At 70.3% G+C, this 57074-nt stretch carries 49 protein-coding genes and 5 pseudogenes (1 of these 54 running past the window's edge); 14 read left to right on the forward strand and 40 right to left on the reverse strand.

The annotated features are described in order from the left end of the window. Positions 1-201 precede the first annotated feature (201 nt). The 3 genes and pseudogenes from ACWDO5_RS09850 to ACWDO5_RS09860 form a co-directional block, all read right to left on the reverse strand. Positions 202-426: pseudogene (locus ACWDO5_RS09850) on the reverse strand (antibiotic acetyltransferase); the annotation flags it as partial. 304 nt (positions 427-730) lie between these two features. Then, positions 731-3235: an amidase gene (locus ACWDO5_RS09855; protein ID WP_450529814.1), complete on the reverse strand. Its 2505-nt coding sequence runs from the start codon at positions 3233-3235 to the stop codon at positions 731-733. Between the two features lie 446 nt (positions 3236-3681). Next, complete coding sequence (locus ACWDO5_RS09860) at positions 3682-6666, reverse strand: ATP-binding protein (RefSeq protein ID WP_450529815.1); 2985 nt, start codon at positions 6664-6666, stop codon at positions 3682-3684. Between the two features lie 324 nt (positions 6667-6990). Here ACWDO5_RS09860 and ACWDO5_RS09865 point away from each other — a divergent pair, with 324 nt between their 5' ends. After that, positions 6991-7269 carry a DUF6355 family natural product biosynthesis protein gene (locus tag ACWDO5_RS09865; protein ID WP_450529816.1) on the forward strand — a complete coding sequence of 93 codons (279 nt, stop codon included), beginning with the start codon at positions 6991-6993 and terminating at the stop codon, positions 7267-7269. Positions 7270-7449: 180 nt separating this feature from the next. On the opposite strand, the gene ACWDO5_RS09870 is transcribed toward ACWDO5_RS09865, so the two are convergent. Continuing rightward, positions 7450-8334 carry a sigma-70 family RNA polymerase sigma factor gene (locus ACWDO5_RS09870; protein WP_450529817.1) on the reverse strand — a complete coding sequence of 295 codons (885 nt, stop codon included), beginning with the start codon at positions 8332-8334 and terminating at the stop codon, positions 7450-7452. A gap of 227 nt (positions 8335-8561) precedes the next feature. Here ACWDO5_RS09870 and ACWDO5_RS09875 point away from each other — a divergent pair, with 227 nt between their 5' ends. Continuing rightward, complete coding sequence (locus ACWDO5_RS09875) at positions 8562-9137, forward strand: TerD family protein (protein ID WP_450529818.1); 576 nt, start codon at positions 8562-8564, stop codon at positions 9135-9137. 123 nt (positions 9138-9260) lie between these two features. Here ACWDO5_RS09875 and ACWDO5_RS09880 read toward each other — a convergent pair whose 3' ends face one another. Then, positions 9261-9881 (reverse strand): TetR/AcrR family transcriptional regulator, encoded by a 621-nt coding sequence (locus tag ACWDO5_RS09880; protein WP_450529819.1) that lies wholly within the window; start codon positions 9879-9881, stop codon positions 9261-9263. A gap of 92 nt (positions 9882-9973) precedes the next feature. Between ACWDO5_RS09880 and ACWDO5_RS09885 the strand changes: the two genes are divergently transcribed. The 3 genes from ACWDO5_RS09885 (at position 9974) to ACWDO5_RS09895 (ending at position 13677) form a co-directional block, all read left to right on the forward strand. Further along, positions 9974-10753: a 4'-phosphopantetheinyl transferase family protein gene (locus tag ACWDO5_RS09885; protein ID WP_450529820.1), complete on the forward strand. Its 780-nt coding sequence runs from the start codon at positions 9974-9976 to the stop codon at positions 10751-10753. A 178-nt stretch (positions 10754-10931) separates the two neighbouring features. Then, positions 10932-12803: a prolyl oligopeptidase family serine peptidase gene (locus ACWDO5_RS09890; protein ID WP_450529821.1), complete on the forward strand. Its 1872-nt coding sequence runs from the start codon at positions 10932-10934 to the stop codon at positions 12801-12803. A 118-nt stretch (positions 12804-12921) separates the two neighbouring features. Further along, positions 12922-13677 carry an SURF1 family protein gene (locus ACWDO5_RS09895; RefSeq protein ID WP_450529822.1) on the forward strand — a complete coding sequence of 252 codons (756 nt, stop codon included), beginning with the start codon at positions 12922-12924 and terminating at the stop codon, positions 13675-13677. Between the two features lie 270 nt (positions 13678-13947). Here ACWDO5_RS09895 and ACWDO5_RS09900 read toward each other — a convergent pair whose 3' ends face one another. From ACWDO5_RS09900 to ACWDO5_RS09930, 7 genes are all read right to left on the reverse strand, one after another. Further along, complete coding sequence (locus ACWDO5_RS09900; protein ID WP_450529823.1) at positions 13948-15000, reverse strand: hypothetical protein; 1053 nt, start codon at positions 14998-15000, stop codon at positions 13948-13950. An 89-nt stretch (positions 15001-15089) separates the two neighbouring features. Next, complete coding sequence (locus ACWDO5_RS09905; RefSeq protein ID WP_450529824.1) at positions 15090-15752, reverse strand: SigE family RNA polymerase sigma factor; 663 nt, start codon at positions 15750-15752, stop codon at positions 15090-15092. A 251-nt stretch (positions 15753-16003) separates the two neighbouring features. Further along, positions 16004-17107, reverse strand: a complete 1104-nt coding sequence (locus ACWDO5_RS09910; RefSeq protein ID WP_450529825.1) for an aspartate-semialdehyde dehydrogenase — start codon at positions 17105-17107, stop codon at positions 16004-16006. Next, positions 17104-18375: an aspartate kinase gene (locus ACWDO5_RS09915; protein ID WP_450529874.1), complete on the reverse strand. Its 1272-nt coding sequence runs from the start codon at positions 18373-18375 to the stop codon at positions 17104-17106. Before ACWDO5_RS09915 ends, ACWDO5_RS09910 begins: the two co-directional genes overlap by 4 nt. Before the next feature lie 327 nt (positions 18376-18702). After that, the gene (locus ACWDO5_RS09920) at positions 18703-19362 is read right to left on the reverse strand and encodes a DUF5063 domain-containing protein (protein ID WP_450529826.1); all 660 of its coding nucleotides are present in this window, start codon (positions 19360-19362) and stop codon (positions 18703-18705) included. Next, the gene (gene recR, locus ACWDO5_RS09925; RefSeq protein WP_450529827.1) at positions 19355-19954 is read right to left on the reverse strand and encodes a recombination mediator RecR; all 600 of its coding nucleotides are present in this window, start codon (positions 19952-19954) and stop codon (positions 19355-19357) included. The genes ACWDO5_RS09920 and recR overlap by 8 nt, the downstream gene beginning before the upstream one ends. 54 nt (positions 19955-20008) lie before the next feature. Next, entirely contained in the window at positions 20009-20344 is a 336-nt protein-coding gene (locus tag ACWDO5_RS09930; protein ID WP_215097232.1) for a YbaB/EbfC family nucleoid-associated protein, read from the reverse strand. A gap of 273 nt (positions 20345-20617) precedes the next feature. Between ACWDO5_RS09930 and ACWDO5_RS09935 the strand changes: the two genes are divergently transcribed. Continuing rightward, the gene (locus tag ACWDO5_RS09935; protein WP_450529828.1) at positions 20618-21370 is read left to right on the forward strand and encodes an SLATT domain-containing protein; all 753 of its coding nucleotides are present in this window, start codon (positions 20618-20620) and stop codon (positions 21368-21370) included. Positions 21371-21500: 130 nt separating this feature from the next. Here ACWDO5_RS09935 and ACWDO5_RS09940 read toward each other — a convergent pair whose 3' ends face one another. The 4 genes from ACWDO5_RS09940 to ACWDO5_RS09955 form a co-directional block, all read right to left on the reverse strand. Then, a complete protein-coding gene (locus ACWDO5_RS09940) occupies positions 21501-22448 on the reverse strand; it encodes a class I SAM-dependent methyltransferase (RefSeq protein WP_450529875.1) in 948 nt (315 codons plus the stop codon). A 123-nt stretch (positions 22449-22571) separates the two neighbouring features. Continuing rightward, positions 22572-23222 (reverse strand): hypothetical protein, encoded by a 651-nt coding sequence (locus tag ACWDO5_RS09945; RefSeq protein WP_450529829.1) that lies wholly within the window; start codon positions 23220-23222, stop codon positions 22572-22574. A 90-nt stretch (positions 23223-23312) separates the two neighbouring features. Continuing rightward, positions 23313-25739, reverse strand: a complete 2427-nt coding sequence (locus ACWDO5_RS09950; protein ID WP_450529830.1) for a dolichyl-phosphate beta-glucosyltransferase — start codon at positions 25737-25739, stop codon at positions 23313-23315. Beyond that, entirely contained in the window at positions 25736-26425 is a 690-nt protein-coding gene (locus ACWDO5_RS09955; protein WP_450529831.1) for a GntR family transcriptional regulator, read from the reverse strand. The genes ACWDO5_RS09950 and ACWDO5_RS09955 overlap by 4 nt, the downstream gene beginning before the upstream one ends. Positions 26426-26583: 158 nt before the next feature. On the opposite strand from ACWDO5_RS09955, the gene ACWDO5_RS09960 reads away from it, so the two are divergent. Continuing rightward, complete coding sequence (locus ACWDO5_RS09960) at positions 26584-27012, forward strand: hypothetical protein (RefSeq protein WP_450529832.1); 429 nt, start codon at positions 26584-26586, stop codon at positions 27010-27012. Here the strand turns inward: ACWDO5_RS09960 and ACWDO5_RS09965 are convergent. Continuing rightward, positions 26912-27388: pseudogene (locus ACWDO5_RS09965) on the reverse strand (helix-turn-helix domain-containing protein); the annotation flags it as partial. The gene ACWDO5_RS09960 and the pseudogene ACWDO5_RS09965 sit on opposite strands and share 101 nt — an antisense overlap. A 61-nt stretch (positions 27389-27449) precedes the next feature. Then, positions 27450-28805, reverse strand: a complete 1356-nt coding sequence (locus ACWDO5_RS09970) for an aminotransferase class III-fold pyridoxal phosphate-dependent enzyme (protein WP_450529833.1) — start codon at positions 28803-28805, stop codon at positions 27450-27452. Positions 28806-28967: 162 nt separating this feature from the next. On the opposite strand from ACWDO5_RS09970, the gene ACWDO5_RS09975 reads away from it, so the two are divergent. Next, positions 28968-29564, forward strand: a complete 597-nt coding sequence (locus tag ACWDO5_RS09975) for a type 1 glutamine amidotransferase family protein (RefSeq protein WP_450529834.1) — start codon at positions 28968-28970, stop codon at positions 29562-29564. Then, entirely contained in the window at positions 29561-30034 is a 474-nt protein-coding gene (locus ACWDO5_RS09980) for a MarR family winged helix-turn-helix transcriptional regulator (protein ID WP_450529835.1), read from the forward strand. The genes ACWDO5_RS09975 and ACWDO5_RS09980 overlap by 4 nt, the downstream gene beginning before the upstream one ends. Here ACWDO5_RS09980 and ACWDO5_RS09985 read toward each other — a convergent pair. Continuing rightward, positions 29994-30428: a VOC family protein gene (locus tag ACWDO5_RS09985; RefSeq protein ID WP_450529876.1), complete on the reverse strand. Its 435-nt coding sequence runs from the start codon at positions 30426-30428 to the stop codon at positions 29994-29996. The genes ACWDO5_RS09980 and ACWDO5_RS09985 overlap by 41 nt on opposite strands. A 79-nt stretch (positions 30429-30507) precedes the next feature. Between ACWDO5_RS09985 and ACWDO5_RS09990 the strand changes: the two genes are divergently transcribed. Beyond that, entirely contained in the window at positions 30508-32220 is a 1713-nt protein-coding gene (locus ACWDO5_RS09990; protein WP_450529836.1) for a serine/threonine-protein kinase, read from the forward strand. A 4-nt stretch (positions 32221-32224) separates the two neighbouring features. On the opposite strand, the gene ACWDO5_RS09995 is transcribed toward ACWDO5_RS09990, so the two are convergent. Together ACWDO5_RS09995 and ACWDO5_RS10000 are read right to left on the reverse strand one after the other, a co-directional pair. Continuing rightward, a complete protein-coding gene (locus ACWDO5_RS09995; RefSeq protein ID WP_450529837.1) occupies positions 32225-33556 on the reverse strand; it encodes a S1 family peptidase in 1332 nt (443 codons plus the stop codon). A 261-nt stretch (positions 33557-33817) separates the two neighbouring features. Next, complete coding sequence (locus tag ACWDO5_RS10000; protein ID WP_450529838.1) at positions 33818-34153, reverse strand: hypothetical protein; 336 nt, start codon at positions 34151-34153, stop codon at positions 33818-33820. 384 nt (positions 34154-34537) lie between these two features. On the opposite strand from ACWDO5_RS10000, the gene ACWDO5_RS10005 reads away from it, so the two are divergent. Together ACWDO5_RS10005 and ACWDO5_RS10010 are read left to right on the forward strand one after the other, a co-directional pair. After that, complete coding sequence (locus ACWDO5_RS10005) at positions 34538-36064, forward strand: substrate-binding domain-containing protein (RefSeq protein ID WP_450529839.1); 1527 nt, start codon at positions 34538-34540, stop codon at positions 36062-36064. Positions 36065-36120: 56 nt separating this feature from the next. Further along, positions 36121-36579, forward strand: a pseudogene (locus tag ACWDO5_RS10010) (SDR family NAD(P)-dependent oxidoreductase); the annotation flags it as partial. A gap of 52 nt (positions 36580-36631) precedes the next feature. Here the strand turns inward: ACWDO5_RS10010 and ACWDO5_RS10015 are convergent. Then, entirely contained in the window at positions 36632-37918 is a 1287-nt protein-coding gene (locus ACWDO5_RS10015) for an adenylosuccinate synthase (RefSeq protein ID WP_450529840.1), read from the reverse strand. Between the two features lie 153 nt (positions 37919-38071). Here ACWDO5_RS10015 and ACWDO5_RS10020 point away from each other — a divergent pair, with 153 nt between their 5' ends. Then, positions 38072-38902, forward strand: coding sequence for a diacylglycerol kinase (locus ACWDO5_RS10020; protein WP_450529841.1), 831 nt, complete (start codon positions 38072-38074; stop codon positions 38900-38902). A 121-nt stretch (positions 38903-39023) separates the two neighbouring features. Here the strand turns inward: ACWDO5_RS10020 and ACWDO5_RS10025 are convergent. The 13 genes and pseudogenes from ACWDO5_RS10025 to ACWDO5_RS10085 form a co-directional block, all read right to left on the reverse strand. Beyond that, a pseudogene (locus ACWDO5_RS10025) lies at positions 39024-39449 on the reverse strand (cytochrome P450); the annotation flags it as partial. A gap of 168 nt (positions 39450-39617) precedes the next feature. Next, entirely contained in the window at positions 39618-40277 is a 660-nt protein-coding gene (locus ACWDO5_RS10030) for a response regulator (RefSeq protein WP_450529842.1), read from the reverse strand. Beyond that, positions 40274-41584, reverse strand: a complete 1311-nt coding sequence (locus ACWDO5_RS10035) for a sensor histidine kinase (RefSeq protein WP_450529843.1) — start codon at positions 41582-41584, stop codon at positions 40274-40276. Before ACWDO5_RS10035 ends, ACWDO5_RS10030 begins: the two co-directional genes overlap by 4 nt. A gap of 138 nt (positions 41585-41722) precedes the next feature. Beyond that, positions 41723-42568, reverse strand: coding sequence for an NAD(P)H-binding protein (locus tag ACWDO5_RS10040; RefSeq protein ID WP_450529844.1), 846 nt, complete (start codon positions 42566-42568; stop codon positions 41723-41725). Between the two features lie 57 nt (positions 42569-42625). Continuing rightward, positions 42626-43294, reverse strand: coding sequence for a response regulator (locus tag ACWDO5_RS10045; protein ID WP_450529845.1), 669 nt, complete (start codon positions 43292-43294; stop codon positions 42626-42628). Beyond that, entirely contained in the window at positions 43291-44565 is a 1275-nt protein-coding gene (locus tag ACWDO5_RS10050; protein WP_450529846.1) for a histidine kinase, read from the reverse strand. Before ACWDO5_RS10050 ends, ACWDO5_RS10045 begins: the two co-directional genes overlap by 4 nt. A gap of 10 nt (positions 44566-44575) precedes the next feature. Continuing rightward, the gene (locus ACWDO5_RS10055) at positions 44576-45706 is read right to left on the reverse strand and encodes an acyltransferase family protein (RefSeq protein ID WP_450529847.1); all 1131 of its coding nucleotides are present in this window, start codon (positions 45704-45706) and stop codon (positions 44576-44578) included. Then, positions 45699-46646 carry an alpha/beta hydrolase gene (locus ACWDO5_RS10060; RefSeq protein ID WP_450529848.1) on the reverse strand — a complete coding sequence of 316 codons (948 nt, stop codon included), beginning with the start codon at positions 46644-46646 and terminating at the stop codon, positions 45699-45701. The genes ACWDO5_RS10055 and ACWDO5_RS10060 overlap by 8 nt, the downstream gene beginning before the upstream one ends. Before the next feature lie 118 nt (positions 46647-46764). After that, complete coding sequence (locus ACWDO5_RS10065; protein ID WP_450529849.1) at positions 46765-47634, reverse strand: alpha/beta hydrolase family protein; 870 nt, start codon at positions 47632-47634, stop codon at positions 46765-46767. A gap of 123 nt (positions 47635-47757) precedes the next feature. Beyond that, positions 47758-48951, reverse strand: coding sequence for a kynureninase (gene kynU / locus ACWDO5_RS10070; protein ID WP_450529850.1), 1194 nt, complete (start codon positions 48949-48951; stop codon positions 47758-47760). Next, a complete protein-coding gene (locus ACWDO5_RS10075; RefSeq protein WP_450529851.1) occupies positions 48944-49765 on the reverse strand; it encodes a tryptophan 2,3-dioxygenase family protein in 822 nt (273 codons plus the stop codon). The genes kynU and ACWDO5_RS10075 overlap by 8 nt, the downstream gene beginning before the upstream one ends. Before the next feature lie 100 nt (positions 49766-49865). Then, positions 49866-50054, reverse strand: coding sequence for a hypothetical protein (locus ACWDO5_RS10080; protein ID WP_450529852.1), 189 nt, complete (start codon positions 50052-50054; stop codon positions 49866-49868). Positions 50055-50209: 155 nt separating this feature from the next. Beyond that, the gene (locus tag ACWDO5_RS10085) at positions 50210-52315 is read right to left on the reverse strand and encodes a hypothetical protein (RefSeq protein ID WP_450529853.1); all 2106 of its coding nucleotides are present in this window, start codon (positions 52313-52315) and stop codon (positions 50210-50212) included. A 168-nt stretch (positions 52316-52483) separates the two neighbouring features. On the opposite strand from ACWDO5_RS10085, the gene ACWDO5_RS10090 reads away from it, so the two are divergent. Then, on the forward strand, positions 52484-52903 hold the full coding sequence (locus tag ACWDO5_RS10090) for a DUF3151 domain-containing protein (protein WP_450529854.1): 420 nt from the start codon (positions 52484-52486) through the stop codon (positions 52901-52903). Between the two features lie 4 nt (positions 52904-52907). On the opposite strand, the pseudogene ACWDO5_RS10095 reads toward ACWDO5_RS10090, so the two are convergent. The 5 genes and pseudogenes from ACWDO5_RS10095 to ACWDO5_RS10115 form a co-directional block, all read right to left on the reverse strand. Then, positions 52908-53021: pseudogene (locus ACWDO5_RS10095) on the reverse strand (DUF3151 family protein); the annotation flags it as partial. 362 nt (positions 53022-53383) lie between these two features. Further along, positions 53384-54856, reverse strand: a complete 1473-nt coding sequence (locus tag ACWDO5_RS10100; protein WP_450529855.1) for an MFS transporter — start codon at positions 54854-54856, stop codon at positions 53384-53386. 183 nt (positions 54857-55039) lie between these two features. Next, positions 55040-56062 carry a class II fructose-bisphosphate aldolase gene (gene fbaA, locus ACWDO5_RS10105; protein WP_450529856.1) on the reverse strand — a complete coding sequence of 341 codons (1023 nt, stop codon included), beginning with the start codon at positions 56060-56062 and terminating at the stop codon, positions 55040-55042. Between the two features lie 190 nt (positions 56063-56252). Further along, positions 56253-56801, reverse strand: coding sequence for an orotate phosphoribosyltransferase (gene pyrE / locus ACWDO5_RS10110; protein WP_450529857.1), 549 nt, complete (start codon positions 56799-56801; stop codon positions 56253-56255). A gap of 10 nt (positions 56802-56811) precedes the next feature. Beyond that, a protein-coding gene (locus ACWDO5_RS10115; RefSeq protein WP_450529858.1) for an aldose epimerase family protein crosses the window boundary here: on the reverse strand, positions 56812-57074 show its 3' portion. The gene runs 547 nt beyond the window's last position; the window shows 263 of its 810 coding nt (coding positions 548-810); the start codon falls outside the window, past its right edge — the gene reads right to left on this strand; its stop codon occupies positions 56812-56814.

The following is a 57074-nucleotide window of genomic DNA, read 5'->3' on the forward strand; positions in this document are numbered from 1 at the left end:
ACGGCCGCCTTACGGCCGGACGAGTGTAGGCCGATCAGCCCACCGAAAGACCCGTAGGCCAAACAGACGAATCACACCTAATTCCTGATAGACCCGTCGGCGCCAGGACATGATCGGCAAACAGACGGCAGGGGATGATGCGGGACGCATTGAGCATGCGCACCGGCGACGTGGGACACATTGCCAAGCGGGAGACCGCTGTCATCGGGTTTCCTGTCGGCGGTGCTGGGCGGCGATGCGCTCGATGTCGGCCGGCGTTCCGGCCATGATGGTACGGGCGTGTTCGGTGACCAGGTCGGCGGGCCAGTCCCACCATGCGGCGCGGAGCAACCGCTTGATGTCGGTGTCGGCGAAGCGTCGCCGGATCGGCCTGGCCGGGTTGCCACCGACGATCGTGTAGGGCGGAACGTCGGCGGTGACCACCGCGCCGGCCGCATCCAGGACCTCACCCTGGCCGGCCACCCCAACGACCAGATCGCGCACACCACCACCGCCGAAGACGACGTGTCGCTTGCCGGGGCCGGCGGATGCGTCGACGGTGCCGGCGTGAGGGCCACGAACCTGGCGGCGAAGCACCAGGGAGCCGGGGGCAAGGACAGTAGTAAAGAGGGGACCCTGACCGCCCCCGTGGAATACCTGCTCCGCAGCATGGCCTAGCGCCAGAAAATCAACTCTGAGAGGGCAACGGCGGCGGGCTGCGAGCCCGCCGCCGTGCCGGTGCGGTCCTCGCTCAGCCCTTGGCGCCCCCGCGCACGTACCGCAGCGGAGGAGCGGTGTTCGGCGCCACGTGACCGTCCGCGCGCTGCTCGAAGGCGTACGCCATGCCGACGAGCTTGGCGTCGTCCCAGGCGCGGCCGAGCAGCTGGAGGCTGATCGGCGCGCCGTTGCGGTCGCGTCCGGCGGGGAAGGCGACCGTTGGCGCGCCCGAGGAGCCCGACGGCGTGTCGCTCCGGCCGAAGCTCGAGCGGTTGCCACCGCCGTCGTTGAGGCTGATCTCGCTCAGCAGGCCTGGGTAGACCACCGCATCGATCTGGTTGGCGTCCATCCACGTCGCGATGTTCGCCTTGTACTGGGCCCGGTAGTCACGCCAGGCCTCGATCTCCTCGGCCGTCATCCGACGCTTGCCGTCGCAGTACGAGGGCGCGTAGCGGGTGTACGGCAGCTTGCGCTGCGAGCACACGATCTGCGCCGGGTCGCGCAGGGACAGCTCCGGATGCGAGTCGATGTACCGGGCCCAGCCCTCCCAGTTGCGGTCGCTCGTCACCGACGGCGGCGCCTTCGGGCCGGAGGGCAGCTCGACGAGCTGCGCGCCCGCCTCCGCGAAGTACTTCAGCGCGGCCTTCTCGGCGTCCGTCGTAGTCGTCGTGCCGTACGGGTCGACCCACGTGGACGGCACGATGCCGATCCGCTTGCCCTTCAGCGCGTTCGCGTCGAGCACGCTGCGCCAGTCGGCCGGCCGGTGCGCACTCGCCTCAGCCGTCTCGGGGTTCTCCGGGTCGGTCCCCGAGACGACGTTGAGGATGTCGGCGAGGTCGCCGACCGAGCGCGCCATCGCGCCCGCATAGTCCTGGAGCCACGACAGCGGCATCACGCCCCTGTCGCTCTGCATGCCGTCGGTGCCGCGCATGGTGACGAGGCTCGCCGCGCTGGCGGGCGCGTAGAGCGAGTCACCGGTCTGGGAGCCCAGCGCCGCGGCGGCAAGGCTGGTAGCCGTGGCGACGGCCGACCCGCCGCTCGAGGCCAGCGCGGAGCGGGACGGGTCGAACGCGTTCCAGACCGTGCCGTAGGCGCTGTCAGAGTAGCTGCCGCTCGTGGCGTACTCCTCCAAGCTCGCCTTGCCGATGATCACGGCGCCGGCCTCGCGCAGCCGTGCGACCTGGTAGGCGTCGTGCGCCGGCCGGTAGCCCTCGAATGTCAGACTGCCGTTCGTCGTCGGCATGTCCTTGGTGTCGTAGAGGTCCTTGACGGCGATCGGGATGCCGAGCAGCGCCCCGCGCTTGCCGGCCGCACGCTGCTTGTCGGCGTTGCGCGCCTGCGCCATCGCGTCCTTGGCGACCGTGATGTATGCGTTGAACCCGAACTGGCCCGTGTCGTAGGCGGAGATCCGGTCGAGGTAGGCGCGCGTGATCTGCTGGGACGTCGTCCGGCCGGCCTCCATGTCGGCCTGCATCTCCTGCATCGTCTTGTCCACTACGTTGTAGGGCGACGTCGTGACCATCTTCGGCGCGGGAGGCACCGGCGGCTGCGGCACGGACCGCGAGGCCGCGCACTTCTTCGGCTTGGCGCCGGCACCCGACGGCGACAGCGCGGCGAAGTTGGCCACCGAGCAGATCTGCGCCGTCGAGAGCCCGTCGACGACCGGTGCCTTGGCCAGCGCCGCCGCCTTGTCGCGCACGCCGGCGATCTCCGCGGCCGCTGTCGCCGTCGTCACCTGCTTGCCGACGACCAGGAAGTGCAGCAGCGAGCGGCTCTGCCCCGGCTGCAGCGTGAGCGTGTTGACGTACGCCTGATAGTTGGCGTCGTGGCCGCTCGTTGCCAGCGGCGCGGTGAAGGTGTCGCGCAGCCAGTTGCCGGTGCGGTCCATCGCTCCGGCGAACGGGCTTGGATCACCGATCACCGTGGCGGTCGGCCCGCCAGTCGTCTGGCCGTCGGCGGTGCCGCTCGCGACCGCCGCCCAGGAATCCTTGGGCGAGACCGTCGCATCGCCGCTCGAGGTGGCGACGACCTCGCTGTGCGTCGTGCCCGTAGCGCCGTAGCCGGTCTGGCCTCCGAAGGCGACGTCGATCGTGATCGGGGCCCGGGTGGTGTTCGTAAAGGTGTCGAGCCACCGCCCCCACGCCTCGGGGCGGTCGATGTAGATGGAGCGCGAGATGGCCACGCCGCCGAGCTGCACGGAGCGGGTCGTGTTCCACGCGTCCTGGCCGTCGAAGCGGAGGCCGAAGCCGCGCATCATGGCGCCGTCGAAGCGCGGTGCGGGTGTCGTACGGATGTGCACCCGGATGCCGCCATAACCGTTGAGCATCGTGCTGTACGGCGCCTGCACGCCGGTGCCGCTCTGTGTGGCGCGGATACTGCCGGTGTCTGCCCCCGGCGGCGCGGCGTCCTGGATGCCCCAGGCGGTGCCATTCGCGTCGGTGACGTAGGTGAAGGCCGATGCCGGCGTGGCCTGCAGCATGGCGAGCCCGAGCGAGACCACGGTTGCTGCTCTTATCCGGGCACGGGTACTGCGGTTCAAGGAAACTCCTTCACGGGGGGGGGGGGGGGGGGAAGTGGCCGCGTCCAAGATCGTGGTGTACGAGAAGGCCACCTGACATGTGCACAAAATGCCGTGGCAGACGGTATGGCCGCGGCATTTCAGCATCTTTGCTGAAAGGTAAGGCCAGGGTTTCCTTCCGCTGCAAGCGACGGACCGGCGTGGCCTGGGCACATGGCGAACGGGCACCAGCATGAGCCACGAAGTGCCGCTCCCTCGCCTGTCGTACGGTCACGTCGCACAGGAGTGTCGCTGCGGGTCGGCAGCCTCAGGAGTATGAGCCGGTGGCCATCCGCCCCGGACGAGCCTGCTGCGTCACCTGTTGCGCATGAGCCGGTCGAGAGCCGCGACCGGGGAACTCGGGCTCATGGCCCGGCGGGCATCGAGAGCCGTCTCCCACTGCTCCCCCAGGGGCTGGATGAGGCTCGCTATCGACCGCGCAGTGCTTCCTCGACCCGGGCCGATCCGGGCGCACCGATGCGCCGATAGGTTGCCTGTGCCTGTCTCAGCCTCGCGAGGCCCTCGGTCGTGTCGTCGGTGCGGAGGAGGCAGTGGCCCAGCCCTTCGAAAGCACGGGCCTCCAGGAGCGGGGCGCCGATATCCCGCGTCGGCTCCAGCGAACGGTTGAACTTGTCCTGGGCAGATTCGTGTTGGCCGTGACGGAGCAGAAGCTCTCCCTGCGTGATCACGGTGTCGGTCAGGCCATGGCGGTGCCCGAATTCAGTGTGCAGATGGAACGCCATTGCGAGATCGGCCTCCGCGCCGGCACGGTCTCCCAGTTGATCCTTCACGACCGCGAGTTCCTTGAGCGTGCAGCCCTCCCCGTGTCGAAAGGCGAACTCACGGTGCAGGCTGAGCGCCTGGATCAGCGTGCTGAGGGCCGTCGCGTGCTCGCCGGAAAGACGGTGGGCAACGCCCAGGTCGGTAAGGGCCAGCCCCATCCCGTAGCGGCTGCCGAGTTGGCGGTGCAGATCCACTGCCGAGGTGAGCGTGGTGATCGCGGCGCGAAGGTTTCCGGTGAGGTATTCGACGACACCCAATTCCTTGAGGGAGTAGGCCTCCCCAAACGTATTGCCGAGCTCGGTATGGAGGCTCATCCCGTGGGCGACATGTGTGGCGGCTGCCGGGTAGTCGCCCATGAGGTAGGAGACCACAGCCAATTCGTTGTACGCGAAGGCCAGGCCGTAGGGTTTGCCGACTTCCTGGAACATCTCCAATGCGCGCGCCTGCGTGGTGAGGGACGCATGCAGGTTTCCCATCAGGCAATACATGGTGCCGAGTTCATGGAGCGTGTTGGCCTCGCCGAGCTTGTTGTCGAGACTTCGGTACAGCGTTCCGGCCTGCTCCTGGCTGACCCGGTCGGCGGCGTAGTCGCAGCAGAGGCGTTGCGCGACGCCCAGTTCGTGCACGGCGTTCGCTTCGCCGAGGCGGTCGCCCACTTCCCGATAGGCTCTCTGTGCCTGTTGTTGGCTGCGCACCGCGGCCGGGTACTGGCCTTGCAGCCGTTGCACTGACCCGAGATTTCCCAGAGCCAGTCCCTGCCCGAGGCGGTCCCCCGTCCGGGTCGCTGCTTCCAGCGCGCACTGGTGCACAGCGATTGCCTCGTCCCAATGCCCTTGGATGCGCAGGAAGTCGTTCAGCGCTGCCGCGATGTAGATCGCGTGAGTGGGACGGGCGCGGAGCGCAGCGAAGTCGACGGCGGCGTGCAGGTTGGCACGCTGTCCTCTCAGCCAATCGAGAGCCTGTGCGGAGCTGTTGATCTCCGGTGTCCAGGCGGGGGGCCGGCCCACCGTCGGCCGGGCCGAGGCGGGAGCCCGCCCGATGACGAAATGTGCGGCGTGTTGTGCCGTGTGCAAGTAGTAGTCCAGCATGCGGTCCAGTGCGGCCTCGGTTTCCCGCACCAAGTCCAGGGAGACCAGGGACTTTGCTTTCTGCCGCACGAGGTCATGCATGCGATAGCTGCCACGCGCGGGTTCCTCGATGAGGTGGTGCATGAAGAGGTCGTCGAGCAACTCTTGCGCCGTTGCCAGTTCCATGTCGGCGAGTGCCGCAGCGACGTACGCGTCGATCTCCGAGCCGGGGTGCAGACCAAGCCGCCGGAACATGAGCTGAGGGTCGGGGGCGAGGTCATGGTAGGAAAGATCGAACGCTGAAGCCACGGAGTCGTCTTCGGCACGCATTGCCGCAATCCGGTTCTGTGTCCGCGTAAGGTCGGCTACGAGGTCCCGGACGGTCCAGCTCGGATGGTGGGCCAGCTTCCCCGCGGTGAGCCGAATGGCCAGCGGTAGGTAGCCGCACAGCCGTACGACCTCCTCGACATGGGGGTCCGAGGGAAAGAGGTCCGGGCGGGCTGCCAGTCGCGAGAAGAGCACGGTCGCCTCTGTCGGCGGGAGTGTTTCCAGGCTGATCGGAACCACCCCTTCAAGCGCGGTAAGCCGACGTCGGCTAGTGATCAGGACAAGGCAACCCGGGGATCCGGGCAGCAAGTGACGAATCTGCTCACTCGATACAGCATCGTCCAGCAGCAGCAATATCCTCTTGGAACGCAGTTGCTGTCGCCACTGAGCCGACCGTGTCTGTCGATCCGCAGGAATCCGGCTGGCGGGTACCCCTACTGCGAGAAGCAGCGAGACGAGAGCGTCTGACGGGTCGACCGGGCGTTGCCCCGGGGTATGACCATGCAGATGGAGGAAGAGCTGGCCGTCCTGGAATCGCGGGGCGAGAAAGTGCGCGGTTCGCACGGCGAAGGCGGTCTTTCCGATCCCCGCCATCCCGTCAATCGCATGAATGCCAATGACCCCGGTGTCCGGGTCTGCCGAGTCCAGGACCTGCTCAATCCGTTCCAGCTCGGCACCGCGCCCAGTGAAGGACGCAATGTCCCGGGGCAAACTGAACGTCGCAGCCGCCCTGGCCGGCACCGCGAGTTCAGTGATCTGCAGCCCGAGCACTTCGAGCCGGCCCATGATTTCGGCCGTATCGAGGGCGCGGACCAGCTCGGTCAGTTCCCCAGCGGCGGCATACTGGCGCAGGCCGGAGACGACAGCTTCGGCGACCTGTTCGATGAGTTCCGCCGGCTCCATGTCCACCACTTCGCCGAAGGGGCGGCCGGTCGCATCGGCGACCCACTGCTCCAATTCGACCATCTGGCCGGCTACAGCGGCCGTAAGGGCGTCCCGCACGGATCGCGCACCGCCGAGGCTCAGTTTTGGTGGTGCGGCGAAGTAGCGGGCGAGTCCGCGCTCCAGCACAGGCCGAACGGCTGGGTCCGCCTGGGTCACGACCGTCCCCAAGGCGCGGTTCATGGTCTTCTTGAGCGATCGCTCGTCGTGTTGACCTCTGATCAGCCGGACGCCGGAGTCACTGCAGAAAGCCACCAGCCAGCCCACAACAGCGCTTACGACATCGATCGCCACCACCGTGATGCGGCCCTCCCGCCAACGCTCACGCGACGACGGTCACGAACTGCCGTCGCCACGGATCAGGCAGTGCCAGATTGAGAACGTTCGACACTCTTCGTGTTCAAGAGAACGTGCCCAGTAAGCATAGCCGACAGGCTCCGACCAGGGCCGGCGGATGTTGCAGACCGTCGGCGAAGCCGGCATCGGCACCCGATCTGGTGAAGTCCTTCATTCTTAAGAGCTAGATCAACTACTACCAAGAGTGAGAACTGGAACCCTCTACGTGTGCACAACTCATCCAGTGCTCGGGCATCCCGCCCTCAAGAAGGAGTTGCCCCCATGAGCGTTCGTCGTTCCCTGCCGGCCGTCCTCGGTGCCGTAGCCCTCATCCTCGGACTGTCCACAGCCGCCGCGCCGTCAGCGGCCGCAGACCCCTGCGGGTTCTACGAGACCGCCAGTGACGCGTACTACAACCACTGCACGAGCGACGGCTCGCGCATCATCATCGAAGTGGAGGTATGGGGCCCCAACTACGAGCGATGCGTGGGGCCTGGCGTCACCTGGCTGGGATCGGCCAGCGCAATCGACGGCGCGGCGTACGTCGGGCGCACTTGCTGACCACTGCACCCCGACACTCATCAAAGGCCACCGACTCACGTGAGTCGGTGGCCTGTGGCGTTCGCTGCGGATCTGGCCGGGAAGGCCAACCAATCAGATCAGCGGCCCCTGCCCGCATACCACCGACCCGTGGGGGTCCCCCACGGAGCCGGAGTTCTTCCGTGTCGTTTCGTCCGCCCGTCAGTCGTCGAGGAACGCCAGGTCGAGCCGGCCCAGGCGCTCGGGATCGGCGAGGATGTCGATTTCTACGATCTTTCCGTCCGCGACCGTGAAGGCCATGACCGAGAGCGGCCGGCCGTCGGGAGCCGTGACGAGTCCCGCGACACCGTTCACCAGGGCCGGCTTGGCGAAGCGGGCGAACCTGGAGAAGAGCAGGGCCTGCGAGGCCACCGCCTGCGCACCGCGGACCCGCTTCGACACGCCCAGCGACACAGTGCCGTAGTCCGCGCGGAGCAGGACGTCCGGGTCGAGGACGGCGACCAGGGCGTCGAAGTCGCCGCCACGTGAGGCGGCGAGGAAGGCGTCGACGACCTCGCGCTGGCGGGAGAGGTCGGCCTCGGGGACCGGGGCCGATCCCTGGACCCGGCGGGGGGCCCGGCTCGCCAGTTGCCTGGCCGCCGTCGGGGTGCGGTCCACGATCGCGGCGATGTCGTCGAAGGGCACGGCGAACATGTCGTGGAGTACGAAGGCGAGCCGTTCGGCAGGGGCGAGCGTGTCGAGTACGACGAGCAGTGCGAGGCCGACCGCGTCCGCCAGCAGGGCTTCCTGCTCGGGCTCGATTCCGTCGGCGCGGCTCACGACGGGGTCGGGCACGTAGACGTCAAGGGGATCCTCGCCGCGTGACCTGCGTGAGCGCAGCATGTCCAGGCACACCCGCCCGACGACCGTCGTCAGCCATGCGCTCAGGTTGTCCACGTCGCTGGTGTCGGAACGGCTCAGCCGCAGCCACGCATCCTGGACGGCGTCGTCCGCCTCGCTCAGCGAGCCCAGCATGCGGTACGCCACCGCCCGAAGGCCGACGCGGTTGGCCTCGAATCGCTCCGCCAGCCAGTCGTTCTCGTCCATCGGTCACGTTCCCCTCGTCTCGGTCCGTCATAGCAATGACGGACGAAGCCGAGCCGATGTGACGAGAAGAAGCAATGAGGTGCGGATGAGACGGAAGGAGCACGCGGGGTGAATGAGGTTGGCACACGAGGGATCAGGGGAACCAGGGCCTGCGGCCGCTCGTTACCCTCGTGGGCAAAGGAATCGTCAAGAGGCGCGGCCCGCGCCGGATTGCGCAGGGGATTTCCATGGGTGTCAGCCTTTCCAAGGGCGGCAATGTCTCGCTCACCAAGGAGGCCCCGGGCCTGACCGCGGTCGTCGTGGGCCTGGGCTGGGATGTACGCAGCACCACCGGGACGGACTTCGACCTCGACGCCAGCGCCCTGCTGGTCGACGCCAACGGCAAGGTCGTGTCCGACCAGCACTTCGTGTTCTTCAACAACCTCAAGAGCCCGGACGGCTCCGTTGAGCACACCGGTGACAACCTCACGGGTGAGGGCGAGGGCGACGACGAGCAGATCAAGGTCAACCTCGCCGGCGTGCTGCCCGAGGTCGACAAGATCGTGTTCCCGGTCTCGATCCACGAGGGCGAGAGCCGTCAGCAGTCCTTCGGCCAGGTGCGTAACGCGTTCATCCGCGTCGTCAACCAGGCCGGCGGCGCCGAGCTGGCGCGCTACGACCTGAGCGAGGACGCCTCGACCGAGACCGCGATGGTCTTCGGCGAGCTCTACCGCAACGGCGCCGAGTGGAAGTTCCGCGCGGTCGGCCAGGGGTACGCCTCGGGGCTGCGCGGCATCGCGCAGGACTTCGGCGTCAACATCTGAATCCGCCGATAGCCGTTCCGTCCGGCCGGTCCGGCTCGTCCGGCTGTTCAAGGGTCTGATCCTCGGTGAGGGTCAGACCCTTGGCGCGTCCCAGGGTCCGTCACGGTTCGTTCAGGGTCCTGTTCAGCTCACGTACGCGCCCGCCCGGGCGGCGGATTCGGCCGCTGCGGCAGCGCGGTCAGCAGCGGCATCGTCGAGCGGGTCGCCGCTGACCAGGAGGCGGTAGTAGAGCGGGGCAGAGACCGCGCGGATCACTTCCTGGGCGTCCGTGCCCGCGGGGAGTTCGCCGCGAGCGACGGCTGCGTCGACACACGGAGCCCACTCCTTGATCCAGGTCGAGTAGAAGCGGTGCAGGGCTTGCGCGGTGCGCTCGTCGCAGCTGGCGGCGGCAATGACAGCCTTGAAGAGCGGGCCCTGGCGGGGGTCGGTAAGGGTACGGGCCACGAGGCGGGCGTTGGCCCTGAGGTCCTCGGTGAGGGAACCGGTGTCCGTACGCGGCTCGGGCTGTCCGGCCAGGTCCGCCAGCAGATCGGCGATCAGGCCGGCGGTGGTGCCCCAGCGGCGGTAGACGGTCGTCTTGCCCACCTCCGCGCGACGGGCCACATCGGCGAGGTCGAGCCGGTGGAAGCCGTGGTCGACCAGGGCGTCGCCCGCGGCCTGCAGGACAGATGCCCGGACGCGGGCAGTGCGGCCGCCGGGACGTACGGTGCCGGGGGTAGCCGGGTCCGCATTCTCGGAAATCATAGGGCCAGGTTAACGGAACCTGAGGGCCGTTAGATACTCTCCTCTCGTACCTCGCCCCTCGCAGCTGAGAACGATCACCGATCATGGACAGCATGCCGACCGACACACCCACGGACCGCACACCGCCTGACGACGAGGCATCCCGCGACCGCGAGGCACCCAGTGACCGTGACGCCGCGGCGGCCCTGCCGGGCGTGGAGCTGCTGTGGTCCGGGCGGGTCGCCGACCACGCCGCGGACGCCGCCGCCCACCGGCACCTCCTCGACGCCGCGGAGTCCACGCGGCTGGACGCCTTCCTCCGGGACGCCGACCGAGACGCCTACGCCGTGGCGCATGTGGCACTGCGCCGGCTGCTCGGCGAGCGGCTCGGGCAAGCCCCGGAAGCGGTCACGCTGTCGCGCGAACCCTGCGCCCACTGCGGCGGCCCGCACGGGCGGCCCGTCGTACCGGGCAACGCCGTGCACTTCTCGCTGTCGCACACCCGCGGCCTGGTGATGATCGCCCTGGCCGGGGCTCCGGTCGGCGTCGACGTCGAGGGTGTCCCCGACCCCGACACGGTCGCCGACGTCGCCTCCCGGCTGCACCCGCGGGAGCGTACGGAACTGGCGGCGCTGCCGGCGGCGCAGCTCCCCGCCGCGTTCACCCGCTGCTGGACCCGTAAGGAAGCCCTGCTGAAGGCAACCGGCGTCGGTCTGAACGAGGACCTGTCCCTCACCTATGTCGGGGCCGGGCCCCAACCGGCCGCGAACGCCGACTGGTTGCTGGCCGACCTGCCCACGGACCCCGGCTATACGGCAGCCATCGCCGTACGCCTCACCGGGACCGACGCTCGGCCGCCACATGCCACCAGCCGGGCGGCGAACGCCCGTTGACCCGCGCGCCGGGCTGATCCAGCCGTCGTCGGCGCGTGAGCGGGCTGAAGCGTTCGAAAAGCGAGATGCCTGCTCGTGCAGGAAGTCCAGGCGCAGGCCCGCGGCGATGCGGACGAAGTTATCCACAGGCTGCGGACGACGCGAACGGATTGTCGGGGGTCCGGCGCAGAATGGGGTCATGACTGAGATCACTGACTCCACGCCGGAGCTGCCCGGCACGCCCGAGCTGCCCGGCATGCCGGACTGGGAGAAGCGCTTCCGTGCGCCGCGCGTCTCCCTGCCCGACTGGGCGGAGGACGCGCCGCACCGCTCGCTCTTCGTGTCGAATGCCACGGGGACGTACGAGCTGTATGCCTGGAACCGGGCGACCGGCGAGCAGCGGCAGGCGACGGATCGGCCGAACGGCACGACGGACGGCGTGCTCTCGCCCGACGGCTCGTCGATCTGGTGGTTCTCGGACAGCGACGGGGACGAGTTCGGGGTCTGGATGCGGCAGCCCTTCGGCGGCGGGGAGGACGAGCCCGCAGCGCCCGGGCTTGAGCCTTCGTACCCGGCGGGGCTGGCGATCGGCCGGGACGGCACCTCGGTGGTCGGCCGCTCGACCGACGAGGACGGCACGACGATCCATGTCGTACGGACGGGCACGGAGCCGGTCGAGATATACCGGCACCGGCAATCGGCCGGGGTCGGCGACCTGTCCCACGACGGGACGCTGGTCGCGATCGAACATACCGAGCACGGGGACGCGATGCACTCGGCGCTGCGGGTGGTGCGCGTTGGGGGCACCTCCCACGCCGAAGGCTGTGGGGGAGGGTCCTTGGTGGCCGAGCTGGACGATACGAAGGGGGGCACAGAGGAACTGGGGCTGGAGGTCCTCGGCTTCGCTCCGGTGGACGGCGACACCCGGCTGCTGATCGGGCATCAGCGGCGCGGCCGCTGGGAGCCGATGATCTGGGACGTTGCGTCGGGTGAGGAGACCGATCTCGCGATCGACCTGCCGGGCGATGTGAACGCCGAGTGGTATCCGGACGGGTCCGGGCTGCTGGTCGCGCACAGCTTTGAGGCGCGCGGTGAGCTGTGGCGGTACGACCTGGCGACGCGTGCGCTGGTGCGGATACAGACGCCGGCCGGTTCGGTCTCGGGCGCGACGGCCCGGCCGGACGGGGAGGTGGAGTACCTGTGGTCCTCGGCCGCGCTGCCGCCGCAGGTGCGCTCGACGGCGGGCGGGGTGGTGCTCGATCCTCCAGGGATGAAGGCGCCGGAGTCGGTGCCGGTGGAGGACGCCTGGGTGGAGGGGCCGGGGGGCCGTATCCACGCGCTGGTGCAGAAGCCGGCGGGTGCGACAGGTCCGCTGCCGACCGTCTTCGAGATCCACGGCGGCCCGACCTGGCACGACAGCGACGCCTTCGCGGCGGGCCCAGCGGCCTGGATCGACCACGGGTATGCGGTGGTGCGGGTCAACTACCGCGGTTCGACGGGATACGGACGGGAGTGGACGGACGCGCTCAAGCACCGGGTCGGGCTGATCGAGCTGGAAGACATCGCGGCGGTCCGGGAGTGGGCGGTGGGCTCCGGGCTCGCGGATCCGGAGAAGCTGATCCTGGCGGGCGGCTCCTGGGGCGGCTATCTGACCCTGCTCGGCCTCGGCACCCAGCCCGAGGCGTGGGCGCTGGGGCTGGCGGCGGTTCCGGTCGCCGACTACGTCACGGCTTACCACGACGAGATGGAGGCCCTGAAAGCGATGGACCGCACGCTTTTGGGCGGCACCCCGGAGGAGGTGCCCGATCGGTTCGAGGCCTCGTCGCCGCTGACGTACGTGGACGCGGTGCGGGCGCCGGTCTACATCTCGGCGGGGGTCAACGACCCGCGTTGCCCAATCCGCCAGGTCGAGAACTATGTGGACCGGCTGGCGGCGCGCGGCGCGGTGCACGAGGTGTACAGGTACGACGCGGGGCACGGGTCGCTGGTGGTGGAGGAGCGGATCAAGCAGGTGCGGCTGGAGATCGCCTTCGCGGCGCAGCACCTGGGGCAGGGGGCGGACCTGGGCTAGCGACGCTGCGCGGAGGAGGGTGGCCCGAAGACAGAGGGGGAGCCGCGCCGGGACAGGGAGGGGCGCCATGGCAGGGGGCGGGCCGAGCGACCGCGGGCGCGTTCCGTACCGTGGGGGTGTGTACCGGTTCCTGCTGACGCCCCGCTGGTGGGGGATCAATATCTTCGTCGTGCTGGCGATCCCCTTCTGCGTCTTCATGGGCTCCTGGCAGCTCGGCAAGTTCGAGGACCGCGTCCACACGCACGAGCAGGCCAAGCAGCAGCCCGCGCCGGGTGAGCAGAAGGCCGCGCCCCTCGACGAGCTGCTGCCCGTCGACAACGAGACGTCGGGGCGACAGGCGATGGCCACCGGGCGGTACGGGCAACAATTCCTTGTCCCGGACCGGGAGTTGGACGGCAAGCGGGGCTCGTATGTGCTGACGCTGCTCAAGACCGACGGCGGCCGGACCCTGCCGGTGGTCCGCGGCTGGTTGCCCAAGGGCGAGCCGGCCCCGGCCGCGCCGGCCGGGCAGGTCACCGTGGCCGGGGCGCTGCAGGCCTCCGAGACCCCGGGTACGGACGGGGTGCACACGGCGGGCGGGCTGCCGAGCGGGCAGCTGGGCATGATCAGTGCGGCCTCGTTGGTGAACCTTGTGCCGGACGATGTGTACGACGCGTGGGTCACGCTGGCCGCTGCGGACAGCGGGCTGAAGGCCGTGCCCGCGGTCGCGCCCGCCGGCAGTGGGCTGGACCTCAAGGCGTTCCAGAACCTGGGCTACACCGGGGAGTGGTTCGTCTTCGCCGGCTTCGTGCTGTTCATGTGGTTCCGTCTGCTGCGACGCGAGGCGGAGGCGACGCGGGACCGGCAGCTGGGTTTGGAGCCCGAGCCGGTGTAGCCACCGGGGGGGCGCGTGGGCGACCGGGGCACGCCCGGCACCCTGGCCCCGCGCCTCGCCCGGCCCGACACCCCCAGCCCGGCCGAGACCCCAGCCCGGCCCGGCGCGGGATCCGCCAGCCGCATCGCGAGCCCGCCAGCCGCATCGCGAGCCCGGCGGCCTCGCCCGACAGCACACCCCGACAGCACACCCCGGCGGCCCGCCCACATCCCAACAGCGCCCCGCCCCTGGCCCGGCACCCTCAGCGCGGGCACCCGGGCAGCGCGCCCCTCACTGTGCGTTCAGGACACCCGTGCGGTAGATCGTGCCCGAGCACGCGTCGGGGATCGTCGTTTCCGCGCTCGGCGCGCCCTGCTCAGCCGTGTAGGTCACCGCGACGCTGCCGTCCGCCGTGGCGCCGCCGTCCTCGCTGCCGAGCTGGGTCTCGCTGCTGCCCGCGGTCGTGCCCGTGCCGGTGTTCGCGCCCGACGAGCCGCCCTCCGAGGGGGTCGGGTCGGGAGAGGCGCCGGTGGTCGGGCAGCTGTCCGCCGGGACCCAGGCGAACCTCACCTCGTACGCCGTGTCGGGCTTCAGCATCAGCGTGGCCGCCTCCAGGGAGGGGTCGGGCAGGCCGGTCGCCGCGTCGCCCGCGGTGTGCTTGACCACACTGATCTTGGCGGGGTCGGCCGCGCCCAGCGCCTGGAAGTCGACCGTGCCGTCGCCACTGACCGCGCAGTCGGTCTTGGAGACATTGGCGATGCGGAAGGTGCCGTACACCTTGCCGTCGGCGTCGGGTTTGGCCGCCTCCGCCGAGGTGACGCCGAGCTGGTCGGCGGCGCAGACCGGCAAGGTCGCTGCCACGCTGCCCGGCGGGTTGACCACGCCGCCCGTCGCGCCGTCCGTGGCGCCGGAGGGCTTCTCGCCCGGTGTCCGGGTCGCGCTGCCCCGGTCCTGCTGGTTGCCCCGGCCGCCGGTGAAAGGACCGCCGGAGCCCGACTCGCCGCCCACATCACCCGTCTCTGCCCCGGTGCCGCCCTGCGCCTGTTCGCCGTGTCCGGCGTTGACGGGGCGGGCGTCGTCGCCGCTGGAGTTCGCCACATGGACGAAGGCGGGGACCGCGGTGCCCATCAGCAGCGCCGCGGCGGCCATGCCGACGAGCGCCTGCCTTTTACGGGCACGCCGCGCGGGGACCGCCCTTCGCAGATGGTCGAGGGCGCCGTCGGAAGGGTTGAGGTCCTCCACGGCACCTTGCAGCATCCGGCGCAGGGCCATTTCCTCCCCGCCAAGCCCCTCAGCGGGCACCTGCCCGAGGCCGCCCTGCTCATTTTCCGGCCCGTTGTTCACAATTCCGTTCCCAGTCCGGTCGTCAAACGGCCCGTCCGGCCCGTACCGCTCAAACTTGTGCATCCTGCGCCATTTGCGCCTGTGCCCGCTCATGCCGGGGCCTCCATGGCGACGCGCAGCGCCGCGATGCCGCGAGAACCGTACGCCTTCACCGAGCCCAGGGAAACGCCCAGAGTCTCAGCAACCTGAGCCTCTGTCATATCGGCGAAGTATCGCAGCACCAGCACCTCGCGCTGGCGGCGCTGCAGTCCGCGCATGGCCTTGATCAGCGCGTCCCTCTCCAGTTGGTCGTAGGCCCCCTCCTCCGCGCTCGCCATGTCAGGCATCGGCTTGGAGAGCAGCTTCAGCCCCAGGATGCGGCGGCGCAGCGCGGACCTCGACAGATTGACCACGGTCTGGCGCAGATACGCCAGGGTCTTCTCCGGGTCCCGTACGCGGCTGCGCGCGGAGTGGACGCGTATGAACGCCTCTTGGACGACGTCCTCGCAGGAGGCCGTGTCGTCCAGGAGGAGGGCCGCGAGACCGAGCAGCGACCGGTAGTGGGCGCGGTAGGTCTCGGTGAGGTGATCGACAGTGGTACCCGCAGCCATCGTGTCGTCAGCGCCCTCGCGCTGGGACGGTATGCGGGTGGTGCGGGGCGCGGGCATGGGGGCGATCACCGGCATGCCGCCGGACGGGCGGGGTCTGCGGAGCGGGCGCACCGAAGCGCCGCGGACCGGGACCACCCCTGTGATGTCGAGAACCTCTGCCACGCCTGTTGGACACGCTTCCCCCCGTCAGGGTTGTACGCGTACGCCACCGTTTTTGACGGTGAGCCATATGCCCTCATGCGTACCCGATCTTCCCCAATGCCCCATTATTGCGGCAGCGTGAAGGGGCGACCGCAAAGACGCTTCCCGCCCAACTACCGGTTGCAGTAAGGGGGAAGCGTATTTTCGAACATCCATGCACCCCAGTTCAAGAGGTACCGATCTTCGACTTGCCCACAGGGCGTTCACATATACTACAAAGCCCTCCGGTTCTGCGGTCGCAGAATACTGTCGGAGCCCAACCCCGGCCCGATTTCGGCCGCGACCGCCTCCGCGATCTGCGCGGCGTTCAGCGCCGCCCCCTTGCGGAGATTGTCTCCGCACACGAACAGGTCCAGCGCACAGGGGTCGTCCGGCGCCCGCCGCACCCGCCCCACCCACGTCGGATCCGTCCCCACAACATCCGCGGGCGTGGGAAAGTCGCCCGCCGCCGGATTGTCGTAGAGCACAACCCCGGGCGAGGTCGCGAGGATCTCGTGCGCCCGCTCCACCGTGACCTCGTTCTCGAAGCGCGCGTGCACCGCGAGGGAGTGCGTGGTGATCACCGGTACGCGTACGAACGTCGCCGCCACCCGCAGCCCCGGCAGATCCAGGATCTTGCGCGTTTCGGCCCGCAACCCCAGTTCCTCGGAGGACCAGCCGCCGTCCTCCAACGCACCGGACCAGGGCACCACATTGAGCGCCAGCGGCGCGTGGAAGGGCCCGAGGTCGTCGCTCACGGCACGGCGTACGTCTCCGGGCCCGGCGCCCAGTTCCGTACCGGCGACCAGCGACAGCTGTGTCCGCAGCGTGGCGACGGCGTCCCGCCCGGCGCCGCTGACGGCCTGGTAGGAGGAGACGACCAGTTCGCGCAGTCCGAACTCGGCGTGCAGCGCCCCGACCGCCGGGATCATCGTCAGTGTCGTGCAGTGCGGACTCGCGATGATCCCGCGCGGACGGACCCGTACGGCATGGGGATTGGCCTCGGGGACGACCAGCGGCACATCCGGGTCCATCCGGAAAGCGGCCGAAATATCCACAACCACCGCGCCCTTGGCCGCGGCGATCGGCGCCCATTGCGTGGACACCTCGTCCGGTACGAGGAAGATCGCGACGTCGACGCCCGTCAAGGCCTCTTCGCTCAGCGCGACGACCTCGCTCTCCGCGCCGCGCACGGCCAGCTTGCGGCCGGCCGAGCGCGGCGAGGCGAGGAGACGTATGTCGCCCCAGACATCCGCGTGCTGCGACAGGATCTGGAGCATCACCGCTCCGACGGCTCCGGTCGCTCCGACAACCGCGAGCGCCGGCTTACGGGTCATCGCCCGGTGCCGCCGTAGACGACCGCCTCGTCGGAGTCGCTGTCCAGGCCGAAGGCGGTGTGCACGGCGCGTACCGCCTCGTTGACGTCGTCGGCGCGGGTGACCACCGAGATGCGGATCTCCGAGGTGGAGATCAGCTCGATGTTCACGCCCGCGTCGGAGAGCGCCTCGAAGAAGGAGGCGGTGACGCCGGGGTTGGTCTTCATACCCGCGCCGACGAGCGAGATCTTGCCGATCTGGTCGTCGTAGCGCAGCGAGTCGAAGCCGATCGATGCCTTCGCCTTCTCCAGGGCGTCGATGGCCTTGCGGCCGTCGGTCTTGGGGAGGGTGAAGGAGATGTCGGTCAGGGCAGTGGTGGCCGCCGAGACGTTCTGCACGACCATGTCGATGTTGATCTCGGCGTCCGCGATGGTGCGGAAGATGGCCGCCGCCTCGCCCGGCTTGTCCGGCACCCCGACGACCGTGACCTTCGCCTCGGAGACGTCGTGGGCGACTCCGGAGATGATCGCGTGCTCCATCTGCTGGTCCCCTTGCGGCTCGTTGCTGACCCAGGTGCCGCACAGCCCGGAGAAGGACGAGCGGACGTGGATCGGAATGTTGTATCGGCGTGCGTACTCGACGCAGCGGTGCAGCAGCACCTTGGAGCCGGACGCGGCGAGCTCCAGCATGTCCTCGAAGGAGATCCAGTCGATCTTCTGCGCCTTCTTCACGACCCGGGGATCGGCGGTGAAGACGCCGTCGACGTCCGTGTAGATCTCACAGACCTCCGCGTCCAGCGCGGCGGCGAGGGCGACGGCGGTGGTGTCGGAACCACCGCGGCCGAGGGTGGTGATGTCCTTCTTGTCCTGGGACACACCCTGGAAGCCGGCGACGATGGCGATGTTGCCCTCGTCGATCGCCGTACGGATCCGGCCCGGCGTCACATCGATGATGCGCGCTTTGTTGTGGACCGAGTCGGTGATGACGCCTGCCTGGCTGCCGGTGAACGACTGGGCCTCGTGGCCGAGGTTTTTGATCGCCATCGCCAGCAGGGCCATGGAGATCCGCTCTCCCGCGGTCAGCAGCATGTCGAATTCGCGCCCGGCAGGGATCGGGGATACCTGCTCGGCGAGATCGATCAGCTCGTCCGTCGTGTCGCCCATCGCGGATACCACGACGACCACCTGGTGGCCGCTCTTCTTGGCATCGACGATTCGCTTGGCGACGCGCTTGATGCCTTCGGCATCGGCAACGGAGGAGCCTCCGTACTTCTGCACGACAAGGCCCACGTGCGCTCCTCGCTCGGTTCTTACTGCAGTCATTGCAGTCATTGCAGTCATTACTGCGGTCGGCTCAGTCTAACGAGCGGCCGCACTCCGGCCCGCTGCTATCACATCGTGAGATGTCCCGCTCACTCAGTGATCATCGGGAGGGGGGCACGGCCGCTCGGTGACATGCCTGCCCCGGCGGATGCAGGGTACGCGGGGGTGTGGGGCGGGTCACAGGGTACGAGCGGCTGTCCACGGCACACACGGATGTCCCGGCACCGCTACGGACAGGCTCACAGCCCGCCGACGAGCTGCCGGCAGGGGATCGCATTCGGGCAAGCGTTCCCGTCAGGTGGCCGTACGCAGGCCCAGCGGGCCCGCGATCTCCTGCGACATGACCTTGCCGGCCTCCTCCGCCAGCGCGTCCTCGGCCAGATCCTCGTCCGTGTCCAGGCCGTCCAGCTCCTCCAGCGGCTGATCCAGGCGGACATGGGCGACCAGCGACTGCAGGGCGCGCAGTGTCGCGGAGGCGGTCGGGCCCCAGTTGGAGAAGTACGAGAACTGCCACCACCACAGCGCCTCGCTGATGCGGCCCGCCCGGTAGTGAGCCAGGCCGTGGCGCAGGTCGGTGACGATGTCCGCGAGGCTGTCGGAGATACGGCAGGCGACCGGGGCCTTGCGCGGTTCGTACGGGTCGAAGACCTCGGAGAAGATGTCCACCGGGTCGAGCAGCACGGCGAACCGCTCACGCAGGTCATCGACGTCCAGGTCGGGCCCGGTGTCCGGTTCGTACCGTTCGTCGGGGACGATGTCCTCGTGCGCGCCCAGTCGGCCGCCCGTCAGCAGGAGTTGGGAGACCTCCAGCAGCAGGAAGGGCACCGCACTGTCGGGCTCGTCACCCTTCGCGACTTCCGTAGTCGCGACGATGAAGGATTCGATCGAGTCCGCGATCTGGACCGCGAAGTCGTCCGGGTCCTGATTGGCGGCGTGCAGGTTGGCGTCAGACATCGAGAAGTCGTCTCCCCTCGAAGGCACGCCCCAGCGTGACCTCGTCGGCGTATTCCAAGTCTCCCCCCACGGGCAGACCGCTGGCCAGCCTTGTGACCTTGAGTCCCATCGGCTTGACCATGCGTGCCAGATACGTGGCGGTGGCCTCGCCCTCCAGATTGGGGTCCGTGGCCAGGATCAGCTCCGTGATCGTGCCGTCCGCGAGGCGAGCCAGCAGCTCACGGATCCGCAGGTCGTCGGGGCCGACGCCCTCGATGGGGCTGATGGCCCCGCCGAGTACGTGGTAGCGGCCCCGGAACTCCCGGGTCCGCTCGATCGCGACGACATCCTTGGGCTCCTCCACCACACAGATGACCGACTGGTCGCGGCGGGGGTCACGGCAGATGTTGCACTGCTCCTGCTGCGCGACATTGCCGCACACGGCGCAGAAGCGGACCTTGTCCTTCACCTCGAGGAGGGCGTGAGCGAGGCGGCGGACGTCGGTCGGCTCGGTCTGGAGGATGTGGAAGGCGATCCGCTGCGCGCTCTTGGGACCGACGCCGGGCAGCCTGCCCAACTCGTCGATGAGGTCCTGAACCACGCCTTCGTACAACGGAATGCCTTCCTGTTCTCTGCTGGTACGTACGGTAGTTGGTACGCCTCGGCCCTAGAAGGGCAGGCCCGGCATGCCACCCAGGCCCTGTGCGAGCGGGCCGAGCTTTTGCTGCTGGAGCTGCTGCGCGTTCTCGTTCGCGGCCTGGACGGCGGCGACGACGAGGTCCGCGAGGGTCTCGGTGTCCTCGGGGTCGACGGCCTTGGGGTCGATGACGAGGGCTCGCAGGTCTCCGGATCCGGTGACGGTGGCCTTCACCAGGCCGCCGCCCGCCTGGCCCTCGACCTCGGTCTGCGCAAGCTCTTCCTGAGCCCGCGCGAGATCCTGCTGCATCTTCTGGGCCTGCTGGAGGAGCTCCTGCATATTGGGCTGGCCACCACCGGGAATCACGGTCACTCCTGGCATTTCGACGACGGTTGTTCGGTAAGCCGAGCCTACGTGCTTGCCGGGCACCGTGCCCCACCCTGCGGGGACCAACTCTTTCGAGTGAGTTGGCCGGGAAGTCTCCACCTGATCAAGGCCCTCTTGTGGGCGGAAATACCGGGATTTCCGGCGCACAGCCCACCATTCGGCGGTAGGAAGAGCATTGCGCACCAGGATGCACGCGCGCACCGTACGTCACGCAGTGTCACGTCAGTCGTCACGTCGTAGAGGAGTGCACCGGTGAGCCAGCCGGAGATGCAGCCCGGGGGGCCGGCCCGGGAGGAACGTGGCGAGGCGCCGCGCGGTGACCTGGCCGGGAGGCCGTTTCCGCTCGGTGACTGGGGTGCGCCGGCGGAGCGCCTCGACGAGCTGTACAGGTGGGTCGAACAGGACGCCCTGCGTACGGCGCGGTGGTATCTCGCGGACCGCGTGTGGAAGCGGCGTACGGCGCGTGTGCTGCGGCTCGGCACGGCCCTGGGGGTGATCGCCGGGGCGGCGCTCCCGCTGCTCGACCTGGCGGCCGTCCTGGACGGGGCGGCGGGGTGGGGGTATCTGTCGCTGCTGCTGGGGGCGGCGTGCCTGGTCTGCGACCGGTACTTCGGGCTGACGTCGGGCTGGATAAGGGACGTCGTAACGGCGCAGGCGGTGCAGCGCAGGCTGCTGGCGCTGCAGTTCGACTGGGCGTGCGAGAGCGTACGGGAGGTGCTGGGCCCGACGGATGGCACGGCGAGTGAGGCGGCGGAGCGGTGTCTGGGGGTGCTGCGGCGGTTCTCGGAGGACGTCGCGGAGCTGGTGCGGTCGGAGACGGCGGACTGGATGGGGGAATTCCGGTCGGGTCCGGCGCCGCTGGTGATGCAGCCGACGAGGACGGGGATCGGCAGCGTGGGGGGCGCGGGGCGGGCGGACGGGGTGGGGGGGCCGGGGCGGATGCCGTTGCCGCCGGGGACGCGGCCGAACATGCCGAGGCAGCGGCCGCCGGAGGCGCCGCGCTGAGGTGGCCGCCGGAGGCGCCGCGCTGAGGTGGGCGCGGTGTTGCTCCCGCGCCCCGCGCCTTCCGTAACTGGGGCTCCGCCCCAGACCCCCGTAGGCCTTCGGGGTCTGGGGCGGGGCCCCCAGGGCTGTGTCAGGCGCCTCGGCGGGACCTGAGCGCTCGGGTGAGGATCGGGGGGAGCAGGTCCTTTGCCAGCCGGCGGGCGCGGGAGGGGCGAGGGCGAGCCGCAGCAGCGGGCGCCGGGGCGGGCTGTACGGGTGCCGGCTCGGGCTCCGGCTGCGGCTCGGGCTCCGGCTTGTGGCGGGACTTCGGGTGTGACGGTGACTCCGCCTTGTTGCCCTTGATGCGGATCAGCGGGCCGCCCGCCACCTCCTCCACCCCGTGCCACATGTCCGGACGCGTCTCGAGCCAGGTCAGCAGCGCCTCGCGCACCGGCTCCGGGTCGCCCCACGTGCCGTACAACTTCGTGCCGGTGATCACGATCGGCTTCAGGCCCGTCGTCGCCACCGCGCCCCACACCGCCGCCGAGACACCCGGGCAGTGCTCCGCGCGGAAGTCGTCGAAGGACACGATGCCCTCCGGCTGCAGCAGCGCCTTCGCCGCCTCGATGTCGCCGTGCACATGCTCGTACAGATGCGACGCGTCCACATGCACGAAGCGGCAGCTCCCCGCCCGGACCCGGGAGGTGATCACCGAGGTAGGGGCCTGCACCAGCGTGGGCAGCTCGTCGTGGAACGACAGATAGTTCGCCTCGAACGCGCGCCGCGTCAGCGTCGAGTACGACCGGTCCATCTCCGCGCTGTTGGAGTCGTCAGGCGCCTCGGAGTCCCATAGGTCGCAGACCGTGAACTCCTCACCGTCCCGCAGATACTGCCCCATGAAGATCGCGCTCTTGCCCAAATACGCGCCGAGCTCCAGCAGGTCTCCCCGGCCGTCCGGGTCCGTGTCCCCCTGATAGCTCAGGAACCAGTCGAAGAGCAGCTGGTCAGCGGGCCAGAACCAGCCCTTCACGTCCGCGAAACGCGCCGGCCCGGGAAGCGTTTCGTCCGCTGTCTCGTCCGCGCTTTCCCCCGCGATCATCGCCGCGGGGGACTGTGGTGCCGAGGTACTCGTCTGTGACATGCACCGGTCCTACCGGACTGAGATGTCACGCAGCTTAAGACCGCGCGTTCAGCAGATGTGCGGCGGATGTGCGGCTGCGCCTCAGCTGAAAATGATCATCGAGCCCTGGCCGAGGCTCCGCGTCGCGGCCGCATGCAGCCCCAGCCACACATGCCGCTCCCGCGCGAACGGGCTCTCGTCGTGCGGAATCGGCCCCGCCGGCTCCTCCAGCGAAGTCGGCCGGTCAGGCGGCTGCGGCGCCTGCGGCGGGTTCGCCGGGTCGATGCCGATCGACGGCGCGACAAACTCCAGTTCCCGCAGCAGACCCTGCGTGGAGCCCAACGGGCCGCCGCCCGCCAGCAGTTCGTCGTTGAACAGCGGCGAAGTGAAGTCCACCGGGACATACGCCCCCGCGTGGTCGTAGTGCCACACAAGATGCGACTGCTGCGCCGTCGACTCGAACATCTCCAGCAACTGCTCGTAGTCGCCGCCCAGTTCGTCCACCGGAGTCACCGCGAGCCCGCACAGCTGCAGCAGATACGCGCGCCGCAGGAAGTGCAGCGCGTCGTAGTCGAAGCCCGCGACCGGGGCCACATCGCCCGACAGGCCCGGCATATAGGCGAAGACGGGGACCGTCGGCAGACCGGCGTCGGTGAGTGCCTTGTCGTAGGACGCGATCTCTTCGGCGAAGGGGTTGTCGGGGCTGTGGCACAGCACATCGACGAGGGGGACCAACCACAGGTCACAGGCCAAGGGAGGGCTCGCTCTCCAAGGGATACGTACGCTTTCGTGCGATGGTCGGGACAGCGTAGTGCCCCAGGTACATTCAGCGAAGGGTGCCGGTCAGCCCTGAGCGCGCTTCGCCCCCACATCCCATACCCACACGCCGCCCACACGCTTGCCCGGCTGCCCGAGCAGTTTCTCCACCGTCGTATACAGGGCCGCGTCGTTGTACTGCGGCGCCAGCACCACCACGCCCGCCCGCCACGCCGCCAGGTCGCCGCGCGCCTGCGCCTGCCAGTTGGGGCCGATCACCGGGACCCGCCCGCTGTTGCGCACATCGTTGAAGAGGTTGGAGGTGTGCCGCGGCGTCGCGCCGTAGATGCCCATGCGGTCCGGGCCCCACGGCCCGTTGAAGTAGCCGCCGGCGACCGGGAAGCCGAGCCCGGTGGCCGACTGCCAGTGCAGGGCCTCCGCGCTGCCGGGGTAGGGCAGCGGCACCGTGACCACCGATTCGCCCTCTGAGAGATATGCGCTGTACATCCCTTCCGTGACGAACGCCGGGATCTGTGCACGCTCCCGCACCGGATACGGCGTCGGCAGCACAGGCACCAGTGCCGCGGCCACCGCCGCCAGACCCAGCGCCCGGTTCACCCGCCCCCGGGTGGCCAGCAGCCGGTCGACCGCCAGCGCGATCAGAACGCCCAGCACCGGCGCGCAGATCATCGCCACCCGCGACTCGATGACCGATTCGAACAGCGGCTGATGGGCCAGCGCCCGCCACGGGCCGGTGAGCACGATGTCGGTGTACGGGATGCGGAACTGGGGGCCGAGCGAGAGGAACGCCGCCGCCACCCCCGTAAAGGCAAGTGCCTTGACCAGCGCAACCCCCCACAGCCGCACCACGATCGCCGCCGCCAGCGCAACCAGCGGCCAGCCGTAGAAGGCGTTCTGCTCGGTGCGGTTGAACGCGAGCGGGTCCGCCCCCTCGTCCGATCCCATCAGCGAGCGGCCCGCGAACCGCAGGAAGGCGAGCGGGCTGTTGCCCATGTTGTCGCCGTGCAGCACGCTCGTATAGCTCTGCGGGCCGAAGAACTGCCAGCCCAGCGGGAAGGCGACCAGCGGCAGACAGACGCCCGCGGCGACGGCGAGCCCGCGCAGCAGCGGCCGCCAGGCCGCCCGCGCGACATCGCGGCGCGCGAGCGCGTACGAGAGCGCGAAGAGCAGCATGCCCATCGACGCGAGCAGCAGCGGCTCCTCGCCGAGGAAGATCTGATACGTCGTGAACAGGCCGAGGAGCACCCCGTCGCGTACGACATTGCGCCCCTCGCACAGCCGCAGCGCCCGGTCGACGATCAACGGGATCATGAACAGCACAAGGAAGTTGGGGTGCGCGTTGCCGTGCGAGATCATCGGCGGCGCGAAGGCGGCGAAGGCGCCGCCCAGCGCGGCCGCCCACCGGTTCCTCGTCAGCCGCCGGGCGATCAGCCAGTACCAGGCCGTCGCCGTCGCCGTCAGTCCCAGCGTGAGCACCAGCGCCCACGTGACGGTCGGGCCGAACAGCAGCGTGACGGGCGTGAGCGGGACGGAGAGCCCGAGCATGACGGTGTTCGCCATCAGATTCACGCCGTCGGGATACCCCTGCAAGGTCGTGAACAGGGGGTTCCGCAGATGCGCCACATTGTCGGCGGTGACCGCGAAGAACCACTCCCACTGGTTCTGGTCCGAGCCCGCGTCGGCGAGATAGCCGCGATCGAGGTCTGTCCACACCCCTTTGTAGAGCAGTAGGGAAGCGAGCAGGAAGAGGCCGGTGACGGCGAGATCGACGGGGCGTACGGCACGTGCCCGCAGCCTGACGAGTTCCAGCAGCACCTTGCCGTAGTCCAGTGGTCTGACCTTGGAGCCCGCCTGGTGCGACCAGCGCACCGGGACCTGAGTGACCGGCCAGCCCTCGCGCCGGAAGAACCGCAGTATCTCGACGTCGATCCCCCACCCGTCGAGCCGCGAGTCCGCGAAGGCGGCGCGCGCCTTTTCGCCGTCGAAGAGCTTGAAGCCGCACTGGGTGTCGTAAATGCCGGGCACCGCGACGGCGCGTATGAGGCGGTTGCCCATCCGGCCGAGCCATTCGCGCGAACGCCGCTGGTGCACCTCGATACGGGAGTCGGGGTGCGCGCGCGAGCCGATCGCCGCCGCGCTGTCCTCCGCGGCGAGCTGCTTGTCGAGGCGGTCGAGCTCCTCGATGGGCGTCGCGAGGTCGGCGTCGGTGATCAGGACGAGCCGGCCGTACGAGGCGAGGACGCCCAGGCGCAGTGCGCTGCCCTTGCCGTGGTTGCCGTCGCCGGACAGGACCTGGATGCGCGGCTCCCCGGACGCGGCCTCCTTGGCGATCTTGGCGGTGCCGTCGGTGGAGCCGTCGTCGACGACGATCAGCTCCCAGTCGCCCCAGCGGCCCGGCTCACCGCGCAGATGCGCGCAGATGGCGTCAAGGGTGGGGCCCAGCCGCTCTTCCTCGTTGTACGCCGGGACGACGACGCTCAGATCCACCCTCACCGCTCCAGCCGATCCGCCCAGGCGAGCGCATGGTCGTTGTACGAGTCGATGAGCACGCGCGCCGTGTCGGCATCGCCGAGCGCGACGGCGTTCACCAGGTCCTCGTGGCCGCTCCACAGCCACTCCCGCAGTTCCGCGTCGGCGCGCAGACAGGGGACGGCGAACACCCAGGCCTGGACGTGCAGCCGGAGCAGGAAGTCGCATATGTAGCGGTTGGCGACGACCACGCCGAGCTCACGCCAGAAGCGCAGGTCGTAGCCGATGAGAACGTCCAGGTCCCCACCGCGGGCCGCGCGGGCGGCCTCCTCGGCCCGGCGGCGTACGGACACGAGTGCCTTGCCGCGAACGCCGGAGCCGCGCTTGGGGCCGCGCTTGGAGATGTGGCGGAAAACACCGTCCACGATCAGGGAGCGGGCCTCGATCATGCCGCGGTAGTCCTCGACCGTGAACTGGTGCACCTTGAAACCCCGGTGCTCGTCGGAGTCGAGCAGCCCCTGGGCGGAGAGGTCGACGAGGGCTTCCCGGACGGGCGTCGCGGAAACGCCGTACTGCTCGGCGATCTGCTTGACGGTGAATTCCTGTCCGGGCTGCAGACGCCCCGCCAGAACCTCGTCACGCAGCGCGTCCGCGATCTGTCGCCGCAGGGTGTTGCGGGTGACAGCGGTACTGCTGTCGGTACCACGCATCGTGGCCTTCTCCTTCGCCGTGGGTCCCGGACACGATAGGCCAGAGGTTACGAACCGGGTGCGGGGCATACGGATTGGGCGGCGCGGGCGCGGGTGCGGCCGCCTTCAGGGCGGCGACAGCCGCGGCGACCTGGTCGGTGGCCGCTACTGTGGCGGACATGGCTCATGTCTTCGAGCCGGCCACCGGCGACGGCGAGGTTGTGCGCGATCGCGACCGGGCCGCGGAGGTGCGGACCGCGTTCGACGGCATGCTCCAGATCCGCCGCGTCACCGGCACTGCCCCCGCCACCTGGGAGCTCAACCAGATGGTGCGCGCGGTCGCCCTGACCCTGGAGGCCGCGGGCATCCCGCCTTCAGTCCTGGACGCCTCGGGCGCCCGGACGGCGACGGGGTATCGCGTACGCGCCTGTGACCGCCCGCACATGGTCTGCGTGGACTGGCTGGGCCCGCCGGGCAGCGGTGCGCCCCAGGAGGAGGCGACGAAGCTCACGGAGTGCGCCTCCAAGTTGACGGACCTGGGCTGGGAGGCACTGCTGTACCGCGGCCCCCGCCACCGCCGCTTCCTGGAGGTGGAACCGGCACGTTGACGAGGGCCGCGGTCGCGGTCGCGCGGAACGTCTGACGGTACGCCATCGGCGACACCCCGGTCGTCGCCGCCATGTGCTGCCGCAGCGACGCCGCCGTCCCGAACCCCGCCTCCCCCGCCACCCGGTCCACCGGCCAGTCCGTTGTCTCCACCAGCCTGCGCGCATGCTCGACGCGCTGCTGCGCCAGCCACTGGCCGGGCGTCATCCCCACCTCCTCCCGGAACCGCCGCGAGAACGTCCGCACGCTCATCCGCGCATGCCCGGCCAACTCCCCGAGCGTGAGCGGCCGTCCGAGCGCACAGGCGCGGGTCGCCGCCGTGGTCGCCGCCGAGGGCTCCGGCACCGGGCGGCCGGCGCGACGGCCGTCCCGGCCGGGACGGCCGATGCCGGCACCGGGGTCCGTGCGGGGCCCCGGTGCCGGCAGCGGTTCGTACGGCTCAGGCGGTGTGCTCGTCGGCGACCGACAGCGCCACGTCCAGCGCCGCCAGGCCCTCTTTCACCTCCGCCTCGGTGACATTGCACGGCGGGACCGCGTGCGTACGGTTCATGTTGACGAAGGGCCACAGGCCGTTCTTCTTGCACTCGGCGGCGAACGCGGCCATGGGGGCGTTCGCCGCGCCCGTCGCGTTGTACGGCACCAGCGGCTCGCGCGTCTCCCGGTCCTTGACCAGGTCCAGCGCCCAGAACACGCCCGTGCCGCGCACCTCGCCGACGCTCGGGTGCCGCTCGGCGAGGTCCCGCAGGCCTGGGCCGAGGACCGTCTCACCGATGTGGGCCGCGTGCTCGACGACCTTCTCCTTTGCCATCACGTTGATCGTGGCGACGGCGGCGGCACAGGCGAGGGGGTGGCCGGAATAGGTGAGTCCGCCCGGGTAGGGGCGGGTCTCGAAGGTCTCCGCGATCTTCTGGCTGATCGCGACGCCGCCGAGGGGTACGTAACCGGAGTTGACGCCCTTGGCGAAGGTCAGAAGGTCGGGCGTCACATCGAAGTGGTCGGCGGCGAACCACTTGCCGGTACGCCCGAAGCCCGCCATGACCTCATCGAGCACGAAGACAATCCCGTAGCGGTCGCAGATCTCGCGTACGCCCGCGAGGTAGCCGGGCGGCGGTGTCATGATCCCGGCGGTCCCGGGGATCGTCTCCAGGATGATCGCGGCGATGGTCGCCGGACCCTCGAAGGCGATGGTGTCCTCCAGGTGCTGGAGCGCGCGGGCGCACTCCTCGGCCTCGGTCGTCGCGTAGAACGGCGAGCGGTAGAGGAACGGCCCCCAGAAGTGCACGACGCCGGAGGTGCCGTTGTCGGAGGCCCAGCGGCGCGGGTCGCCGGTGATGTTGACGGTGGTGGCGGTGCCGCCGTGGTACGAGCGGTAGGTGCTCAGGACCTTCGGACGGCCCGTGTGCAGGCGAGCCATCCGGATGGCGTGCTCGACGGCCTCGGCGCCGGCATTGGTGAAGAAAATCTTGTCCAGGTCGCCGGGGGTGCGCTCGGCGATGAGGCGTGCGGCCTCGGAACGCGCCTCGACGGCGAACGCGGGCGCGAAGGTGGCGAGCTTGCCGGCCTGCTCCTGGATGGCGGCGACGACCTTGGGGTGCTGGTAGCCGATGTTGGTGTAGACGAGGCCGCTGGTGAAGTCGAGGTAGCGGTTCCCGTCGTAGTCCCAGAAGTACGAGCCCTCGGCACCGGCGACGGCGAGCGGGTCGATCAGGCCCTGGGCGGACCAGGAATGAAATACATGTGCACGGTCTGCGGCCTTCACGGCAGCGCCGGCCCGGGGGTCGGGATGAGGGGTCATGAACCTCAGAGTAAAGACGCGCAGGTGGGGGCGGACATGGCCACGGTGTATGGCCTCGGCCACTTTGCTGGGCAGGTTGTCGGGTAGGGGAGCCCACCCGGGGGGATTTTGACAGCATGCTGTCGACATGACAGACTACTGTCATCCAGCCAGGAGGCCACCATGAACCGCACCGTTCATCTCGCCGTCTACAACACCTACGCCGACTGGGAGACCGGCCACACCACCGCCCACCTCACCCAGAACGGCTTCGCCGTCAAGACCGTCGGCCCCACCACCGGCCCTGTCACCACCATGGGCGGCATCCGTATCCAGCCCGACCTCGCGCTCACCAACATCCGCCCCGAGGACAGCGCCCTCCTCATCCTCACCGGCGCGCACCTCTGGGACACCGGGGACGACCTCGCCCCCTTCGCCGGCAAGGCGCGCGAGTTCCTCGATGCCGGGGTGCCCGTCGCCGCCATCTGCGGGGCCACCGCCGGGCTCGCCCGCGAGGGGCTGCTCGATGACCGCGAGCACACCAGCGCCGTCTCCTTCTACCTCGACGCCACCGGCTACAAGGGCGGGGAGCACTACCGCGACACGGACGCCGTCACCGACCGCGACCTGATCACCGCCGGCCCCACCGAGCCCGTCGCCTTCGCGCGCGAGGTCTTCGCGCGGCTCGGTGTGTACGAGGGCGAGAAGCTGGATGCCTGGTACCGGCTCTTCCACGACTCGGACCCCACCGCCTTCGAGATCCTCAACTCGGACTCATGAGCCGCGAACAGCAGGACCTGCTCAGCCGGACAGCCCTCGGCGTCTTCCGGCTGAACGGCCAACTCCTCTCCGTCTCCGAGGAGTTGGCCAAACCGGCAGGGCTGACCGCCGCCTGGTGGCAGGTCCTCGGCGCCGTACTGCGCGAGCCCCGGACCGTCGCCGGGATCGCCCGCGACATGGGCATCACCCGCCAGAGCGTCCAGCGCATCGCGGACCTCCTCGTCGAGCGGGGCCTCGCCGCGTACGAACCCAACCCGGCCCACCGCCGCGCCAAGCTGCTCCGCCCCACCGACGAGGGCCGCACCGCCATCGCGAAGATCGACCCGGGTCACGCGGACCTGGCGGCCCGCCTCGCCGAAGCCCTCGGCGAGGACCAGTTCGCCCAGACGGCAAAGGTCCTGGAGCAGCTGTCCAAGGCGCTGGACAGCATCAGCGGCCAGGAGCCCCCGGAAAGAAGTCCACGCTCGTGACGTAGTCCATCGCCTCGGTGAACACCGGGTCCCCGAGCCGCCGTTCCATCTCCTCCTCGCTCACATCCTCGATGTGCGTCTGGATCCAGTACAGGTTCCCGAACGGGTCCCGCACCCGCCCCACCCGGTCCCCGAAGAACAGATGCGTCACCTCCGTGACCGACTGGCCACCCGCCTCCACCGCCCGCCGGTGGACCGCGTCCGCGTCCTCGACGTACAGCCGCAGGAACGCCGGTGTCGGTGGCCAGTCGGCGCCCGGCGCGTCGAAGGGCATGACGACGGCGTCCCCGATCCGTATTTCCGCATGCCCGATCCGGCCGTCCTCGCCGGTCATCCGCGCCGGCTCGACCGCCCCGAACGCGGCCTTCAGATAGTCGCGGCTACCAGGTCGGATCCTGACCTATAAGGCCCAACTGGTCGCGCACTATCCTCGGTCCGTCGAACAGAAGCGGTACGGGGGAAGGCGCGCGACGATGGAGCAGTTGGCACCAGGGGATCCACAGCGCATCGGCGAGTACCGCCTGCTGGCCCGCCTCGGCGCGGGCGGCATGGGCCAGGTCTTCCTCGCCCGTTCCGACCGCGGCCGCACGGTCGCCGTCAAGCTCGTACGCCAGGAACTCGCCGAGCAGGAGGAGTTCCGCAGCCGCTTCCGCCAGGAGGTACGCGCCGCGCTGCGGGTCGGCGGCGAGTGGACCGCCCCCGTCCTCGACGCCGACACCGAGGCCCCGATCCCCTGGGTCGCCACCGGCTACATCGCCGGGCCCACCCTGCACACCGTCGTCTCCGGCGACCACGGCCCGCTCCCCGAGCGCTCGGTCCGCGTCCTCGCCTCCGGCCTCGCGCACGCGCTGCGGAACATCCACGCGGCCGACCTCATCCACCGCGACCTCAAGCCGTCCAACATCCTGATCACCATCGACGGCCCCCGCGTCATCGACTTCGGCATCGCACGCGCCCTGGAAACGGTCACCGACGGTGGCCTGACCCGCACCGGCGCGCTCGTCGGCTCCCCCGGCTTCATGGCCCCCGAGCAGGTACGCGGCGACCGTGTGAGGGCCGCGTGCGACATCTTCTGCCTCGGCTCGGTCCTCGCGTACGCGGCGACCGGCCGGCTCCCCTTCGGCTCGGCGGACAGCGGCGTGCACGCGCTGATGTTCCGCATCGCGCAGGAGGAGCCGGACCTGGCGGATCTCCCCGAGGGCCTGCTGGAGCTCGTACGGGACTGCCTCAACAAGGATCCCGAGGCCCGCCCGACGATCGAGCAGATCCTGGAACGCACGGCCTCCGACGCGGACCCCGAGCCCTGGCTGCCGAGCGCGCTGATCGCCCAACTCGGCCGCCACGCGGTCCAGTTGCTGGAGGTGGAACAGCCCCCCGCGGCACCGGTGCAGCAGCCGCCGACGATGACCGCGATGAACGTGGACACCCCGAAGCCACCCGTGCGAATGCCCACACCCCCACCGCCCCCGCCCCCGGCGTACAGCCACAACAACTACAGCTCCCCACTGCAGCCCGGTCACGGCTCCCCCCAGCAGCCCGGTTACGGCTACCCCCAACAGCAGGGTCCCGCCCCCCACTTCCCCCCTCCCGCGGCGCCCGGTCCCACCGCCCCCCATTTCCCCACACCCCACGCGCCCGCGCCCCCACGCCGCCGCGGCGGCACCATCGCCCTCGTCGCCGTCGCCCTGCTCGTCGCGGTCGCGGCAGGCACCTCGGTCTACGCGTTCTTGGGCGACACCGGTAGGAAGAAGGTCGCTGACGACCCCAAACCTGGACCGACGACCTCGGCACCGGTCACCTCGGCTCCACCCGGCCCGAGTACGTCCTCCTCCCCGCCCCCGCCCCAGGACGGCGGCGTCCCGCAGGAGTACGTCGGCACCTGGCGGGGCTCCTTCGAGACCGCCGACGGCACCAACACCCGCGTCATGACGATCACCCAGGGCGCGGCGGGCGAGACGGTCATGACCCTGTCGGGCACCGGACCGAACTACGACTGCCGTTGGTCGGCCACCCTCCGCGCCCCGGGCCCGCCCCTCGAACTCGGCCCGACCCAGGTCACGTTCGGTGACCCGAAGCAGTGCTCACCGGGCCAGTGGAGCCGCCTGGACATGCCCGACGACACCACGATCGTCCGCGAACTGGTGGGCTCGGGCGGCGAGCCGATCACGTACACGAAGCAGGGCTGAGACTTCAGCCCCAGCTCGCGCTGTAGAAGCTCCGGAAGTTCCTCCGCTCCTGGGCCGACAGAATCCAGCGGGCGGCCACCAGTCCGACCAGACTCGCGCCCATGACGACCAGCCCCGGACCGAGACTTCCGAAGTCCGTGATTCCGGTGACCCTCCTCGATCCGCCTGCCGCCCCCGGGGATCCGGGCCACCCCGGCGGGACGGCTCCGGCGCCCGCCGATGGGGCGGGGTCGGCCGGGCCGCCCCCGCCATCACTGCCACCGGAGGCAGGAGCGCCGACCGCCAGGCTCACCCCGAGGGCCTGAAGCGCCTTGGTCGCCGGCTGGAAGAACGTCGTACCCCCTGTGGTGCAGTCCCCGTTGCCGCCCGAGGTCACGCCGAGCGCCAGACCCTCCGCGAACAGCGGGCCCCCGCTGTCTCCTCGCTCGGCGCAGACCGTGGTCTCGATCAGGCCGGTCACCGTGCCCTCGGGGTAGTTCACCGTCGCGTTCAACGCGGTCACCTCTCCGGAGCGGAACCCCGTGGTGCTGCCGCTGCGGAAGACGCGCTGACCGACGACGGGATCGGCCGCGCCGGTGATCCGCGCCCCCCGGCCGCCGCCGATGCTCACGATGTTGGTTCCGTCGAGCGGGTCACCGCTCTCGTATCGCACGAGGGAGAAGTCGCCGCCCGGGAAGGTGCCTTCCGTCGTGGTGCCGACCAACTGGCCGCCCTCGCTGTCCTGGAACCACGTGGTGCCGACGGGGCCGCAGTGCCCGGCCGTGAGTATGAAGGTGTTCTGGCCGTCGGTCACGTCGAAGCCTGCGGAGCAGCGGCCGGCACCGGAGAAGACCGGAACGCCGCCATTCACCCTGGTGGTGAAGGCGCCGGCGGTCCTTTCCATGCGGACGGAGCCGCCGATCCCCTCGGCGACGTCGGACAGGCGCGACCAGTCGTCGGCGGAGACGGTGCTGTCTGCGCGCACCATGACCCTGTTGGACGCGTAGTCCACCGCCCAGGCGGTACCGGCCACCCGAGGCGCCGCACGCAGCGCCTCGGTGGCCGAGCGGAGCCGGTGCAGGCTGTAGCGCACGACTTCGGCGTGTGCCCCCGCCTGCCGAACCTCGTCCGCCGCGTCCGCGTCGGTCACTGCGACGACCGGGCGCCCGTCGGCCCCCGTCCAGCTCCCTGCGGTACGGGAGGCGCCGAGCCGCGAGACCAGACTCGCGACCGGATCGGCGGACGGGGCCGACGGTTCGCTCGCCATGGCGTTCGAGACCATCAGCCCGCCGCAGACCAGTCCGCCGACGGCCGCCAGCCGCGCGATCCGCTGGAGTTTGCGTCGTGCGTGCCTCATACGCGGCCCCAAGGTCGTACCGACATGGCGTCACAAGCCCGTGGGCCCCTGAAACCAGGGGCCCCCACACCTCAGTACGTGCCGCCCCGCCGTCCCGTTCAGAGCCTCATCGCATACACGTAGCGCGAGTTGACTGGCGTCCGGTTCCTCTCCGGTGGAGTCGCACCGGGATCCTGTTCATTCTTCGCGTACTCCCCGAGTCTCCAGATGACCCGTGAGCCCCGGTAGTTCGCCTGGTAGCTGAGATCCTCCCGGTTGGCCTCAACCCAGCAGCGCGGCAGCGGCGTTACGCAGGATCAGCGGGTGCACGAACCGGTCCGCCGTGGTCGGCAAAAAGCGCCAGGACAGCGGCCAGGTGCGGCCGCGGAGGGCGGGCACGGGGATGTAACTCGCGTGTGCTGGGCCTGAGTTGAACCGGGTGATGCCACGCGGCCAGGGCCGGTGGGAGGTGGTTCCTGCCGGCAGGAGGAAGTAGACCGACCGCCGCCCGTACGCCTCGATGACGACGGGCCCGGGATCACCGCCGGTCAGCAGCTCCAGGAGGTCGGCGAGAGGACGGCCATCCTCGTCGTCGACGCGGACGGCGTCGAATTGCACGCCCGCCTTACGGCTTCTTGAGCTCTTCCTTGGTGGGCGTGGCTCCGGCCAGCTCTGCGATGAGATCGCGCATCGTCATGCCTGTAGCGCCACGCGCCGTGATCAAAGCAAGTGCCAATTGCCTATGCCCAAGCCGCAGTTCGAATTACCCGAGCCCAGAAACGCTCCCGTCGACCGTCATTTGCCGAAAATGGGGTCGAATCCACGGGCAAACGACTCCCGCCCACCCCGTCAGGAGTTCACCCTCCAGGGTTACTTGAGGCCGCAGGCCCGGCGCCTCTGAACGACCGGCGAACATCCGGCGTCAGGACGCCAACTCCCCATCCCCGCCGCCCCCCTTCCCATACGGTTGCCGCCCGCGACGGAGTGCGAGGAGAAGAACCCGTGGAGTGGCTCAGTGCCGAGAATGTCGTAGCCGTCCTCACCGCCGTACTCGGCATCCTCGCCTCCGGGGCGGTGCTCTGGTACGAACGCCGGGTGCCGCGGCGCAAGCGCATCGGCTACCGGGTGCAGCTGGACACCCCGATCGGCAGCAACGTACGCAGCGGGCGGCCCAACTTCCGGCTCGGGCTGTTCAACGAGACGCCAGAGATGTCCGACGCCACCCTCGTACTGCTGCGCATCGAGAACGACGGCTCACAGAGCATCGCCGACAACGACTACACCGGGCGCGAAGTCCACGGCCTGACCGCCGAGTTCACCGAACGCACCATCCGCGCCATCGCCGTCACACAGCCGCTCGGCTCCGAGCATCTGATGGACCACTTCACGCCCGCCGCGGGCATGCGGCACAGCGGCAGCACGATCTATCTGCCACGCGTGCCGCTCAACCACGGGCAGCACTTCAAGCTGCTGGTGCTGCTCACCGGCGCGGGCGTCGGCAGCGAGATCACGGTCAGCGGCGGCATCCGGGACGGCGCGGTGATGCCGAACCGTTCCATCACGCCCGACGACAAGCCGCCGCTGTTCAGCCGGGCAGCCCGCTGGATCACCGTGCTGCTGACCGTCTGCGTGGTCACGCTCGCCACGATCATCGTGGTCCGGGACGACACCCGGCCGCCGATCGGCTGCGCCAAAGGCACGCTGACGCTGACCGGCTCGACCGCCTTCGCACCCGTCGTGAAGGAGCTGGCGAAGAAGTACGAGAAGGACTGCGTAGGGTCCACCGTCGTCGTCGACGCACACGGCAGCACCGCCGGAATAAGAGCGCTCGCGGCGGCCGGCGCACAGGCCAAGAACGGCTCTCCCGCACTGATCGCCCTCGCCGACGGGCCGAAGCCCGGCGGCTATCCGCAGCTGCGGGAGGAGCGCGTCGCCGTCTCCCTCTTCTCGCTCGTCGTCAACGACAAGGTGCCGGTGCGGAATCTGTCGACCGACGAGATCCGCAGGCTCTACCGGGGCGAGATCAACAACTGGAACCAGCTGAACGGGCCCGATATGCCCGTGCTGCTGGTCAGCAGGGACGCCAACTCCGGTACCCGCGAGGTGTTCCAGCGCCGGGTGCTGATGCGGAACGAGCCCGCGAACTCCTCACGCGACTGCGAGAACAAGGATGACGGCGAGGCCAAGGTCGTACGCTGCGAGCTCGACAGCACGGAACAGGTTCTGAACACCGTGGCCCGGCTGCCGGGAGCGATCGGCTACAGCGAACTGCGGGCCGGGACCGGGCTCAAGGGGCTGCACCGGCTGAACATCGACGGGGAGCCGCCGTCCGTGGACGACATCGGCGAGAGCGCGTACCCGTACCGGGAGATCGAGTACGCGTACACCTACGGCCAACCGCCCGCCGACTCGCTCGCCTCCAGCTTCCTCGGCTATATGAGCCGGGGGAACGGGCAGGACGTCATCCGCACGCACGGCCATCTGCCGTGCGCGACGCCGAAGGGGCTGCGGATCTGCGGCGAGGGCTGAGCGGGGGCTTTCGGGGCTCCGCCCCCGGACCCGCGCGTCACCTGCACGATCACGAACGCGCTCGCCGCTCCGGGGCGATCGTGCAGCTGAGCAGCATGGGCGGCCGGCTCTCCTTCGCCGGGTTCTCGGCGTACAGCGCCACCAAGTTCGCGCTGGAGGGCATGTCGGAGGCACTCGCCGACGAGGTGGGGCGCCTCGGCATCAAGGTGCTGATCGTCGAGCCGGGGGCCTTTTGCACCAGCCTGTTCGGCAACAGGAGCACCAGCGAAGCGATCACCGAGACGGCGGACTACGCGGAGACGGTCGGGGCGACCCGGCGGATCGTCGAGAGCGGGAACGGTACGCAGCCGGGCGACCCGGCGAAGGCCGCGGCCGCGATCCTCGCCGCCCTGGACGCGGAGGAGACGCCGCTGCGGCTGGCGCTGGGTGACGACGCGATCGACGCGATCCTGGGCCACCTCGACAGCGTGCGCGCGGATGTCAACGCGTGGGAGAAGCACACGCGCCTGGCGTGAGACGCGTGAGCGCCCCCGGGGACTCGTCCCTGGGGGCGCTCACGCGTGTGTTTTACGAGAGGAACGAGTTGATCTCGATCGTCTCGGTGCGCCCCGGGCCGACCCCGATCGCCGAGATCGGCGCGCCCGACATCTCCTCCAGCGCCTTCACATAGTCCTGCGCGTTCTTCGGCAGGTCCGCGAAGGTCTTCGCCTTGGTGATGTCCTCGGACCAGCCCGGCAGGTACTCGTACACCGGCTTCGCGTGGTGGAAGTCGGTCTGGGAGTACGGGAGCTCCTCGACACGCCGGCCGTCGATCTCGTACGCGACACACACCGGGATCTGCTCCCAGCCGGTCAGCACGTCCAGCTTGGTGAGGAAGAAGTCGGTGAGGCCGTTGACCCGGGTCGCGTACCGCGCGATGACCGCGTCGAACCAGCCGCAGCGGCGGTCGCGGCCGGTGGTCACGCCCCGCTCGCCGCCGATGCGGCGCAGCGCCTCGCCGTCCTCGTCGAAGAGCTCCGTCGGGAACGGGCCCGCGCCGACACGGGTCGTGTACGCCTTGAGGATGCCGATGACCCGGCTGATCTTCGTCGGACCCACGCCGGATCCGGTGCAGGCGCCGCCCGCGGTCGGGTTCGACGAGGTGACGAAGGGATACGTGCCGTGGTCGACGTCGAGCAGCGTGCCCTGGCCGCCCTCGAAGAGGACGACCTTGCCCTCGTCGATCGCGTTGTTCAGGATCAACGTGGTGTCGGCGACGTACGGCTTGATCTGCTCCGCGTACTGGAGCATCTCTTCGACGATCTTGCCGGCCTCGATGGCGCGACGGTTGTAGACCTTGGCGAGGAGCTGGTTCTTGGACTCCAGCGCCGCCTCGACCTTCTGCTCCAGAATCGACTCGTCGTACAGGTCCTGGACGCGGATGCCGACGCGGTTGATCTTGTCGGCGTATGTCGGGCCGATGCCGCGGCCGGTCGTGCCGATCTTCCGCTTGCCGAGGAACCGTTCCGTCACCTTGTCGAGGGTGACGTTGTACGGAGTGATCAAGTGCGCGTTACCGCTGATCAGCAGCTTGGATGTGTCGACGCCCCGGTCGTTCAGCCCGCTCAGCTCGGAGAGCAGAACCGCAGGATCCACGACGACGCCGTTGCCGATCACCGGGGTACATCCCGGCGAGAGGATTCCGGAAGGGAGGAGATGCAGCGCATACTTCTGATCGCCCACGACGACCGTGTGGCCGGCATTGTTGCCGCCCTGATAGCGCACTACATAATCCACAGATCCACCGAGCAGGTCGGTGGCCTTTCCCTTGCCCTCGTCACCCCACTGAGCACCGAGCAGCACAAGTGCGGGCACAGGCGTACACCCCTTCCGGGCGGGGCAAGACCAAGGTCAGGGGGCCTGAGCCGTGCCTGAGTCTTCGGACCGGTTGCCCCGGAATAGACGAAGCCCCTGGCGCAATAGCGCAAGGGGCTCTTGCACAAAGATGCTACCCGAGGAAGGACCGAGGTGTCGGCTCACGACCAGCTACTGGTGGTCATCGACCCGGTCGCCCGCCGAAGTGACGGCGAGTCCGTGCGGATCGCGAAAGATGTGCTGTGTGGCGGGTCGGAGGCGAAAATCTGCCTTCCCGAGGGGCCGGAGGAATTCGCGCGGGCACTGGCCCGCAGGGGGTCACGGCGGCCGGTCGTGATCGGTGACGACCGGGCGCTGCTGCGTGCGGTCGCGCTGCTGCACCGGGACCGCTGGCTGGGTGACGGGGCGCTGGCGCTGGTGCCGGTGGGGCCGTCCGCCTCCGTCGGACTGGCGCATTCGCTCGGCGTGCCGCGGGGGGCGGTGGCGGCGGCCCGGGCGGTGCTCGACGGGGCAGTACGCCGTCTCGACCTGCTGGTGGACGAGAGCGACGGGGTGGTGCTGGGAGATCTGTCGATCCCGGCGGCGTCGACGCCGGCCGCTCCCGCGGCGAACGGCGCGTCGGTGTGGCACACCTGCCGCTCGCTGGTCCGCACGCTGGTCCGCACGCCGCCGGCTCCGGTACTGCGGACGCACCGGCTGCGGGTGGAGGCGGACGGCGTGCTGCTGACGGACCTGGACCGGGTGGTGGAGGCGGTGACGGTCCGGGCGGGCGACGGCCGCGCGGAGGTTGTCGTCCGGCACGGCGCGCACGCGGAGCCGGTCATGGCCCGCGCCCTGACGGTGACAGTCTCGGGGGCGGACTTCCGCTACCGGGCGGACGCGCTGGTGACGGGACCGGTGAGAACGCGGACGTGGACGCTGCGGGCGGGGGCGTGGGGGCTGACGCTGCCGTCGGGAGCGGCGGTGGCGGGCGCGGGGGGGTAGCCAGGGCCGTCCGGCAGGGTTTGTCCTCAATCCCCCCAGACTTCGTCCGGGGGGGGACCCCCAGGGGCTTGATTTCCGCCCGGCGCGCCGGGGTCGCTCTGCGCCTCGCGGTACGCGCGCCGGCGACCTCGGCGAGCAGATCGCCCCCGCGGTTGTCCTTGAGCCCGGCGACAAGCTCGGCCGCGAGCCTGCTCACGGTGGGCACGAGCGCCTCGACGGTGCGCGGCGTGAAGGCCTTCGACACAAGCCGCCGGATGCGAGTGTGGTCGGGCGCTTCGAGGTCGAGCATCCCGTAGTCGTTGAGCCTGTGGAACGGCTCGTTCGCGGCGGGCGGGGGCGTACGCCCGAACTCCTCGTGCGTGAAGCGGTGCCGGTACGTCCGCCCGAGCCGGCGGTCGCGCAGCAGCGCGGAGACGTCGGCGTGGTGCGGGATCAGCCACTGGCGGGTGGGCTCGTAGTAGTGCACGCGTCCGCGGGAGCGCAGCTCGGCGTAGGCGGGGTAGGGGTCGGCGACGAAGGCGGGTGACCAGGGGGCGAAGTCGGCCATGCGCCGACGCTAGCCGACGGTGAGCCCTGCCGTCAGGGTACCGAGAGCCCGGTGCGGGTCCGTCCTCAATCTCCCCCAGACTTCGTCCGGGGGGACCCCCAACGGGCTGAAATTCAGCCCCGCCTGCGTTTGAGGCGCGGGGCCCGGGGCGGAGCCCCGGGGGAACGCTCACCCCGGCGTGACCAGCCTCGCCTCGTACGCGAACACCGCCGCCTGCGTACGGTCCCGCAGCCCCAGCTTCACCAGCACCCGGCTCACATGCGTCTTGATCGTCGACTCCGCGACCACCAGGTGCGATGCGATCTCCGCGTTCGACAGACCCTGCGCGATCAGCACCAGCACCTCCGTCTCGCGCTCCGTCAGATCGCCCACCTGGGCCAGGGCCGGCGGGCGCGGGTTCTGGGAGAGCTTAGAGAACTCGGTGATCAGACGGCGCGTGACCGTCGGCGCCAGCAGCGCCTCGCCCGCCGCCACCACCCGTACACCGTCCGCGAGTTGACGCGCGGACGCGTCCTTCAGCAGGAAGCCGGACGCCCCCGCGCGCAGCGCCTGGTACACGTACTCGTCGAGGTCGAACGTCGTCAGCACGAGCACCTTGGACCCGGCGTGCGCGGCGGCGATCTCGCGGGTCGCCTCGATGCCGTTCAGCTCCGGCATACGGATGTCCATCAGCACCACGTCGGGCGCGAGTTCGGAGACCTTGGTGACCGCCTCGCGGCCGTTCACCGCCTCGCCGACGACCTCGATGTCGGGCATCGCGTTCAGCAGGACCGAGAAGCCCTCGCGGACCATCATCTGGTCGTCGACGACCAGGACGCGGATCGTCATGACGGCTCCTCGGTGGCGGTGGCGGCAGCTGCTGCGACGGGGATGAAGGTCGTCACCTCGTAGCCGCCGTCCTCCGTCGGCTCCGCGGTCATCTCGCCGCCCAGCATCGTCACCCGCTCCCGCATGCCCGTGATGCCGTGGCCCGCGCCCGGCGACGGATTGACCAGGCCCTGCGGCGCGGTGTTCACGATGCGCAGACCGAGGCCGCCGAGTACGTAGGAGATCTCGACCTTCGCCGAGGACCCCGGCGCATGGCGCAGCGCGTTGCTGAGCGCCTCCTGGATGATCCGGTACGCCGACAGCTCAACGCCCTGCGGCAGATGGCGGACCGCGCCCGTCACCGTCTTGTCCACCTCAAGGCCCGCGTCACGGACGTTGGAGAGCAGGTTCTCGACGTCGGCGAGCACCGGCTGCGGGGCGTCGGGGGCCTGGTAGTCCTCCGCCCGTACGACACCGAGGACCCGGCGCAGCTCGGTCAGCGCCGCCACCGCGTTCTCGCGGATCGTGGCGAAGGCCTTCTCCAGCTCGGGCGGCGGGTTCTCCACCCGGTAGGGAGCGGCCTCCGCCTGGATCGCGACCACCGACATGTGGTGGGCCACCACGTCGTGCAGCTCGCGGGCGATGGTCGTGCGCTCCTCGAGGAGTGTGCGCCTGTCGCGCTCGACGGCCGTGACGGTCTGCTGCGCCGCGACCTCCTGCTTGGCCTCGCGGCGGACGTGCAGCACGGTCATCGCCAGCAGGAGCAGCGCCGCGACGAAGAGCATCTGCGGGGTGTCGGAATCACCACGGGAGATGACGTCGGCGAAGAATCCGTACACCCCGGTCAGCACCCACATCCAGGCCGCGGTCCTCGGCCGGGTCCGCAGTGCCACCACCGTCATCACCGTCAGGTGCGCGAGGAAGGCGCTCGCCGTCCACGGCCAGTCGTCCCAGTAGGGGGTCAGCGTGCCGACGACCGGCGTGCTGAGCACCGAGAACCACCAGGCGCCGACCGGCCTGACCAGGGTCATCAGCACGGCGGCGGCGGGGAGCAGAGCGATCAGGGTGTACCCGGTTCGGCCGCCCATGCTGCCGCCCGACCCGTACGCCAGGAAGATCACAAAGAACGCCACGCCCCCGACCACGGCGTGCGGAGTCCACCCCGCGTACTCGCGTATCCGGCCCGGGAGCCGGCGGGTGAGTGGCCCGTCCGTCCGCATGCGCGGCAGTGGGCGGTAGGCGAGGGCATCGTGGAAGAGGTCCTGGCGGAGGCCGCTCAGGGCCCCCATGGCCAGGCGGAACTCGGGGCTGCGGGTCGTCTCGGTCACGTACAGAACGGTAGGCGGAAGGACGGACGCGGTCGTCAGTATCGCTACGGATCCTGCCGCGTCCGTCCTGAGTACTACGAGTCGCTACGAGTGCCTGCGAGTCGATACGAAGCGATACAGGGCGGTACGAGACGGCTCTTACGCGCGGAACGCGTCCGCGTGCTCCGCCGCCCACTCGGCGAAGGTCCGCGCCGGGCGCCCTGTGACCGTCTCGACGGTGTCGACGGCGGTACGTCCGACGAGCGGTGTGTTCCCGTACGCCTCCAGCAGGAAGCCGATCACTTCGTCCGGCCGGCCGGCTGCCCGCCACTGCTCGACCGCCTGCTCCTCGGTCAGCTCGACGAGCCGGATCTCCCGGCCGCGGGCCGCCGCGATGGCGTCCGTCTTGTCCTTCAGGGTCAGCACGTCCGGGCCGGTGATCACGTATTCCTTGCCGCCGTGGCCGTCCTCGGTGAGTGCGACCGCGGCGACCGCGCCGATGTCGCCCTCGTGGACCATCGCGCTCAGCCGGCCGGTGAACGGCTCCCGCACCTCGTCGTCGCCGCGAATGCCGTCCGCCCACTCCAGCGCGTTCGACATGAACTCCACCGGCATGACCACGGTCCACGCGAACTTGCTCGCCCGCACCGTGTCCTCCAGTGGGCTGGGGCCACCGCCGTGCAGCACGGTGACCCTGCGAACACCCGCCTTGCGGGCCAGTTCGAGGATCTGCGGGCCGGTCTCCAGAGGGGCGAAGTACGGCCCGCCGAAGGTGATCAGATGGAGGCCCGTCACGCCCTCCAGGGCGGCCGCGAGGGATTCAGGGTCGGTGAGGTCGCCCCGCACAACCTCGACGCCGACCGGAAAATCCGCCTTGGCGGGGTCACGGGTCAGGGCACGGACGGAGTGTCCACGGCGGAGTAGTTCGGCGACAACCCGGCAGCCAACAGTTCCGGTTGCTCCGGTGACCAGGACGGTTGTTTCGGCGCTCTCTCGATTCGTCATGTGACGACCGTAGAAAGGCCAGCGGTCAGCTTCTGTCCGCGATGCGAGCCGGGGGTTTCAGTAGCCGGTGGGACGTATGAGTCCCGTCTCGTACGCGAAAACCGCCGCCTGCGTACGGTCGCGCAGCCCCAGCTTCACCAGGATCCGGCCCACATGCGTCTTCACTGTCTGCTCCGCCACCACCAGCCGCGCGGCGATCTCCCCGTTCGACAGGCCCTGAGCGATCAGGTTGAGCACCTCTGTCTCACGCTCCGTCAGATCGCCGACGCGCTCCTTGAGCGGGGTGCGCGGCGCACCGGCCGTCCGGGAGAACTCGGTGATCAGCCGCTTGGTGATGTTCGGCGAGAGCAGCGCGTCGCCCGCCGCCACCACCCGTACCGCTTCGGCGAGTTGACCGGCGGAGGCGTCCTTCAGCAGAAAGCCGGACGCGCCCGCGCGCAACGCCTCGTAGACGTACTCGTCCAGGTCGAACGTGGTCAGCACGAGCACCTTGACGGTGGCACCCGGGGCCCGGGTGATCCGGCGGGTGGCCTCGATGCCGCCGAGCTCGGGCATCCGGATGTCCATCAGGACCACGTCGGGGTCGAGTTCGGCGACCTTGGAGACCGCCTCGCGGCCGTCCACGGCCTGGCCGATCACCTCGATGCCCGGCTCTGCATTGAGCAGCACCGTGAAGCCCTGCCGGACCATCGCCTGGTCGTCGGCGATCACCACCCGGATCGTCATGTGTCGTCCTTCGAGGCTTGCAGGGGCAGGTGTGCGGTTACTTCGTAGCCGCCGTCGGGGGTGCGTCCCGCGGCGAGGCCGCCACCGAGCATGGCGGCGCGTTCACGCATGCCGAGCAGGCCGTGACCTGCGCCGGGGGACGGCGGGGCGGGCTTCGCCGGAGCGGTGTTGATCACCCGGACGCCCAGCATGCTCGGCTTGTACGCAATCTCCACGCGTACCTCCGCCCCGGGCGCGTGCCGTATCGCATTGCTGAGCGCCTCCTGGATGATCCGGTACGCCGACAGTTCGACGCCGGGCGACAGTGGGCGCGGCTCGCCGGAGCTGTCGGTGGTGATGCTCAGCCCGGCGCTGCGGACGTTCTCGACGAGAGAGTCCAGCCGGTCGAGGGTGGGCTGCGGTGCGTGCGGCGACCCATCCGGGTTCTCGGACCGCAACACGCCGAGCACCCGGCGGAGTTCGGTGAGCGCTTCGAGGGCGTTCTCGCGGATGCCCTCCAGGTTCTCCTTGAGCTCGTCGGACGGATTCCGCACGAGGTGCGGGGCGACCTGCGCCTGGATGGAGATCACCGACATGTGGTGGGCGACGACATCGTGCAGCTCGCGGGCGATCCGGTTGCGCTCTTCGAGCAGCGTGCGCCGGGACCGCTCCTCGGCGGTGAGCGACTCCTGTTCGGCGAGCCGGTCACGGGCCTCGCGGCGGCCGTGGAGCGATGCACCGAGGAGGACCACGACGGCGTTCACGAGTGCGGCCGGCGCGGCCGACGAGTTGTACGGAGGCATGCCGAGCCCGATGGCCTCGAAGACGAACCCGACCCCGACGGTGACCATCAGGGCCTTGACGGCGATACGGGTCCGGACGCGCAGGGCGAGAAGGAACAGGACGGCCGCGTTGGCGATGACACCCGGTACGGTCCACGGCCAGGGCTGCCCGCCGGGCAGTTGGCCGGCCATGGCGACCGCGGTCAGGGCGGCGACCCCCAGCGACATCCACCAGGCTGCCAGCGGCCGGCGCATCGCGTACCCGACCACGGCGGCGGTGGCGACGCCCAGCGGGATGCCGTACTGGCCGTGCAGGCGGAACTGATGGACCAGTTCGTTGGAGCCGACGATCGCCAGGGCGACAACGCCGCAACTGATCAGGACATGCGGCAGCCGGCGCAGCCAACGGGGGCGGGTCATCGGCGGGAGCGGCATCGCTTCGAAGTTCCACAGCTCAGGAGGACGCAGAGCCGCCCTTTCCCATCTGTTGAGGTTCTTCTCGTCCGCCACAGGATGAAGCCTAGGCACCGCGCACCACCTGTGGTCGGGCGGGCCGCCGCCCCTGTTCGTACAGCCGGAACGCACCCCAGCAGACGGACAGCGCAGCTGCGAAGACCGGTAGCCAGACAAGCCGGGCCAGTACCCAGCCGGGGCTGTCGGGTGCGGTGTGCAGTCCAGGGAGCGCGCCCGCGAGCAGGCCGGTCGTGGTGACCGCCATCAGCGCGGTCTGGTGCCAGAGGAAGACCGTCATCGCTGAGAGGTTGACCAGTGCCACGGCCGCCCAGGCCGCGGGCTTTTGAAGCACCCGGCGCATCGGGCCGAGCAGCAGCAGGGCCGCTCCGCACTGGGCGAGCCCGAAGGCGACGGCGGCAAGAGTCGGCGGGTTGAGGTTGGAGATCTCGGCGCCGGGCACCCCGACCATGGACGCGGGATAGCCGGCCCACAGCACGAGGGCTGCGGTGGTGGCGGCGCCGCCGAGCAGCAGCGCCCATTGGGTCGCACGGCCCCGCAGGCCGCCGCGGGCCCAGGCCGCGCCGAGGCAGTACGGGACCAGCCAGCCCGCGGCCACATTGATCCAGCCCAGCCAGGCGGGTCCGCCGAGGCCGAAACGGAACAGGTCGATGTGGAGGACGACGGCGAGCGGCCAGAGCGGATGCAGCCTGGCGACGAGCGGGGTGGCGGCGGTGAGCGCGGCGAAGACCAGCAGGAACCAGAGCGGGGAGAGGGCGAGGGTCACAAGGGTGCGTACGGTCTGAAGGCCCACGCCCGTGGCGAGCATCCCGATCGCGGCGACTGTCCACAGCACGAGGACGGCCGCGACCGGCGCGAAGAGCCGGCCCAGGCGGGCAGCAAGCCACTGCCGGTAGCCGGTACCGCGGGCCCGCGCCGCGGCATGACTCCTGGCGGCCACGTGCCCACCGACCAGGAAGAAGACTGCCAGCGTCTGGAAGATCCAGGAGACCGGGGTCAGCCACGGCATGTGCTGGAGCGGGCTGGCGCCGTGGAGCACGCCACCGCCGTCGGTGACAAGGGCGGTGACCGACCAGTGGCCGAGGACCACCCCGAGGATCGCGAGCGCGCGCAGGGCGTCGACGGCACGGTCCCGGTCGGGCGGGGTGGCCGCGTCGATACGGCATGCCAACTTAACCATGGGTGACCTCCGTTGCGCGGCCGAGGGTGATCCGGGCGAGGTTGCGCAGGGACGGGGAGCCGGGCTTCAGGTAGTCGCTGTGCCCGCCGTCGCCCGCATCGAAGGTGCGCGCGCCGAAGCCGGGCGAGACGGGGTCGGCGCCGAACCCCACCGTGGTACCGAGGAGTTCGAGGCGTATGTGCGGGAGGTCCGCGATCCAGTCGTCGCTGCCGCGGCCGGCCCAGACGGTGGCGCGGGTGCGCAGCTCAGCCACGTGGTCGGCACCCGCGCCGGGGCTGCCGTAGAGGACGATGGCGACGACGTCGATGGACGGGGCGGCGCGCCCGCAGACGACGGAGCCGTACGAATGGCAGAGGAGACTGATTTGCGCATTGGGCTTCGCGTCTCCTACCTCCCGTATGAATGCGTGCAGTTGGCCGGCAGCATCCTCGGCGCGCCCCTCGGTCAGGACCTCAGGGCTGACGGTCCCCGGCGTGGCATAGCCGAGCCAGGCGATGACCGCCGCGCGGCCGCCCAGTTCGCCGTGGAGGGCGACAGCTCCGGCCCGGAAGCGTTCGTACGTATCGAGGTTGGTGTCCGAGCCCGGCACCAGTACGGCGATCCGCTCGGCGGCCGCGAGATCGCCGAACACCTCGGCGGTGCGCCCGCCGTCACGCCCGTCAAAGGTGAGGAAGTGCCGCGTCGGGTCCGCCATGACGCGCAGCCGGGCGGCCCGCCCCCGGTCGCCGTGGTCGGCCGCCGTCCGCGCGGCCTCGCGGATATTGCCGCGATTGGCTTCGTAGCGGTCGGCGAGAGCGGGCAGTTCGGCGGCGGTGACCGGCACGAGGGCGACCGGGGCGGGCGCGGGGACGGCGGCGGGCCGCGCTGCCGCCGACACCGGCACGGCCACCGCGGCGGTGACGAGCGCGGCGAGCAGGGTACGACGCAGGCGGGACACCATGAGGTTCTTCCTTCCGTTCCAGACGCTGTCTCTGGAACGGAAGTTATGGATCACGACCCGTGGTCGGCGTCCCGCTGGGGAGCGCACCTGGGACGTAGCCCCGAAGTACTACGGGTACTCACCACGCGAGCTGGGCGATCTCCTCCGCGACCACCGCGCACGCGTCCGCCGCCGGGTCGATGAGCGGGAAATGCCCGACCCCTTCGAGGAGCGTGAGCCCGACGGTCTCCCCGGCCTTCGCCGCCGCGTCGACGTACGACTCGGAGACTGCGTACGGCACGACGATGTCGACGCGCCCCTGCACGACAGTCGTGGCAATGCCGGTGGGCAGCAGCGCCGCCGGATCGGCGTGCGCGCGCCTCGGCTCGAACTCCGCCTCCCCGCCAAGGAGTTGGACCACCGCGCCGCCGCACACATCGAGCTCGACGGCCTGCGCGAAGTCCGCGATCGGCGCGAGCGCGACGACCCCGCGCAGCGCGGGCGGCGCGGCCAGCCGCCACGGCGACCCGACGGGCAGCACATGCCGCGCGGCAGCCCACAGCGCGAGCTGTCCGCCCGCGGAATGCCCCGTCACCACGATGCGCCGGACATCCGCCTGCGGCAGCGCCCGCTGGGCGAGCCCGGGCAGCGCGTCCATCGCGGCGGCGACATCGTCGAACGTCTCCGGCCACCGCCCGGCCACCGGCCCGCTCCCCCGCTGCTGCGGAATCTCGCTCCCCCGCCGGTATTCGACACTGGCGACGGCGAGCCCGCGCCTGGCCAGAAAATCCGCGAAGGGAGTGACATGCTGCCGGTCGTACGCTGCCCGCCACGCCCCACCGTGCAGCAGGACGACGAGCGGCGCACTGGACTGCCCTCCTCGCGGCGCATAGAAGTCGACGACCTGGTCGGGGTGCTCCCCGTACGCGACGGAGGCGTCCGGCGCGACGGCGGGATGCGAAAGGACCGACTCGGTCTCAGCGGCGTCACGGGCGACGGGGTCCGGCATTGCTGCTCCAACCTTCCGACGGAGTGGCGGAATTGACCGCGGGACTGACCGCTGAACCATCCGCGAAATTGACCTGACCAGCGGGGACGGTACCAGTCTCCCGCTGGTCGGATCAGCGCGGCCTCAGGTGGCAAGAACCTCCGCCAGAACCTCCGCCGCCCGCTCCGTGTCGCCGAAGCCCACATACAGCGGCGTGAACCCGAACCGCAGCACATCCGGCCTGCGCAGGTCCCCCACCACCCCGCGGGCGATCAGCTTCTCCATCACCGACGGGGCGTCCGCGCAGCGCAGAGCGATCTGGCTGCCGCGCGACGCGTGGGCCGACGGCGTCAGGGAGGTGACCATGCCCTGAGGGACGTAGGACTCGACGCACTCCAGGAAGAAGTCCGTCAGCGCCAGACTCTTGGCCCGTACCGAGTCGATCGAGACGCCGTCCCAGACGTCGAGCGCCGCCTCCAGGGCCAGCATCGACAGGATGTCCGGCGTCCCGACCCGGCCGCGGACCGCGCCCGGCGCCGGCCTGAAGTCTGCCGTCATCGCGAACGGGTCCGTGTGCGAGTTCCAGCCCGGAAGCGGGGAGTCGAAGGCCACCTGGTGGCGCTCGGCGACGTACAGATACGCCGGTGAACCCGGGCCGCCGTTCAGGTACTTGTAGGTGCAGCCGACCGCCAGGTCCACGCCGTGGGCGTCCAGGCCGACCGGGAGCGCACCCGCCGTGTGGCAGAGGTCCCAGACCGCGAGGGCGCCCGCCTCGTGGATCGCCGCGGTGAGGGACGGCAGGTCGTGGAGGCGGCCGGTACGGTAGTCGACGTGGTTGAGCAGCACGACCGCCGTACGCGGGCCGAGCGCGGCGGGCAGGTCGCCCGGCGCGAGGGGGACCAGTCGTCTGCCCGTGAGCCGGGCCGCCGACTCGGCGATGTAGCCGTCCGTGGGAAAGGTCGTCGCGTCGACCACGATGTCCGTACGGGAGTCGTCCACGCACAGCCGTACCGCGCCCACAACCGCCTTGAAAACGTTGACACTTGTGGAGTCGCCGACCACCACCTGGCCCGGGCCCGCGCCCACCAGCGGTGCGATCCGGTCACCGATCCGCTCCGGCGCCGTCCACCAGCCGCTCTCGTCCCACGAGCGGATCCGCAGCTCGCCCCACTGCCGGCTCACCACATCCGCGACCCGCTCGGGCACATGCGCCGGCAGCGCGCCGAGGGAGTTCCCGTCCAGATAGACCGTCTCGTCGAGCGCGAACAGCTTGCGCGCACCGGCCAGCTCATCTGCGGCGTCCAGCGCCGCGGCCTTCGCGGCCAGTGACTCAGACATGGCTGCGCGCCGTCCACAGCTCCGGGAAGACGTTCTTGCGGGCCCGCTTCTCCAGCCAGGCCACCCCCGCAGAACCGCCGGTACCCGCCTTCGAGCCCATCGCCCGCCGCGTCGCCACCAGGTGGTCGTTGCGCCAGCGCCACACCAGCTCGCCGACGTCCGTCAACGCCTCGCCGAGCCGCACCAGTTCGGTGTCCTGGTCCGCGCCGCCGTACACCGCGGCCCAGATCTCCTCGATCTCCTCCGACGGCTCGTACTTCTGCGAGAGATCCCGGTCGAGGACCGAGGACGGCACCGGCAGCCCGCGCCGCGCGAGCAGCCGCAGCACCTCGTCGTACAGGCTCGGCTGCTGCAGCGCCTTCTCCAGCTCCGCGTGGACACGCGGCGCGCCCCGGTGCGGCACCAGCATCGACGCGGACTTCTCACCGAGCAGGAACTCCATCCGCCGGTACATTGCGGACTGGAAACCGGAACCCTCACCCAAAGCACTGCGGTACGCGTTGAACTGGGCAGGGGTCAGATGCGCGAGCGGCTTCCAGGAGGCGTTGAGCGACTCGAGTTCGTACGTGCTGCGCTTCAGCGCGGCGAGGGCGACCGGCAGATCATCCTCGCGCAGGGCGCGCGCCGCCGTCTCCCACTCGTGGACGATCACGGTGAACCACAGCTCCATCACCTGCGTGGTGACGAGGAAGACCATCTCTCCCGGGTCGTCCGAGAGCGGCTTTTGGAGGTGGGTGAGGACGTCCGCCTGGACATAGTCCTCGTACGGAGTGGTGCCCGCGAAATCCAGGTTCGGGGCCGCGTCATGTGACATCGCTGTCTCCTCGACGTGTCCGGGTAGCGGTCCGCCCCTTCCTGTTGGCTCGGGAGCCCCGGTCCCCACCGGCATCATAAGCCGGGGGTCATCGTGCAGGTCAGAGCGTCGGGCCTGTGTACGTCCCGTCCTCGTCGTACGGCGAGGCATTGGAACGGCAGCCGTCCAGCCCCTTGATCTGCTGCATCATCACCGGCGCGAGCTTGCCCGGGCCCGGGCAGCAGAGCACCTGGTCACCGTCGTACGACCCCTCGCACGATTCGAGGCCTTCGAGGACGCCGAGCGCCACCGCCTGAGCTGCCCCGGTCAGGCCAAGGCCAGGGCCGCCGAGGCAGTGGCCGACTCGACAACCTGCTCCGTGACTTTCGCTGCCACGCCGGACATTCAAGCGGATGGCTCTGACATCGGTGCCCCACACGACCCGTCTCCCACGCGCTGCCCGCGCTACCGCCGCTTCCGCTTCGGCTTGCGTCCGCGCGCGCGGGCCTCGACCGCGCGCAGCCGCCCCAACTGTGCGGCCCGCCCGTGCAGTTGCTCCGCGACGAGGGCGCGCAGCTCCGCCAGACCCGACGTATCGGGGTGACCGGAGGCCAGAGCGGCCGCCACCGCCTGCTGGGCCTCTCGACGGCCGTCGGCGAGCAGCGCCTCCAGAGCGCCTTGCGGACCCCCGCTCTCCAGCAGCTGGAGCAGGCCCTCAGCGATCAGGAGAAGGCTCTCGGCCGCGGTGATGTCGTCCGGTTCCAGCATGCCGCGCTGGTCCAGGACGAATAGGGCGGTCGGAGCGAGGGCGGGTTCGCTTCTCAGGGCGCGCAGTAGCCCGGTTCCCTCCGCCTCACCGAGGACGGCCGCGAGGGTGTCCAGCATGGCCGCCGCGCGGGTGCGGTACGGCATGGCCGCGACCGCCTCGGTGAGCATGCCGAGTGCCCGCGTCAGCCCGCCGTGGGCAGTGATCCACGCCTCGCCCTCCGCACGGGCCGACGCGGAGTCGTAGTGCTCCGCGAGCACGCCGAGCAGGCCGGCCGCCGGAGCGTCGGTGAGCTCGCCGACGAGCGGGGCGTCGCGGCCTGCGTCCAGCAGCCGACGGCGGACGGCGTGGGTGCCGAGCGGGGTGAGCCGGATGAGTTCGACATCCCCGGCAGTGAGCTCCGCGCGCAGTCGCTCGGCGCGGGCCGCCGATTCCTGTCCGGCGCCCTGGGGCGGGACGAGCCCTTCGGAGACGAGCAGTTCGGCAAGCTCGGGCGGCATCCCCGCGGGATGGCCGCCAGGTCCCTCCTCGGCCAGGGGAAGGTCGAGGTAGGTGGCGTCCGCCCGGCCCTTCGAGCGCTCGATCGCACCGAGTTCCTCGAGCACGTCGAGCACCCGGCGCAGGTCGGCGTCCGCGGCCTGGAACCACATTCGCACCCGCAGGTCGTCCTCACCCGCGAGCTGGAACGCGGCCCGGTAGCTCAGGTGCACCGAGTCCCGCAGGCGCGGCCAGGGCATCGGCTCCGGCAGGCTGTAGAGAGTGTTCAGCACGTCCGGCAGCACAGCTTCGTACAGGTCGAAGAGCATGGACTCCGGACGCCAGGAACTCGGGCCGACAAGCGGGCCGCGCAGCTCGAGGAGCACCTCGAAGGCCCGCTGCCACAACGCGAGTGGATCCTTGACGACGGACGCGGCTCTGGCCACCGTGTGCAGCCTGCCCTTTGCCGTACGCACCAACCGGGCCTTCTTCGCCCACTCGAAGGCCAGATCGAGCACCGGCAGATCCTTCGCCGAACGCACGTCCTCCGCCCGGTCGCCCGTCGCCAGCCCCTCCACCAGCTCACGGGCATCCGCGAGCCGCAGCCGACCCGAGCCGGTCAGCGCTCTGCCTCCTTCGCCAGGCCACCCGGCCAGCCCGCGAAGCCGTCGCACCACCGGGGACGCGGCGGCCTGTTCGCGTAGCTGCTCCTGTGGCGGCAGGACGACGGGAAGCTGGGGCATCGCCCGCTCCACAGCGCCCGGGCCTTCGGCATGGTGCCGGGCGGCGACCTCCCGCAGCACCTCCTCGTCGTACGGCACCTCGCCCCGCTGCGCGCGCTCGACGAACCGCTGCAAAGCCTGCGGATCGGTGAAGTCCGTCCCCTGCGCAGCCGCCGTGGTGACCCAGAACTTCGCCGGCCCCCAGCGCCGGCGGTCGCACATCGCCGCCGGATACTCCGCGGCGGCAAGAGCGATCGCCTGCTCGTTCTCGGCCAGGGCGGTGCCGCGGGGATCGGTCAGACCGCAGGTGTCCAGGTAGCGCAGCAGCAGACGCAAGGTTCCCGGCCCGTCCGGGAGCTCGTCCCCGGGAAACAGGGTCACGGTGCGGGGCAGCCAGTGAAGCAGAAAGCCCTGCGCGAGGCGCGGCGTCCACAGGGCGAGCCGCCCATCGGCCGTGCCGCAGTGCCGGTAGTCAAGTGCGGACTCGACTATCAGGGGATCCACCTCCTGCCCCTGCCCCTGGGCCCAGACGGCGATCCTGCGGCCCAGCAACTCCTTGGCGGCGCTGAACTCATCGTCCTCGTCGGACTCGAAGAGGGTACGCATCGCGGGCTGACACTCCCTTTGCTTGCAGTTGCTGCGGCTTGCCAGTGGTCGTCCCTCACCGTCCCACAGCCAGCCGGACCGGCGCATACCTCCGGCCTTCTGGCCCCGCAGCCGGGCTCTCCCAGCCAGCCCCGTCAGGCGATGGCGCACAGATGGCAGACTGCATCCATGACGACTCACAAGAACTTGCTCGGCGGCCCGGAGCCGACGTACCTGCCGGAGAACGAAGAGGCGTACCGCCTGCTGGGCGAGGAGTCCCAGCCTCCGGCCGACGTTGCCGCCAAGTACCCGACGTTCTCGCTCGCCTGGGCCCAGCTCGCCGACGACGCCTTCGAGGCGGGGCGAGTGGTCGAGTCGTACGCGTACGCGCGCACCGGCTACCACCGCGGTCTGGACGCGCTGCGCCGTGCCGGGTGGAAGGGACATGGCCCCATCCCTTGGAGCCACCAGGCCAACCGCGGGTTCCTGCGCTGCCTCGCCGCCCTCGCCCGTGCCGCCGGCGAGATCAACGAGAAGGACGAGGCGGAGCGGTGCTGGCAGTTCCTCCAGGACAGCAGTGCTGACGCGTATGCCGAGCTGAAGCGGTAACAGTCACCGGGCCGTGGCCCTTCCAGCCGCTGCGCCGCAGCGAGTCGAGGCCGCGGTGGTAGCCCGTGCGGGCGTAGGCGTACGACTCCACGACCCGGCCGCCCTCGAAGGCGTCGTCACCGTCGGGCAGCCCGGCCGCGACCGGCCCGGCGTCACCGGGCGGCCCGACGACCACGCCCACGCCCGCACCCGGCTCCGGTTCCGGCAGCGGTGGCGGCTCCGGCAGCGGTGGCGGCTCCGGTTCCGGTTCCGGCGGCGGGAGCGGCGGTGGCGGCGAGCCCGATCCGCCCATCGCACCCGCGCCCCCGTCCCAGCAGGCCCCGGCCGGCGGCACCGAAGGGGTTCCCTACGACGGCGACCTCTGCGCGGGCGACCACGGGCCGTACCTCCAGGTCTACGGCTCCCGGACGAAGTCTGGGGGAGATTTGGGCGCGGGGCCCGACGCGGAGCCCCGGGCAGTGGTCCGACGCGGAGCCGCGGTCAGTGCTCCGGGGCGGCCGACTGCTCCAGCGGCGGCGCGACCACGCCGCAGTTGATCCTGCACTCCGGCCGCGGCCCCGCCGCCTCCCGCACCGGCCTCCGAACCGTCGACCAGGCGATGAGCGCTCCCACCACCAGCACCCCCGCACACATCGGCATCGCCCGCCGGAACGTCTCCCCGAACTGCTCCGCCGAGCGGTACGCCTCCGGCCCCATCCCGGCCAGCAGCGGCAGCGCCGCCACCGCGAACAGACCGGCCGCTCGGGCAGCCGCGTTGTTGACGCCGCTCGCGAGCCCCGCCCGCCCGGTTTCCACGGACGCCAGGACGGTCGCGGTCAGCGGCGCGACCAGGGTCACCATGCCCAGGCCCATCACCAGCAGCGCGGGCAGCACATCGCTTACGTACGACGCGTTCTCGCCCACACGCAGCATCAGCAGCATCCCGCCCGCGCACAGCAGCGGGCCCAGGGTGAGCGGGATGCGCGGGCCGATCCGCTCGCCCAACTCGCCCGATTTCGCGGACAGGAGCAGCATCAGCAGGGTGGTGGGCAGCAGAGCGGTCCCGGCACCGAGCGCCGAGTAGCCCGACACCACCTGGAGCTGCAGGGCGACCAGGAAGAAGAACCCGCCGAAGGCCGCGTACACGCACAGCGTCACCAGATTGACCGCGGTGAACTGCCGTGAGTGGAAGATCGACGGCGGCAGCATCGGGTCCGGCCGCCGCCGCTCGACCACCACAAAGGCCACCCCGACGAGCACGCCCGCGACGCCCACCCACAACTGCGGCGCGATGAGCCCGTACGTCACCAGCGCCAGCGCAGCCGCGCCGAGCACCGCCCCCAACACATCGAACCGGCCGTGGTGCTCCGGGTCGCGCGACTCCGGCACATGCTTCAGTGCGACCGGTACGCACAGCGCGGCCAGCGGCACATTGATCAGGAAGATCCAGCGCCAGCCGGGTCCGTCGACGAGCCAGCCGCCGAGGAACGGCCCGACCGCCGCGCCGACGCCGCCGAGCCCCGACCAGAGCCCCACCGCGCGGGCCCGGTCCTGCGGGTGGAAGCTCGCCTGGATCAGGGCCAGCGACCCCGGGGTGAGCAGCGCACCGCCGATGCCCTGCAGGGCCCGGGCGGCCACCAGGACAGCGCCGTTGGGGGCGAGGCCGCACAGCAGCGAGCCCACGGCGAACCACACAACACCGAGCACGAAGATCTTGCGCCGCCCGTACCGGTCGCTGAGCGCCCCGCCCAGCAGGATCAGCCCGGCCAGCGTGAGCGTGTAGGCGTTGACGGTCCACTGGAGGACCGCCAAGTCGGTGTTGAGATCTTCCCCGATGCGGGGCAGTGCGACATTGACGACGGTCGAGTCCAGCAGCGCCATGCTGGACCCGAGCACGGTCGTGAGGATCACCCAGCGGCCGGTGGCCGTGGAGAGCCTGATGTCACTGGGACTGCCACCCGGACTGTTGTCCATACCCGGATCATCCCAGCCGCCCCCGGCTCGGACGAGTCGGCGGAGGGCACGGATCAGGGCGTCCACCCTTTGCTTCGCCTTGGCCCGGGGGCAGCCGGCATTGAGCCGGACGAATCCGTGGCAGACGTACGGGCACGGCACCCCGCGAAGGGGGTGCCGGGCCCGGCTGCGTACAGAGCGCTCTTACTTGAGCTTGGTGCCCGTGGAGCGCAGGGCCGCACAGGCCTCGGAGACACGCTTGGCCATACCGGCCTCGGCCGCCTTGCCCCAGGTGCGCGGGTCGTAGGTCTTCTTGGAGCCGACCTCGCCGTCGACCTTCAGGACGCCGTCGTAGTTCTTGAACATGTGGTCCGCGACGGGGCGGGTGAAGGCGTACTGGGTGTCGGTGTCGAGGTTCATCTTCACGACGCCGTTCTCCAGCGCGACGGCGATCTCTTCAGCCGTGGAGCCGGAGCCACCGTGGAAGACGAAGTCGAACGGCGCGGTCTTGCCGTACTTCTCGCCGACGCCCTGCTGCAGGTCCTTCAGCAGCTCGGGGCGGAGGACGACATTGCCCGGCTTGTAGACGCCGTGGACGTTGCCGAAGGAGGCGGCCAGCAGGTACCGGCCCTTCTCGCCCAGGCCGAGCGCCTCGGCGGTGCGCAGCGCGTCGTCGACCGTGGTGTACAGCTCATCGTTGATCTCGTGGGTGACGCCGTCCTCCTCGCCGCCGGTCGGGGTGATCTCGACCTCGAGGATGATCTTGGCGGCGGCGGCCCGCGCCAGCAGCTCCTGGGCGATGGCCAGGTTGTCGGCGAGGGTCTCGGCCGAGCCGTCCCACATGTGGGACTGGAACAGCGGGTTCTGGCCCTTGGCGACGCGCTCTTCGGAGACGGCGAGCAGCGGGCGGACATAGCCGTCCAGCTTGTCCTTCGGGCAGTGGTCGGTGTGCAGCGCGACGTTCACGTCGTACTTGACGGCGACAATGTGCGCGAACTCGGCCAGGGCGACCGCGCCGGTGACCATGTCTTTCTTGTACTGGCCGCCCAGGAACTCGGCACCGCCGGTGGAAATCTGGATGATGCCGTCGCTCTCGGCCTCCGCGAAGCCGCGCAGCGCAGCGTGCAGGGTCTGGGACGAGGTCACGTTGATCGCCGGGTAGGCGAACTTGCCGGCCTTCGCCCGGTCGAGCATCTCGTTGTAGACCTCGGGAGTCGCGATGGGCATGTGTCCGCTCCTTGTGATGTGCGGGTATGTGGTGCTGGCCCTGACCTGGGGGCGACGTCATCGTCGGCGCCTATCCTTCCAGACTCTTGGCGCGACTCCACCCGGCGTGCGGCACGGACATGCGTGAGGGGTGTGGCGTTTCACGTGAAACGTCACACCCCACACCATCACCGCAGGTCAGAGCCTGCGCTCAGGCGAGACCGAGCTCGTCGAGCGAGTACGCGTAAAGGTACGGAACCCCGGCCGTGCCGCTGATCTTCTCGCCGGCACCCGTCGCCCGGTCCACGATCGTGGCCACCGCGACGACCTCGCCGCCGGCCTCGCGTACGGCCTCGACGGCGGTCAGCGGGGAGCCGCCGGTGGTGGAGGTGTCCTCGACGACCAGACAGCGCCGGCCCTTGATGTCCGGGCCCTCGACGCGGCGCTGCATACCGTGCGCCTTGGCCGCCTTCCGTACGACGAAGGCGTCGACCCGCTTTCCGCGGGCGCCGGAGGCGTGCAGGATCGCCGTCGCCACGGGGTCGGCACCGAGGGTGAGGCCGCCCACGCAGTCGTAGTCCAGCTCCGCGGTGAGGTCGGACATGACCTCACCGACGAGCGGGGCGGCCGCGCCGTCGAGCGTGATCCGGCGCAGATCCACGTAGTAGTCGGCCTCAAGACCCGAGGAGAGGGTCACCTTGCCGTGCACCACGGCCTTGTCCTTGATCTGCTGGAGCAGATCGGCGCGTACGTCAGTCATGCCCATGAGCTTAAAGGCGGCGCCAGCTCCAGGTCGTCGCGATCTCCAGGGGCTCGATCGGGGTGACGAGCTGGGGGTGGGTGTTGAGGCCGTTCGGCGGGCCGGACTGCGGTTCGACGCAGACGGCCGCCTCCTGCTCGTCGTAGATCACGACCCATTCGGCGCGGCTGGCGATCGTGAGCTCCAGCTGCCCGGGCCAGGTGAGGGTGACCGAGACGCCGTCGGGCATGCCGAAGCAGTCGTCCCAGGGGCCGGGGAGGGGCGGGATACGCC

Source organism: Streptomyces sp. NPDC000880 (assembly GCF_053599675.1).

Excerpts from the sequence above, each read along its gene's own strand:
- ACWDO5_RS09865 (WP_450529816.1), top strand. The coding sequence starts at position 6,991 with ATGAGCGTTCGTCGTTCCCTGCCGGCCGTCCTCGGTGCCGTAGCCCTC.
- ACWDO5_RS09870 (WP_450529817.1), bottom strand. The coding sequence starts at position 8,334 with ATGGACGAGAACGACTGGCTGGCGGAGCGATTCGAGGCCAACCGCGTC.
- ACWDO5_RS09875 (WP_450529818.1), top strand. The coding sequence starts at position 8,562 with ATGGGTGTCAGCCTTTCCAAGGGCGGCAATGTCTCGCTCACCAAGGAG.
- ACWDO5_RS09880 (WP_450529819.1), bottom strand. The coding sequence starts at position 9,881 with ATGATTTCCGAGAATGCGGACCCGGCTACCCCCGGCACCGTACGTCCC.
- ACWDO5_RS09885 (WP_450529820.1), top strand. The coding sequence starts at position 9,974 with ATGCCGACCGACACACCCACGGACCGCACACCGCCTGACGACGAGGCA.
- ACWDO5_RS09890 (WP_450529821.1), top strand. The coding sequence starts at position 10,932 with ATGACTGAGATCACTGACTCCACGCCGGAGCTGCCCGGCACGCCCGAG.
- ACWDO5_RS09910 (WP_450529825.1), bottom strand. The coding sequence starts at position 17,107 with ATGACCCGTAAGCCGGCGCTCGCGGTTGTCGGAGCGACCGGAGCCGTC.
- ACWDO5_RS09920 (WP_450529826.1), bottom strand. The coding sequence starts at position 19,362 with ATGTCTGACGCCAACCTGCACGCCGCCAATCAGGACCCGGACGACTTC.
- ACWDO5_RS09940 (WP_450529875.1), bottom strand. The coding sequence starts at position 22,448 with ATGATCGCGGGGGAAAGCGCGGACGAGACAGCGGACGAAACGCTTCCC.
- ACWDO5_RS09955 (WP_450529831.1), bottom strand. The coding sequence starts at position 26,425 with ATGCGTGGTACCGACAGCAGTACCGCTGTCACCCGCAACACCCTGCGG.
- ACWDO5_RS09960 (WP_450529832.1), top strand. The coding sequence starts at position 26,584 with ATGGCTCATGTCTTCGAGCCGGCCACCGGCGACGGCGAGGTTGTGCGC.
- ACWDO5_RS09970 (WP_450529833.1), bottom strand. The coding sequence starts at position 28,805 with ATGACCCCTCATCCCGACCCCCGGGCCGGCGCTGCCGTGAAGGCCGCA.
- ACWDO5_RS09975 (WP_450529834.1), top strand. The coding sequence starts at position 28,968 with ATGAACCGCACCGTTCATCTCGCCGTCTACAACACCTACGCCGACTGG.
- ACWDO5_RS09980 (WP_450529835.1), top strand. The coding sequence starts at position 29,561 with ATGAGCCGCGAACAGCAGGACCTGCTCAGCCGGACAGCCCTCGGCGTC.
- ACWDO5_RS09990 (WP_450529836.1), top strand. The coding sequence starts at position 30,508 with ATGGAGCAGTTGGCACCAGGGGATCCACAGCGCATCGGCGAGTACCGC.
- ACWDO5_RS09995 (WP_450529837.1), bottom strand. The coding sequence starts at position 33,556 with ATGAGGCACGCACGACGCAAACTCCAGCGGATCGCGCGGCTGGCGGCC.
- ACWDO5_RS10030 (WP_450529842.1), bottom strand. The coding sequence starts at position 40,277 with ATGACGATCCGCGTCCTGGTCGTCGACGACCAGATGATGGTCCGCGAG.
- ACWDO5_RS10040 (WP_450529844.1), bottom strand. The coding sequence starts at position 42,568 with ATGACGAATCGAGAGAGCGCCGAAACAACCGTCCTGGTCACCGGAGCA.
- ACWDO5_RS10045 (WP_450529845.1), bottom strand. The coding sequence starts at position 43,294 with ATGACGATCCGGGTGGTGATCGCCGACGACCAGGCGATGGTCCGGCAG.
- ACWDO5_RS10055 (WP_450529847.1), bottom strand. The coding sequence starts at position 45,706 with ATGGTTAAGTTGGCATGCCGTATCGACGCGGCCACCCCGCCCGACCGG.
- ACWDO5_RS10060 (WP_450529848.1), bottom strand. The coding sequence starts at position 46,646 with ATGGTGTCCCGCCTGCGTCGTACCCTGCTCGCCGCGCTCGTCACCGCC.
- ACWDO5_RS10065 (WP_450529849.1), bottom strand. The coding sequence starts at position 47,634 with ATGCCGGACCCCGTCGCCCGTGACGCCGCTGAGACCGAGTCGGTCCTT.
- kynU (WP_450529850.1), bottom strand. The coding sequence starts at position 48,951 with ATGTCTGAGTCACTGGCCGCGAAGGCCGCGGCGCTGGACGCCGCAGAT.
- ACWDO5_RS10075 (WP_450529851.1), bottom strand. The coding sequence starts at position 49,765 with ATGTCACATGACGCGGCCCCGAACCTGGATTTCGCGGGCACCACTCCG.
- ACWDO5_RS10085 (WP_450529853.1), bottom strand. The coding sequence starts at position 52,315 with ATGCGTACCCTCTTCGAGTCCGACGAGGACGATGAGTTCAGCGCCGCC.
- ACWDO5_RS10090 (WP_450529854.1), top strand. The coding sequence starts at position 52,484 with ATGACGACTCACAAGAACTTGCTCGGCGGCCCGGAGCCGACGTACCTG.
- ACWDO5_RS10100 (WP_450529855.1), bottom strand. The coding sequence starts at position 54,856 with ATGGACAACAGTCCGGGTGGCAGTCCCAGTGACATCAGGCTCTCCACG.
- fbaA (WP_450529856.1), bottom strand. The coding sequence starts at position 56,062 with ATGCCCATCGCGACTCCCGAGGTCTACAACGAGATGCTCGACCGGGCG.
- pyrE (WP_450529857.1), bottom strand. The coding sequence starts at position 56,801 with ATGACTGACGTACGCGCCGATCTGCTCCAGCAGATCAAGGACAAGGCC.